This window comes from Pseudomonas sp. DTU_2021_1001937_2_SI_NGA_ILE_001 (genome assembly GCF_032463525.1).
Taxonomy (GTDB): domain Bacteria; phylum Pseudomonadota; class Gammaproteobacteria; order Pseudomonadales; family Pseudomonadaceae; genus Aquipseudomonas.
In genome coordinates, this window is record NZ_CP135971.1 from 1,887,414 (window position 1) to 1,942,817 (window position 55,404).

A 55,404-nucleotide genomic window follows, 5' to 3' on the forward strand; every position below is an offset into this window, starting at 1 on the left:
GTGCCGCGCGGGCGATTCGCGCGGGCGAGGCCGGACTGCTGCTGGCCGGTGGCGTGGAGTCCATGTCCCGCGCGCCGTTCGTGATGGGCAAGTCCGAGCAGGCCTTCGGCCGCACGGCGGAACTCTTCGACACCACCATCGGCTGGCGCTTCGTCAACCGTTTGATGCAAGCACAGTACGGCATCGACTCCATGCCGGAGACGGCGGAAAACGTCGCCGCGCAGTTCAGCATTTCCCGCGCCGACCAGGACGCCTTCGCCATGCGCAGCCAGCACAAGGCCGCAGCGGCCCAGGCCAGCGGTCGCCTGGCACGGGAAATCACCCCGGTGGAAATTGCCCAGCGCAAAGGCCCCGCCAAGGTGGTCGAGCACGACGAGCACCCACGCGCCGACACCAGCCTGGAGCAGTTGAGCAAACTGGGTACGCCGTTCCGCGACGGCGGCAGCGTCACCGCCGGCAACGCCTCAGGGGTCAACGACGGTGCCTGCGCCCTGCTGCTGGCCAGCCCTGCCGCCGCCCAGCGCCATGGCCTGAAGGCGCGCGGCAGGGTCCTGGCCATGGCCAGCGCCGGGGTCGAGCCACGCATCATGGGCATCGGCCCGGTGCCCGCGACACGCAAGGTGCTGGACCTGGCCGGCCTGTCGCTGGCCGAGATGGACGTCATCGAACTCAACGAAGCCTTCGCCGCCCAGGGCCTGGCGGTGTTGCGCGAGCTGGGCCTGGCCGACGACGACCCGCGGGCCAACCCCAACGGCGGCGCCATCGCCCTGGGTCATCCGTTGGGCATGAGCGGCGCGCGCCTGGTCACCACGGCCCTGTACGAGCTGGAACAGCGCCAGGGCCGCTATGCGCTGTGCACCATGTGCATCGGCGTCGGCCAGGGCATCGCGCTGGTCATCGAAAGACTCTGACACGCATAGAAAAGATCGGACACGGCGGCGCGGGCTAACCTGCGCCAGACCACTCAGGGCGCTACCGGCCCGTACAAAAACAATCGAGTGAACCATGAACATGATCGCCAATACCGCCTTGCTCGACCCCATGGAAACCGCCAGCGTCGACCAGTTGCGCCAGCACCAGCTCGACCGCCTGCGCTGGAGCCTCAAGCATGCCTACGACAACGTGCCGCTGTATCGCCAGCGCTTCGACCAGCAGGGCTTGCACCCGGACGACCTCAAGCAGCTGGAAGACCTGGCGCGCTTCCCCTTCACCGGCAAGAACGACCTGCGTGACAACTATCCCTATGGCATGTTCGCCGTGCCGCAGAGCGAGGTGGTGCGCCTGCATGCTTCCAGCGGCACCACCGGCAAGCCCACGGTGGTCGGCTACACGCAGAACGACATCGACACCTGGGCCAACGTGGTCGCCCGCTCGATCCGAGCGGCAGGCGGGCGGCGCGGCGACAAGGTGCACATTTCCTACGGCTACGGGCTGTTCACCGGCGGCCTGGGCGCACACTACGGCGCCGAGCGCCTGGGCTGCACGGTGATCCCGATGTCGGGTGGGCAGACCGAGAAACAGGTCCAGCTGATTCGCGACTTCCAGCCCGACATCATCATGGTCACACCGTCGTACATGCTCAACCTGGCCGACGAGATCGAGCGCCAGGGCGTCGACCCGCACACGCTGAAACTGCGCCTGGGCATCTTCGGTGCCGAGCCCTGGACCGCCGAACTGCGCCGCGCCATCGAAGAGCGCCTGGGCATCACCGCCCTGGACATCTACGGCCTGTCGGAAATCATGGGACCAGGCGTGGCCATGGAATGCGCAGAAACCAAGGACGGCCCCACCGTGTGGGAAGACCACTTCTACCCGGAGATCATCGACCCGGTGACCGGACAGGTGCTGCCCGACGGCGAGATGGGCGAGCTGGTGTTCACCTCGCTGTCCAAGGAAGCGCTGCCGATGATCCGCTACCGCACCCGCGACCTGACCCGCCTGTTGCCCGGCACGGCACGGCCGATGCGGCGTATCGACAAGATCACCGGGCGCAGCGACGACATGCTGATCGTGCGGGGCGTCAACCTGTTCCCCACGCAGATCGAAGAGCAGATTCTCAAGATCAAGCCACTGGCCGAGGTCTACGAGTTGCACCTGCACCGCAACGGCAACCTGGACAGCGTCGATGTGCATGTAGAACTCAAGCATGAGCAGCAGCACCTGGACGCCGAACAGCAGAAGCGCGTGGCCGATGAATTGAGTCGGCAGATCAAGACCCACATCGGCATCAGCGCCCGGGTGCTGATCCAGCCCTTCCACACCATCAAGCGCTCCGAGGGCAAGGCCTGCCACGTGTTCGACAAACGCCCCAAGGGCTGAGCCCTCCCCCGCCCATGCGCAAACGGCAGGAACGGCTTTATCCCAATACTGATCTTTTAGACCAGAGCAAGCTGATCTGGCGTCGCTTTTGCTTTTAAAGCACAGAACTTGCAGACGCCGCCGAACGCGACTTCGGTGCAGGCCGAGTGGAGGTGTCATGGAAGGGGGTAAGCCGGCAGGGATGCCGGCTTAGGCGCACTGGGCCAGGGACGGCCCATTGCGCCGGCCCCCTGGAATGGCGCCGGAAGGAGGGAAGTCTGCCCGCAGGGCAGACCCAAGCCAGGAGCAACGCCTTTCGGTTACTTTTGGCGCGCAGGGCACCTGGAAACCAAAAGTAACCCGCCGTAAAGGCGGAAAGGTGACTCAAGGGCACTGATGCAGCGACGGGTGTACCCGCTCCAGATAGCCTGCTATTCGCGAGCAAGCTCGCTCCCACGGCCTGACTGACCCGTATTGGCTTTATCCGGGATGCCTTTCGGGGCTGAAGCCGCCTGCCGGGTGCGCGTTCTCGCGCCCACAAAAAAGCGATACACAAACCAATCATAAAACCAATCAAAAAGCAGCAATACACCCAAGCAAGACGACCTCCCTCGCAAACATCAGGATTCATAGCCATAAATCCTGGCACCTGCTCGCCCGAAAGAGCCATGAAAAGCGATACACAAACAAATTACGATTCATCATTTTTTGTTTGATATTTGTTTTTGCATCGCTTACAACTATGGCCATGGCACACGCCAACCTCACGAACCAAGCTGGAGGCACAGCATGTACGCACAACTGGTCGAGACCGGCGTCAAGCGGCTCAAGGCACTGGAAGAGATGTCCGCCGAGGAGCGCGCCTTCCAGGAGAAGATCGACGCCGAAATCAAGATCGAGCCCAAGAACTGGATGCCCGAGGCCTATCGCCAGACCCTGATCCGGCAGATTTCCCAGCATGCGCACTCCGAGATCGTCGGCATGCTGCCTGAAGGCAACTGGGTTACCCGTGCGCCTACCCTCAAGCGCAAGCTGCAACTGATGGCCAAGATCCAGGACGAAGCCGGCCATGGCCTGTACCTGTACAGCGCAATGGAAACCCTCGGCGCCGACCGCGACGAGGAGATCGCCAAGCTGCACAACGGCAAGGCCAAGTATTCGAGCATCTTCAACTACCCGACCCTGACCTGGGCCGACATGGGCGCGGTGGGCTGGCTGGTGGATGGCGCAGCCATCGTCAACCAGGTGGTGCTGCAGCGCACCTCCTACGGCCCCTACTCGCGGGCGATGATCCGCATCTGCAAGGAAGAGAGCTTCCACCAGCGCCAGGGCTACCAGCTGCTGCTGACCATGATGAAAGAAGGCACCCAGGCGCAGAAGGACATGGTCCAGGACGCCATCAACCGCCTGTGGTGGCCATCGCTGATGATGTTCGGCCCCAGCGACGCCGACTCGCCCAACAGCGCCCAGTCCATGGCCTGGAAGATCAAGCGCCAGAGCAACGACGAGCTGCGCCAGCGCTTCGTCGACCAGACCGTGCCGCAGCTCGAACTGCTGGGTTGCACCGCCCCGGACCCGGACCTGAAGTGGAACGCCGAACGCGGTCATTACGACTTTGGCGAGATTCAGTGGCAGGAATTCTACGAAGTGCTCAAGGGCAACGGCCCGTGCAACCAGGAGCGCGTCGCCAAACGCCGCCAGGCCATCGACGACGGCGCCTGGGTGCGCGAAGCCGCCGTGGCCTACGCGAAAAAACAACAAGCCCGGCGCGACGTCGCCTGAGCCCCTGCCTGATCGGGAGAACCACCATGTCCGAATGGACCCTTTTCGAAGTCTTCGTGCGCAGCAAGCACGGCCTCAACCACAAGCACGTGGGCAGCGTGCATGCCGCCGACCCGGCCATGGCCATCGAGAACGCCCGCGAGCTGTACACCCGGCGCAACGAAGGCGTGAGCCTGTGGGTGGTGCCTTCGGCGCAGATCACCGCCTCGTCACCGGACGAAAAGGACCCGCTGTTCGACCCGGCCGACGACAAGATCTACCGGCATGCCAGCTTCTACGAACTGCCGCCTGAAGTCGGCCACATGTGAGGAGCCGGCCATGACCTACCCTACGCAACGAGAAGACCTGATCCAGTACCTGCTGCGCCTGGGCGACACCGCCCTGGTGCAGGGTCAGCGCCTGTGCGAATGGTGCGGCGGCGCGCCGGCCATCGAAGAGGAACTGGCACTGATGAACGTCGGCCTGGACCTGGTCGGCCAGTCGCGAAACTGGCTGGAATATGCCGCCGAACTGCTCGACGACGGTCGCGATGCCGACCACCTGGCGTTCCGCCGCGACGAGCGTGCCTACCGCAACCTGCTGCTGGTGGAACAACCCAACGGCGACTACGCGGTGACCATGACCAAGCAGTTCCTCTACGACGCCTGGCACTTACCGGTGCTGCAGGGCCTGAGCCAGTCCCGCGACGAGCGCATCGCCGGCATCGCCGCCAAGGCGGTCAAGGAAGTCACCTATCACCTGCGTCGGTCGGGCGAATGGATCGAGCGTCTGGGCGATGGCACCGAAGAAAGCCATGCGCGGATGCTCAAGGCCGTGACCCAGCTGTGGCGCTTTACCGTGGAATTCACCAGCGCCGACGATGTCGAGCTGCGCCTGTTCCAGGCCGGCCTCGCGCCAGACCCGCAAGATGTGGCCAGCGCCTGGCAGAGCCGGGTCAGCGAGCAGTTCGCCCGCGCCACCCTGCCCCTGCCGGACGCCGCCAGCCACTTCTACCTCAGCGGCCGCCAGGGCCTGCACACCGAACACCTGGGCCTGCTGCTGGCAGAAATGCAGTTCCTGCAAAGAGCCTATCCCGATGCGACCTGGTGAGCTGATCCTCGGCGACCGCGGCGCCCGCGCCCAGCAGCCCGACGACCTGGCCAGGGCCTGGTGCGTGCTGGCTGAGGTCATGGACCCGGAAGTGCCGGTGGTCAGCGTGGTCGACCTGGGCATCGTCCGCGACCTCGACTGGCAGGCCGGCCACTTGCACGTGGTGGTCACCCCGACCTACTCCGGCTGCCCGGCCACCGAGGTGATCGAGCAAGACATCGCCCAGGCCCTGGAACAGGCCGGCTTCGCCGCACCGCAACTGGAACGGCGGCTGAACCCGGCGTGGACCACCGACTGGATCAGCGCCGCAGGTCGCCAGCGCCTGCGCGAGTACGGCATCGCGCCACCCGAAGGCAGCCACAGCAAGCGCAGCCTGCTCGGTGAAGCACCGCAGGTGTGCTGCCCGCAGTGCGGCAGCGCCCACACCGAACGCCTCAGCGAGTTCGGCTCCACCGCCTGCAAGGCCCTGTATCGCTGCCGGGACTGCCTGGAACCCTTCGATTATTTCAAGTGCATCTGAGCGGCACCCGCGCCGGAGAACGACAATGAGCCAATTCCACAGCCTGACCATCAAGGACGTGCGCCCGGAAACCCGCGACGCGGTGTCCATCGCCTTCGACATCCCGAGCGAGCTGGCCGAACAGTTCCGCTTCACCCAGGGCCAACACCTGGTAATGCGTACCCACATTGGCGGCGAGGAAGTGCGCCGCTCCTACTCGATCTGCACCGGCACCCAGGACGGCGAGCTGCGCGTGGCGATCAAGCGCGTGGCCGGCGGGGTGTTCTCGGCCTACGCCAACGAAACCCTGCAGGTCGGCCACCGCCTCGAAGTGATGCCCCCTTCGGGCCATTTCCACGTCCCCCTGGACCCCGCGCGCCACGGCCGTTACCTGGCGGTGGCGGCCGGCAGCGGCATCACGCCGATCCTGTCGATCATCAAGACCACCCTGCAGAGCGAACCGCACAGCCAGGTCACGCTGATCTACGGCAACCGCTCCAGCAACGCGGCGCTGTTCCGTGAACAGCTGGAAGACCTGAAGAACCGCTACCTGCAGCGCCTCAACCTGGTGTTCGTGTTCAGCCGCGAGCAACAGGACGTCGACCTGTACAACGGGCGCATCGACGCCGACAAGTGCGGCCAGCTGTTCAGCCGCTGGATCGACGTCAAGGCGCTGGACGCGGCGTTCATCTGTGGCCCCCAGGCCATGACCGAGACCGTACGCGAGCAGCTCAAGGCCAACGGCATGCCGACCGAGCGCATCCACTTCGAGCTGTTCGCCGCCGCCGGCAGCGAGGCGCGTCGCGAAGCGCGCCAGGCCGCCGCCCAGGTCGACAGCGCAGTGAGCCAGATCACCGTAATCAGCGATGGCCGCGAGCTGTCGTTCGAGCTGCCACGCAATACCCAGAGCGTGCTGGACGCCGGCAACGCCCAGGGCGCCGAGCTGCCCTACTCCTGCAAGGCCGGGGTGTGCTCGACCTGCAAGTGCAAGGTGCTGGCCGGCGAGGTGGAGATGGACAGCAACTTCGCCCTGGAAGACTACGAAGTGGCCGCCGGCTACGTGCTGTCGTGCCAGGCCTATCCGCTGAGCGACAAGGTGGTGCTGGACTTCGATCAGCTTTGATGCAGGTCGGTGTGCAGAGCCCTGAAGATCGCCCCCCAACGCATCCCCCGTCTCGACAATCACAACAACAGAGAGCCGCGTCATGACACCCCACGACATCGAGCAATTGCAGGCCCACCCCGACTTCATCCATCTGGTGCAGCGCAAGCAGCGCCTGACCTGGACCCTGACCCTCGGCATGCTGGGGATCTACTACGGCTTCGTGCTGCTGATGGCCTTCGCCCCGCAGGTACTGGGCCGCTCGCTCAGCGGCGGGGTCACCACGCTGGGCATTCCCGTTGCCGTGGCGGTGATCATCATGTCGTTCCTGCTCACCGCCTTCTACGTGCGCCAGACCAATCAGGTCCTCGACCCGCTCAACCAGAAGCTGGCGCAGGCGGTGCGACCATGATCGCCGCGCACCTGATCGCCCTCGCCGGTGGCCTGCTGGCCAGCGGCACTGCCCTGGCCGCCGAAGCGCCGGTACGGCCGTTGAACTGGCACGCCATCGGCATGTTCCTGGTGTTCGTGCTGTTCACCCTCGGCGTGACCCGCTGGGCGGCCCTGCGCACCCGCTCGGCCAGTGACTTCTACACCGCCGGCGGCGGCATCACCGGGCTGCAGAACGGCCTGGCAATTGCCGGCGACATGATCAGCGCCGCGTCCTTCCTGGGCATCACGGCGATGATCTTCATGGCCGGCTACGATGCCCTGCTGTATTCCCTGGGCGTGGTGGCGGCCTGGCCGATCATCCTGTTCCTGATCGCCGAGCGCCTGCGCAACCTGGGCAAGTACACCTTCGCCGACGTGGTGTCGTACCGCCTGGAGCAGACGCCCATCCGCATCACCGCCGCACTGGGTACGCTGATCGTGGCGCTGATGTACCTGATGGCGCAGATGGTCGGTGCCGGCAAGCTGGTCGAGCTGCTGTTCGGCATCAGCTACCTGCAGGCGGTGCTGCTGGTCGGGGTGCTGATGGTCTGCTACGTGACCTTCGGCGGCATGTTGGCCACCACCTGGGTGCAGATCATCAAGGCGGTGATGCTGCTCTCCGGTGCCAGCTTCATGGCCTTCATGGTGCTGCGCCACTTCAACTTCAGCACCGAAGCGATGTTCGCCGGCGCCGCCGCCGTGCATGCCAAAGGCGCGTCGATCATGGCCCCCGGTGGCATGCTGGCCAACCCCATCGACACCCTGTCGCTGGCGGTGGGCATGATGTTCGGCACCGCCGGCCTGCCGCACATCCTGATGCGTTTCTTCACCGTCAAGGACGCCCGCGAGGCGCGCAAGAGCGTGCTCTATGCCACCGGTTTCATCAGCTACTTCTTCCTGCTGCTGATCGCCATCGGCTTCGGCGCCATCGTCATGGTCGGCACCGACGCCAGTTTCCGTGACGCCAACGGCGCGATCATCGGCGGCGGCAACATGGTCGCGGTGCACCTGGCCCAGGCGGTGGGCGGCAGCCTGTTCCTCGGTTTCATCTGTGCCGTGGCCTTTGCCACCATCCTCGCCGTGGTGGCCGGCCTGGCGCTGTCCGGTGCCTCGGCAGTGGCCCACGACCTGTACGCCTGCGTGATCCGCAAGGGCAAGGCCAGCGAGCGCGAGGAAATGCGCATGTCGCGCCTGGCGACCCTGGTGATCGGCGCGCTGGCGGTGGTGCTCGGGGTGCTGTTCGAATCGCAGAACATCGCGTTCCTCTCCGGGCTGGTACTGGCCATCGCCGCCTCGGTGAATTTCCCGGTGCTGTTCCTTTCGATGTTCTGGAAGGGCCTGACCACCCGCGGCGCCGTGGCCGGCAGCCTGGCAGGCCTTGCCTCGGCGGTGGTGCTGCTGGTGCTCAGCCCGGTGGTGTGGGTCAAGGTACTGGGCCACAACAGCGCGCTGTTCCCTTACGCCAACCCGGCGCTGTTCTCCATGACCTTCGCCTTCGCCGGCGCCTGGCTGTTCTCGGTCACCGACCGCTCCGAGCGCGCGGCGCAGGAACGCGGCCGTTACCTGGCGCAGTTCATCCGCTCGATGACCGGCATCGGCGCGGCGACGGCCAGCCGACACTGAGCGTGCGCCTTTTCGCGGTTCAAGCCGCTTCTACCGATTCAGACGAACGAGACAATAACAATGCATAACGTCCGTATCGCTTCATCCCTGCTGGCCGCCTTCGGCCTGGGCGCCGCGGCTAACGCCGGTGCCGCCTTCGTCGAAGACAGCAAGGCCAGCCTGGAAATGCGCAACTTCTACCTGAACCGCGATTTTCGCCAGAGCAATGCGCCCCAGGCCAAGGCCGAAGAATGGGCGCAAGGCTTCACCGCGCGCTTCGAGTCGGGCTTTAGCGAAGGTCCGGTGGGTCTGGGCCTGGACGCCATCGGCGAACTGGGCATCCGCCTGGACTCCAGCGCCGCGCGGCGCAACACCGGCCTGCTGGCCTTCGATCCCGCCACCGGCGAACCGGTGGACGAGTACAGCGAACTGGGCGTGGCCGCCAAGCTGCGCGTGTCCAAGAGCGTGCTGAAAGTCGGCACCCTGCAACCGACCCTGCCGGTGGTGACCTACAACGACACGCGGCTGCTGTCCTCGACCTTTCAGGGCGGTCAGCTGAGTTCCAAAGAAATCGACGGCCTGACCTTCAACGCCGGGCGCCTGACCAAGGCCAACCTGCGCGACTCATCGAGCCGCGACGACATCGGCTATGGCGCCGCCCGCAGCGATGCCTTCGACTTCGCCGGTGGCAGCTACGCCATCACCCCGCAACTGACCGCCAGCTACTACTACGGCAAGCTGGACAACATCTACCGCCAGCACTTCGTCGGCCTGGTGCATACCCTGCCCTTGGGCGAAGGGCGCAGCCTGCGCAGCGACCTGCGCTACTTCGACAGTGGCAACGACGGCCAGCAACGCGCCGGGCGCATCGACAACCGCAACCTCAACGGCATGTTCACCCTCACCCAGGGCAGCCATAAGTTCGGCCTGGGCTTTCAGCGGATGTCCGGCGACAGCGCCTTCCCATTCCTCAACGGCGGCGACCCCTATTCGGTGAACCTGGTGACCTACAACACCTTCACCCGCGCCGACGAGGATGCCTGGCAGCTGCGCTACGACTATGACTTCGCCGGCCTGGGCATTCCGGGGCTGAGCTTCATGACCCGCTATGTCGATGGCCGCAACGCAGCCACCGCCAGCGGCAGCCGCGGCGAGGAATGGGAACGCGACACCGACCTGGCCTATGTGCTGCAAAGCGGGCCGCTCAAGGGCCTGAGCCTGCGCTGGCGCAACCTGACCTTCCGTTCCGGCAACGGACTGACCACCGACCTGGACGAAAACCGCCTGATCCTGGGCTACACCCTGGCGCTTTGGTAGCCACGACACATCACCCGGCAGGAGCGGCCTCATGTTCATGTCCCCGCCCTTTCGCGGCTGAAGCCGCTCCTACCGGCTGTCTACAGATACGGAGAGACCCTGATGAGCAACGCCCCTACCCTGCAAAGTTTCATCGGCGAACGCTGGATCGGCCAGCACGCGGCAACGACCCTGCGCAGCGCCCTCAACGGCCAGGGCATCGCCCACACCCACGAGGAGTCGCCGGACTTCGCCGAAGCGTTGCAGCATGCGCGCCAGCAAGGCCTGGCCGGGCTGCTGGCGCTGGACTTCCAGCAGCGCGCCGCACGCCTCAAGGAACTGGGCAAGTACCTGCTCGAGCGCAAGGAACTGCTCTACAGCCTGTCGCACCACAGCGGCGCCACCCGCGCCGACAGCTGGATCGACATCGAAGGCGGCGCCGGCACGCTGTTCGCCTATGCCAGCCTGGGTCGTCGCGAACTGCCTTCGGGCAACCTGGTGCACGAAGGTCCGGCGATGCCGCTGGGCAAACTGGGCAGCTTCGTCGGCAGCCACATTCTGGTGCCGCGCGCGGGCGTGGCGGTGCATATCAACGCCTTCAACTTCCCCATCTGGGGAATGCTGGAAAAGTTCGCGCCGAGCTTCCTGGCCGGCATGCCGTGCATCGTCAAGCCGGCGACCGCCACCAGTTACCTGGCCGAAGCCACGGTACGGCTGATGCACGAATCCGGCCTGCTGCCGGCCGGCAGCCTGCAGTTGATCATCGGCGGCACCGGCGATCTGCTCGACCGTCTGCAAGGTCAGGACGTGGTGACCTTCACCGGCTCGGCGGACACCGCCGCACGGCTGAAGGTGAATGCCAACCTGGTGCGCCAGTCGATTCCCTTCAATGCCGAGGCCGACTCGCTGAACTGCGCGATCCTCGCCCCGGAAGTGACCCCGGACGACCCCGAGTTCGACCTGTTCGTCAAAGAGGTGGCCCGCGAGATGACCGTCAAGGCCGGGCAGAAATGCACCGCGATCCGCCGCGCCATCGTGCCGGCGCGGCATATCGATGCGGTGGCGCAGAAGCTCCGCGAACGCCTGGCCAAAGTAGTGGCCGGCGACCCGTCGGTGGAGGGCGTGAAAATGGGCGCCCTGGCCTCCCACGCCCAGCAGGCCGACGTCAACGAGCGGCTGCAAGCCCTGCTGGCCAGCAGCGACCTGCTGTTCGGCGCCGCTGATGGCTTCAGCCCGCGTGGCGAAGGCGTGGCCGAGGGCGCATTCTTCGCCCCGACCCTGCTGCGCAGCCGCGACCCGCATGCCGCAGGCGGTGCCCATGACATCGAGGCGTTCGGCCCGGTCAGCACCCTGATGGCCTATGACGACCTGGACGAAGCCGTGGCCCTCGCCGCCCGCGGCAAGGGTAGCCTGGTGGCCAGCCTGATCACCCGCGACCCGCAAGTGGCCGCCCGGGTGGTGCCGCAGATGGCCGCGCTGCATGGTCGCCTGCACATTCTCGACCGCGAGTCGGCCGCCGAATCCACCGGCCACGGCTCACCATTGCCGCAGCTCAAGCACGGCGGCCCGGGCCGTGCTGGCGGTGGCGAAGAGCTGGGCGGACTGCGCGCGGTGAAGCATTACCTGCAACGCAGCGCCGTACAGGGCTCGCCGAGCATGCTGATGGCCGTGACTGGCGAATACGTGCGCGGCGCGCAGCGCGTGGAAACCGAGGTGCATCCATTCCGCCGCCACTTCGAAGACCTGCAGATCGGCGAGTCGCTGCTGACTCACCGACGCACCGTCACCGAGGCCGACCTGGTGAACTTCGGCTGCCTGTCGGGGGACCACTTCTACATGCACTTCGACGAAATCGCCGCCCGCGAATCGCAGTTCGGCAAGCGCATCGCCCACGGCTACTTCGTGCTCTCGGCCGCCGCCGGCCTGTTCGTCTCCCCCGCGCCCGGCCCGGTGCTGGCCAACTACGGGCTGGACACCCTGCGCTTCGTCAACCCGGTGGGCATCGGCGACACCATCCGGGCGCGGCTGACCTGCAAGCGCAAGATCGACCAGGGCAAGCTCAGCGCCAAGGACGAACCCCAGGGGGTGGTGGCCTGGGACGTGGAAGTGACCAATCAGGACGGCGAGCTGGTGGCCAGCTACGACATCCTCACCCTGGTACTCAAACGCCCGGCCTGAGCAACTGCGTTACACGGCACAGGACTGCTAGGAGCGGCTTTAGCCGCGAAGCGACCGCATGTTCACGACAGATGTACTGAATTTCCTGGCGCTTTCGCGGCTAAAGCCGCTCCCACCGGGCCACATGCCGCTTAAGAGAACAGTATTGGTTTTAGCCGCAATACGGGTCAGTTAGGCCGGATAGGAGCGGCTTCAGCCGCGAAGCGACCGCCTGTTCACGACAGATGCAGTGAATGTCCTGGCGCTTTCGCGTCTAAAGCCGCTCCCACCGGGCCACATGCCGCTTAAACGAACAGTATTGGTTTTAGCCGCAATACGGGTCAGTTAGGACTGGTAGGAGCGGCTTCAGCCGCGAAGCGACCGCATGTTCACGACAGATGCGGTGAATGTCCTGGCGCTTTCGCGTCTAAAGCCGCTCCCACCGGGCCACATGCCGCTTAAGCGAACAGTATTGGTTTTAACCGCAATACGGGTCAGTTCAGACCGTGGGAGCGAGCTTGCTCGCGAAGGCCGAGGATGCGTAGCTGATCTGCAGGGAGTTCAAGCTGCACCTGACGCGTTATGAGCCCAGCCCGCCCTCAATCCGCCTCGCCCACCAACTCGACGCAGTCGCGCTGCACCTTGGCGCGGTACAGCGCGTGGTCGACGCTGCGCAGCAAGGCATCGAAACTCTGCGGCGCCGGGCTGCGACCGGTCTGGGTCAGGCCGGCGCTGAACGCCAGGCGCAAAGGCAGTCGAGCATCCAGCTGGCGGCTGCTCAGCGCCTCGCGCAAGCGCTGCATGAACGCCTGGGCCTGCTGGATATCGGTGTTGGGCAACAAGAGCAGAAACTCCTCGCCCCCCCAGCGCACGAACACGTCTGAATGACGTTTGAGCGCGAACACCGTCGCGGCGAACACCTGCAGGGCGCTATCCCCCACCGCATGCCCGTACTGGTCATTGATGCGCTTGAAGTTGTCCAGGTCGATCATCGCCACCGCCATCGGACAGTGCCCCAGCAGCGCCTGTTTCCATTGCTGGTCGAGGATCGACTGCGCACCACGGCGGTTCAGGGCGCCGGTCAGCACGTCGGTGATACTCAGCTGCACGGCCTGCAGGCGCAGGTGTTCCTGGAGCATCAGGGCGAAGCCCAGGGTCAGCAGGAACGACACCATGAAGTCCACCAGCAACGCCATGCGCGACGGCATGTCTGGCTCATCGAAGGGCAATGGGCCGAGGGGTTCGACCAGCAGGCTGACGCACGACCAGGCCTGGAATCCAAAGGCGAACAGCTGCGTGGCGAAGATACCCCAGGCCCCGCGATAGCGACGCAGCAGGCCCAGACACGGGCGCATCTGCAGAGCGATGCCCAGGGCCGCGATGCCGGCAAACCAGGGCACGATGTAGGCGGTGTCGAGCAGCATCAGCGCGATGCTCAGGTAGAGCAGCGGCAGCACCAGGAGCAGCCGCGCTTGCCTGGCTCGGCTACCGGCCGCGCCGGTGAAATGCAGCAGTGCCACGGTGTGGCAGCCGATACTGGCAATCAGCAGTCCGGTGCTGGCCAGTAACGCGGCACGCGGGGAGAGAATCTCCAGCCAGTGCAACTGCGGCACCAACAGGCCGGGCTGGAGCATTTCCGAGAGGCGGTAGCTGGTGTTGAACAGCTCGCCCAGCAACCACCAGTGCAGTGCTTTCGAGGAACGGCCAGGACCGACATAGGACAGGCACAGCAACAAGGCGGTGGTGATCCCGAAGGGCGTCAGGACCAGCAACAGGGAAAAGGGATCACTGAGCAGCATGAAGGGCGGGTGTCTCGGGCAGGATCGCAGGTGCCGAGCATTATGGCAGAGTGCCAGACATTTGGCTCGGCGCGACCCGCCGCACGCACCTGCCGGGCGATTGACGGTACGTGCTTCAGTCGGCAGCCGGCTCCACACGATTGCGCCCGCCCCGCTTGGCGCGGTACAGCGCGCTGTCGGCGCTGCTGTAGGCGGCATCGAAACGGCTGCCCGCCGGGCAGGCGCTGACCCCGAAACTGGCAGTGATCTGCCGGTTGACCGGGGCCGCAAACCCATGCGCAGCGATGGCCTGGCGCATGCATTCGGCCAGTTCCAACCCTTGCTGCAGGCTGTCACCGGGCAGGACCACGGTGAACTCTTCACCGCCGACCCGACCGATCACGCCGGCCTTGGCCACGATCGGCGTCAGGCATTCGACGATGCCGCAGATCACCGCGTCGCCCGCCGGGTGGCCGAAGTCGTCGTTGATCTGCTTGAACAGGTCGATATCCAGCACGATCAGCACCGCGCCGCTGCTTTCCAGCAGGCGCTTGGCGCGTTCGATCACCGCTCCCCGGTTGAGAACCCCGGTCAGGGCGTCGTGAGTGGCACGGAATTCCAACTGTTCGGCCAGGGTCTGCAGCTGCAGGTTGAGGGCGTTCATGTCCCGTTCGGCACGGTCACTGCGGGTGATCAGCCGGCGGGTTTCACGAATCAGACGCTCGAAGTGCCCGGTCAGCTCGCTCAGCGACTGCCGATACAGGCCCGCCTCGCCATCGGCCTGCGCCAGCACCGCGCGCGCCCGGGCCAGGGCGTCGGTTTCGCTGCTGAACAGGTCAACGGCCTGATCGGCTCGCACCTGGAGCACAGAACCTGAGGTCGGCATGGCCTCTTTCCTCAAGAAATGGAAACGGGGTGATCGTTGAAGGTCAACGACGTGAAGTCGGCCTTCAGCTCTTCTCCGAACTCGAAGATGGTCTCGTCCTCCTCGTCGTGATACCAGTTGACCACCACCTTGTTGCCGGCGATCGCCGCATGGTCGAGGGTATCGAAGATGTTGAACAGCATCTTGGTGCTGGAGCTGTTGAAGTAGGCCAGGGCGATATTGGCGGTGATCACCGTAGCGTGGCATTCGTCGAGGAATTCGCGCAATTGCTGGACGATGGGCGCATAGAAGGCGGCGGCGTTCTCTGGGTAAGACTCGCCCTTGATGGTCAGCAGCTGCTGGTCATAGCGAAAATCGACTTCCGGCGAGGTGGCCGTGGCAGCGACGAAATAATTGTCCATGGCGTTGAAGGACTCCGTTCAGATGGTGGCTTTGAGGCAGAACAGGGTGGTTTGGGGATCTTCCGGACGCGGCTGGAAGCTGTACTCCAGCGGCTCGCTGGCATCGCGGGCCATGGTCAGGAAGCCCAGCCCGGCGCCTTTGCTGCCTTCGGGTGTTTCAGCGCGCAGGGATACCTTGTAGGCCTGCTTGATTTCCTCGACCGACATGCCGCGTAGCGGTTCGAGGTTGGAGCGCAAGCGCTCGACTTCGGTGCTGGCCACCGGGTTGGCGCACAGCATGGTGTAGCGGTCGTTTGCCGCACTGATACACACCGAGCCCTGACGCAGCGGCGTCTCGCTCTCGGTGGCGGCGCCGAGGGTGTCGGCCGAGTAATGCACGATGTTCTGCGACAGTTCGATGAACGAAGAGAACAGCTTGCGGCGGGTCGGCCCGCTGACCCCGGAGACTTCCAGTTGCAGCTTGACCACTTCGGCCATGGCCGAGACCACGCTGTGGGAGAAGTAGCCCATGTGGTAGAAGATCACGTTGCGCTGCTGGGCAAGGTCGAAAAAGCTCATGTCGTGGTCCTGAGTGGCGCATAGCAGATTAGTCATCATGGCTCCTGAGGCGGGCGCAAAAGAAAGTCAGGTCGTCGCGGCGGTTCTGTTCGCCCTGCCATTGCGAGAGGCTGTGCAGCAGGCCCTGGCCGATCTCGGCGGCGGGCCGGTCGCAGTTGGCCAGCAGGCTCTCGAAGACCCGGCGCTTGCCGAAGGCGATGTGCTTGGCGCCGCCGATCTGGTCGGTCAAGCCGTCAGTGGCGATGAAGATCAGGCTGCCCGGTTCCAGGGGCACGCTGTGCAGCTCCCACTGATAATCCATGCCACTGTCGACGTAGCCCACGCCCATGCGCTGGCCGGCGATGACTTCGAACTGCGCGGCCTCCGGGTAGAGCACCTGCAACGACAGGCGCGCGCCGGCGAAGCGCAGCGTCCAGGTCTGGGTGTCGAACCAGAAGAACGCCGCATCCAGGCCGTCGTCGGACTCCGGCATGCCGTCGCCATCGCGGTCCTGGCCGAGCATGCCCTTGACACTGCGGTTCACCGCCGACAGCAACGTCGCCGGGTTGCGCGGGCCATGCTGCTCCAGGGCCTGGCCCAGGGCGCTGGACGCGATCAGGGTCATGAAGGCGCCGGGCACGCCATGGCCGGTGCAGTCGGCGATGGCACCGAACCAGCCATCGGGGTAGGTGCAGAAATGGTAGAAGTCGCCCCCCACTACATCGCGCGGCTCCCAGACCAGCGCCGCGTCACTCAGGGTCGACGCCAGGGTATCGCGGGAGGCGCGCAACATGGCCTTCTGGATGACGCTGGCGTATTCGATGCTCTGCATCATCTGGCGGTTTTTTTCCGCCTGCATGGCGGCCACCACGGCGATCAGCTGCAGGCCGTTGCCCAGCCCCGCGAAGCGCCCCTGGCGGGTCACCACGAAGCCATCGGCCAGGGCCTTTTCACCGAACTCGACGGTCTTGAAGGTCAGCTCTTCGATGCTCATGCCGGCGTCGACGATCAGCGGGTCCTTGTCCATGAAGGCGATGCAGCTTTTCTTGTCGTACAGCTCACGGTGATAGAGCTTGCTCATCTGCGACAGGAAGATGTTGCGGTTGATCAGGCCGATGGGACGTTCTTCGTCCACCACCGCCAGGCATACCAGATCGCGCTGCGCCGTGAAGATTTCCATGACCAGCGAATTGGTGGCCTCGGCATCGACTGCAGGGACGTAGTTGCACAGGTCACCGGCACTCTTGTGGTCGCGAGGCAATCGGGGACGCATGAATTGGAAATGTTCGGCTTGCATGGGCGGGCCACTGCGCATCGTAAATACATGACCCTACACCAGCGATATTAAAGTGATATTACATAGCGATGACGGCGCTCACTGCGCAGGCATCAGGGTGTCGAGCAGCCAGGCACCTGCAGGCCCCAGCCCGCGCTGCCGGGACCAGATCACATCCACCGGGCCACTGCGCGGCCAGCCGGGCACCTGCAGTTCCTTGAGCCGCCCGCTGGCATAACCGGACACCAGCCAGCGCGGCAACGCCGCCCAGCCGAAGCCGAACGCCGCCATGTCCATCAGCAGCAGGTAATTGGGCGCCGACCAGCTGCGCCGCCCTCTGATCGGCAGGTCGTTGGCCGGCACGCTGTGTTCGACCAGGGTGTTGAGACGCAGCGCGCGGTGTTCAGCCAACTGCTGGTAGCTCACCGTCTCCAGCGCCGCCAGGGGGTGGGCATGGGCGACGAACAGGCCGAAATTGGCACGCTCGGCGATGGTCGCGTGGCCGATCTCAGGCGGATAGCTGGCCTGGGCCGAGAGCAGCCCGAGGGTGGCGCGACCACTCTGGATCAGGCTGATGGCGTCGCCATGCTCGGCGAACATGCATTCGAACTCCAGGTCCGGAAAACGCTGGTCCAGCTCGGTCATACGCGTCTCGAATTCGACGAACTGGTTGGCGTCGGACAACACCAGGGTCAGGCGCGGCTCGACCCCAGCGGCCAGGCGGCCTGCGGTGCGGCGCAGCAGGTCCTGGGCACACAGCACGTCCTCGACCCGTTCGAGCATCGCCCGACCGGCGTCGGTGAGCACCGGTTGGCGACCGGAACGGTCGAAAAGCTTCAGGTCCAGGTCGATTTCCAGACGCGCGATGGCTTCGCTGAGCGTCGACTGGCTCTTGCCCAGGCGCCGGGCGGCGGCGCTGAACGAGCCCAGGGCAGCGATCTGCACGAAGGCTTGCAGGGCTTCGGGGGAGTAGTTCATCACAGGCCTCTTATCGGTTTTACCGATGGTAAGTATTTTCACTTTACTCGGGTGACCGATGAGAATGCAGGCTTTTCCGACTTCGGAGCCTCTGCCATGAACGCTGCACAGCCCCACTCCTCCACTCCGGCCGTGCCCGCCAAGACCCTGCGCGAGCGGATTCTGCATGCCTTGCTGTTCGAAGCCATCGGCGTGCTGATCTGCGCGCCAGTGCTGGCCTGGGTGATGGACCGCTCGCTGGGCAGCATGGGTGCGCTGACGGTGATGATCTCCACCGCTGCCATGCTGTGGAACATGCTGTTCAACGCCGCGTTCGACCGCCTGCGGGCGCGCCGCCGGTTCGCCATGACCTTCACCACCCGCGCCCTGCATGCGATCGCCTTCGAGGGCGGGCTGGTGGTGATCGTCGTCCCGCTGGCGGCCTGGTGGCTGTCGATCAGCCTGGTCCAGGCCTTCTGGCTGGATATCGGCGTGCTGCTGTTCTTCCTGCCCTACACCCTGGCGTTCAACTGGACCTACGACCTGCTGCGCGAACGCCTGCTGACCCGCCAGCCGGTGGCGCACTGCCGACACTGAATGGTCGCAAAACCGCCCTTCTGTATGGTTTCGGGCGCCTCGCCTTGAGGCACACTGGGCGCCTGACAACAGGGAGCAGTGATGATGACCGAGATACTCAAGCTGGCCGCCTTCAGCGACGGCGACCAGGGCGGCAACCCGGCGGGGGTGTGGATCGGCGCAACCTTGCCGGACGACGCCAGCATGCAACGCATCGCCGCCGAGGTGGGCTTTTCCGAAACCGCGTTCGCCGCGCAACAGGCCGATGGCAGCTTTCGCGTGCGCTATTTCTCACCCTTGGCCGAAGTGCCGTTCTGTGGCCACGCCACCATCGCCTTGGGCGCAGCGCTGGCGGCCCGTGAAGGCGACGGCATCTTCGACCTGCAACTCAACCAGGCGCGCATCACCGTCGAAGGCCACGCCCAGGGCAAGCTGGTCTCGGCCGCCCTGCAATCGCCGCCGACGCACAGCCAGCCGGTCAGCGACGCGCTGCTGCAGGAAGCCTTGCAGCTGTTCGGCTATGGCCATGAGCAACTCGACCCGCGTATCCCGCCTGCCGCGATCAACGGCGGCGCCGGGCATCTGGTGCTGGCGTTGAACAGCCGTGCGGCGCTCAAGGCCATGCACTACGACCAGGCCGCCGGTCGCGAGCTGATGGTCCGCGAGGGCTGGGCGACCATCGTGCTGGTGTATGCCGAGACCGAGCAGTTCTTCCACACCCGCAACCCCTTCGCCTTCGGCGGTGTCTACGAAGACCCGGCGACCGGCGCGGCGACTGCCGCACTGGCCGGCTACCTGCGTGACATCGGCTGGCCGCACGGTGGGGTGATCGACATTCTGCAGGGCGAAGACATGGGCAGCCCGTCGCGGCTGCGTGCGGAAATCAGTGCCCAGCCAGGCAGCTCGATCCGTGTGTCGGGGATGGCGCGCTATCTGTAGCAGCGGCTTCAGCCGCGCCTACGGGTTGAGCTGGCTGCCGCTGGCCGCCACCCCCAGCAGCATCGCCGCCACCACCAGAAACGCCACGCCCAGGCTGCTGATGTGCGCGACGAAACCAATGGCCGCCGGCCCCATCAGGATGCCGGCGTAGCCCAGGGTGGTGACCGCCGGGATCGCCACGCTTTCCGGCATGCTCTGCTGCCGACCCACCGCGCTGTAGCACACCGGCACGATGTTCGAGCACCCCGCGCCCACCAGGGCATAGCCCAGCAACGCAGCTTCCCAGGCCGGCACCAGTGTGGCCACGCAGAGGCCGCTGGCCGCCAGCAGGCCGCCAAGGATGATGATGCGGTGGGGGCCGACGCGGCGCACGATGGCGTCGCCGAACAGCCGGCCGAAGGTCATGGTCACCGCGAACACCGCATAGCCCAGCCCGGCGTAGGCGGTCTCCATGCCCCGCACGGAGGTGAGAAACACCGCGCTCCAGTCCAGCATCGCGCCTTCGGCGAGAAACACCGTAAAGCACAACAGGCCGATGAACAGCACCACACCATGGGGAATGGCGAACGCCGGCCCCTCGGCGGCGCTGCCATAAGGCAGCAAATGCGGCATGGCCTTGAGCATGGTCGCCAGGGTGACCGCCACCACTACCAGAATCGCCAGCAGCGGCGAAGCCCCCAGGGCCAGCAAGGCACTGACGCCAGCGGCACCGACGATACCGCCCAGGCTGAACAGGCCATGGAAGCCCGACATCATGGTCTTGCCGCTGGCCCGCTCGACGATCACCGCCTGGACATTGGCAGTGCAATCCACCGCGCCCATGCCCACGCCGAACACGAACAGCGTCGCCACCAGCAGCGGCAGACTTTCCAGGGTCGCCAGCAACGGCAGGCACAGGCAGATCAGGACACTGCCGCCCACCAGCAGGCGCCGGCAGCCCCAGCGAGCGGCCAGGGCACCGGCGAGCGGCATGGCAGTGATCGAGCCGATGCCCAGGCACAGCAGCAGCAGGCCCAGCATGCCGTCCTCCAGCCCTACCCGAGCCTTGGCATAAGGCACCAAAGGTGCCCAGGCAGCCATACAGAAACCGGCGATGAAAAATGCCAGGCGGGTAGCCATCTGTTCCTGGCGCGGCGTGCTGCCGGTGTGAACAGCTGGGGTTTCAAGCGCGGTCATGGCGGCTCCTTGTGCATGACGGTAGTCGGACGGTGCAACTCTGAGACAGGCTCCGGCCCGGAAAGTCCCGGCCAGGCACGAATGCCGCGCCTTTTAAACGGCCCGCCCGATCCGATACGCAGGCAGGAGCGGTCAGAACGGTGCGTCGCTGTTCACAGGCTGCCCGACCAGTTGCAGGAACTGCGTCACGGCAGGGTCGCTCAGCGCAACGAATTCGGCCGATTCGGAGAACGCCACCACCACTTCCTGGCGGTTCATGCTCTGGCCCTGCAGCATGCTCATCCACCAGTCCTTGCCACCGCTGTCCGCCGGGCGGTCAAGCACGTTCAGGTACAGACGATCGACGAACGCCGAGTCGTCCAGCGCCCCGTAGGACTGCTGGAACTCATTGCCGTTGATGAAACTGGCAGCGATATCGCTCACGCCCATGCCGCGGTCGGCCTGCTGCTCCCAGTAGCGGAAACCGCCAAGGTCGGGGCTGCGATCGAAGACCGCCATGTACAGCCGGGCCAATGCGGCATCACTCGTGCCTGAAACGCCTGCGCCCTCACGGCTGTGCGATACCGAGATTTCCCTGTAGGTGCCGGAGCCGTCTGTGTCGCGATACAGGGTAGTTTCCACCCAGCCATCGTCACGCTCTTCATGCACGACGTCGGAGCCCGACACCGTATAGCGCTCGTCCGCCTCGATGGCATCGACTTCCCAGACGCCGTCGTCCCATTCGTACACACCCTGGACCTGCCCATTGACGATATCGAAACGCTTCAGATCGACTTCTGCCATGCCTGCCATCCCTCTTCCCAGATTGAACATCAATGTGATGGCGAGGAAGGTACGGTCCATGGCTTAAACCAAGCTTAAAGATTGGTAACAAACTCGTCGGTAAAACCCCTTCTAAAATGCGGGGAGAAGTATTCGCAGGACGCTTCTGGACAGGCGTGGGCTGATGATCTGTTGCAATTTCGATGACACGGCTGTTCTGAATCATGCACAGCCCCTAGAATAGCCGCCCCGCCCCATTCCGGTGCAGGGACCTTCTTCTACTTCACCCATATCAAGAGTCTTCCGTGCAGAAAGGCATCGCGCTCTCGGTACTGGCTTCCTGCTTGTTCGGGGTCATGTACTACTACACCTCCCTGATGACCCCGCTCAGCGGCGAGGAAATCTTCGGCTGGCGCATGCTGCTGACCGTGCCTTGCGTGACCCTGTTCATGATGGCCAGCGGCGACTGGCCGCTGGTACGGGCCATGGCCGCGCGCCTGCTGCAACAGCCGGCCCTGGTGATGGGCATCATGCTGTCGTCGCTGCTGATGGGCATCCAGCTACTGCTGTTCATGTGGGCGCCGTTGCACGGTCGCAGCCTGGAAGTCTCGCTGGGCTATTTCCTGCTGCCCTTGACCATGATCCTCACCGGCCGCGTGGTGTATGGCGAACATCTCTCGCACCTGCAGAAGATCGCCGCCGCCTTCGCCAGTTTCGGTGTCGCCCATGAGGTCTGGCGCCTGGGCAGCTTTTCCTGGGAGACGTTGGTGGTCGCGGCCGGCTACCCGGTGTATTTCGTGCTGCGCCGCAAGCTCAAGACCGATAACCTCGGCGGCCTGTGGTTCGACATGCTGTTCATGCTGCCGGTAGGCGTGTGGTTCATCCTCAGTGGCAACCCCGCCGCTGCCCAGGAAACCCCGCGCCTGTACCTGCTGATTCCTCTGCTCGGGGTGATCAGCGCCTCGGCGCTGGTCAGTTACCTGCTGGCCAGCCGGCTCCTGCCGTTCAGCCTGTTCGGGCTGCTCAGCTATGTGGAGCCCGTGCTGCTGGTTGGGGTGGCGCTGCTGCTGGGCGAGAGCATCGGTCCGGATGAATGGCTGACCTATATCCCGATCTGGCTGGCGGTGCTGGTGCTGATCCTAGAAGGCGCGCGCCACCTGCTCGCGCAGCGTCGGCGCAATGCGCTTTGAGGTCTTGTGTGGCCCGGTAGGAGCGGCTTCAGCCGCGAAAGCGCCAGGAAATTAACTGCATCTGCTGTGAACATGCGGTCGCTTCGCTGAAGCCGCTCCTACCCGGTCTAACCGAACTGCATTGGCCTTAAGGCCGCTTCGCGGCTGAAGCCGTTACCTGCCTGACGCTGTTGCCGCTCATTCGGTGAAGCGCTGCAGCTGCATTTCCTGAAGGCGGCTGAGGGTGCGCTGGAAGGCGAAGCCCAGGTAGCCCTCGGTGTACAGCTGTTCCATGGGCACCGAGGCTTCAACGTAGAGGGGCACGCGCCGGTCGTAGCATTCATCGACCAGGGCGATGAAGCGCCGCACGCCGTCGTCCTTGGGCGACAGCTGCGGCAGTTCACGGTCGCCGGCCTTGACCTGCTCGGCACCGTCTTCGGTGCCACGGGCGATCTTCGCTTCACGCTGTGCGGCACTGAGCGACGGCACCTCACTGAGCATCACCACCGCAAAGCGGTCGCACAGGGCGATGAAATCCATGGCTGCCAACGGCTGTTCGCACAGGTCGCGGTAGCGGCACCAGATCACGTTGTCGGTATGCTGCACCACGTTGACGCTGCGGTAACCCAGCATCACCTGGGTGTCATGGACGGTCTGCCCGGTGGTCAGCGCCTGGAACACCTCGCCCAGGGCGCTGGGCTGGCCCGCCTCGCGCACCCAGTAGCGTTGCAACAGCTGGCCGGGGTGCAGGCGATGGTCTTCGCCACCATCGACCCGCACCACTTGCATATGCCGTTCGATGGCGGCGATGGCCGGCATGAATCGCTCACGGTTGTGGCCATGACTGTACAGCTCCGGCGGCGGAATGTTCGAGGTACAGACCAGCACCACGCCCTCTTCGAACAGGGTCTGCAACAGACCGCCAAGAATCACCGCGTCGCCGATGTCGGTGACGAAGAACTCATCGAAGCACAGCACCCGAACGTCGCCGGCCAGTTCCCGGGCAATGCTCGCCAGCGGCTGGGCCGTGCCGGTCAGTTCGAACATGCGCTTGTGCACCCAGCGCATGAAGTGATGAAAGTGCTGGCGCCGCGACGGCACCTGCAGGCTTGGCACCTGCAGGCTTTCATGGAAGCGGTCCATCAGCCAGGTTTTGCCCCGCCCCACCGGCCCCCACAGGTAAATGCCGCGGGGCCGGGCCTTGCCCGCCGCCAGCGCCTGCCAGCAGGCCTGCAACTGCTCGGCCGCCTCGCGTTGCGAAGCGTCGGGCAGAAAGCCCCGCTCCAAGGCATGTTCGTAGGCTTGTAAAGGCGACAGACCGGGCATGTTTACGCTCCTTGTTCTAATGCTGGACGCCGACTCGCCTTAGCAGGCTGCGGCAGCGCTCGGAAAGGTGCACCACACGCAGGTGCTTGCCAGCCTTCTCGTAGCGCTCGCGCAGGGTCTTGAGCGCGGCGATGGCCGAATAGTCGACGAAACTCAGGTGCTGGCAGTCCAGCACGACCAGGGCCGGGTCAGCCTGCGGGTCGAACTGTTCGAGAAAACGCGTGGTGGAGGCGAAGAACAGCGTGCCGCGCACCTGGTAGACCTTGCTGCCATCGGCGGCCTCGTGGGCATCGGTGTACAGCTCGCGGGCATGCTTCCAGGCGAAATCCAGGGCCGCGACTATGACCCCGAAGAGCACCGCCATGGCCAGGTCGGTGAGCACCGTCACCACGGTTACCGCGACGATGGCCAGCATGTCGCTGGTCGGCACCTTGCGCAGAATACGCAGCGAAGCCCAGGCAAAGGTCTGCTGGGCCACCACGAACATCACCCCGACCAGTGCCGCCAGCGGAATACGCTCGATCAGCGGCGAGAGAAACAGCACGAATATCAGCACCATCAGCCCGGCCACCACGCCGGACAACCGGCCACGGCCACCGGAACTGAGGTTGATCACCGTCTGGCCGATCATCGCGCAGCCACCCATGCCGCCGAATACACCAGAGACCATGTTGGCCGCGCCCAAGGCCACGCACTCGCGGTCCGGGTAGCCACGGCTCTCGGTGATCTCGTCGGTGAGGTTGAGGGTCAGCAGCGTCTCCAGCAGCCCGACCATGGCCATCACCAGCGCGTAGGGCGCGACGATGTACAGGGTGTGCAGATTCCACGGCACTTGCGGCCAGCTGAAGCTCGGCAGGCCACCGGCGATGTGCGCCATGTCGCCCAGGGTGCGGGTCGGCAGGTCAAGCAGGTACACCGCCAGCCCGACGCCGAGGATCGCCACCAGCGCCGGCGGTGCAGCGCGGGTCAGACGCGGCAGCAGGTAGACGATGGCCATGGTCAGCGCCACCAGGCCGAGCATGATGTACAGCGGCGTGCCGCCAAGCCAGGCGCCGTCGTGCTGGAAGTGCTCCAGCTGGGCCATGGCGATGACGATGGCCAGGCCGTTGACGAAGCCCAGCATCACCGGGTACGGCACCAGGCGCACCAGCTTGCCCAGGCGCAGCACACCGAACAGCACCATCAGCAGCCCACTGAGCAGCACCGTGGCCAGCAGGTACTGCACGCCGTGCTCGACCACCAGGGCGACGATCACCACCGCCATGGAACCGGCGGCGCCGGACACCATGCCCGGACGGCCGCCGAACAGGGCGGTCAGGGTGCAGATCATGAACGCGCCATACAGTCCCATCAGCGGGTTGAGGTGCGCCACCAGGGCGAAGGCGATGCACTCGGGCACCAGGGCGAAAGCAGTGGTCAGGCCGGCCAGGACGTCGGCGCGGAGGTGGCGGGATTTGATCAAAACACGGGCCTTGAGGCGGGTAAAAGGCTGGCATGTTACGCAAAGGCGCCGGATGCGAACAGACACACGCAGTAACAATGGTCCATCATAGGTGGGTCTTGGTAGACGAATGTCTGCTGAGTGCTGCACCGCACCACTTAGTTTTGAAGGGTTTCGACCCCTACAGAGGAACCGCAATGCACAGGACGATTTACCTGGCCCTGGCCGCCTGCACCAGCCTGGCCGCCACTCCGGCATGGAGCCTGGACGCCCCCGCTGCCCCGGCAGCTTCCCCCATCGGCCGCGACCGCGCCGCCATCGACCATGCACGGGTGCAACGTACCCAGCAAGACCGTGTGATCCAGAACGCCGCCCGCGAGGTGATGCGCAAGCAAGGCATTGCCGGCATGGCCATCGCCGTCACCGACCACGGCACCGAACGCTTCTACAGCTTTGGCGTAGCCGACAAGACCAGCCGGCAGCCGGTGAGCAACGACACCCTGTTCGAGCTGGGCTCGATCAGCAAGACCTTCACCGCCACCCTGGCCACCCTGGCCCAGGAACAAGGCAAGCTCAACCTGGCGGATGATATCGGCACCGCCCTGCCAGCCCTGGAAGGCAGCCGCCTGGGCAAGATCCCCATGCTGCACCTCGCCACTCACACCGTCGGCGGTTTTCCCCTGCAGGTACCGGATGCCGTACAGGACGACCGGCAACTGATGGATTACTTCAGGAACTGGCAACCGCAGTACCTGCCCGGCACCCACCGTAGCTACGCCAACCCGAGCATCGGCCTGCTGGGCGTGATCGCCGCCCGTGCCCTTGGCCAGCCGTTCGAACAAGCCATGCAACAGGGCTTGCTGCCTGACCTGAAGCTATCGGCGACGTTCGTCAGCGTGCCGCAGGACGCTCAGGGGCTTTACGCCCAGGGCTACGACCGCGAGAACACGCCGGTGCGGGTCAACCCCGGCGTGCTTGCCGATGAAGCCTATGGGATCAAGTCCAGCAGCCGCGACCTGATCCGCTTCGTCGAGGCGAACATCCAGGCCAGCCAGGCGCAAACGCCCCTGCAGCGTGCGTTGCTGGCCGCACAGACCGGGCATTTCACCTTTGGCCACACCACCCAGGCGCTGGCCTGGGAAAGCTACCCCGCCCCGGTCAGGCTCGACACCCTGCTGGCCGGCAATGCCAACGAAATGGCCCTCAAGACCCAGCCTGCCCAGGAACTGAAACCACCGCGTGCGCCAGCGCCTGGCACCTGGATCAACAAGACCGGCTCCACCAATGGCTTCGGCGGCTATGTGGCGTTCATCCCGGACCGCCAGCTGGGTGTGGTGATCCTCGCCAACCGCAATTACCCCAACGCCGAGCGGGTGCGCCTGGCCTACCGCATCCTCAAAGCCATAGACCCGTCGTTCAATCGCTAAGCACTTCGGGCTTTGCCCGATGCTGACCCAGCTCGACGCTGGCAAGCCTTGGCGGTGCATCCCGCCAGGGCCTGCCGATGAGCTGAACCTGAACTGAACAGCCCGGCGGTTTTGCGAAAAACAACTATCCCCATTCGGGAATGACTATCATTATGTTGCGCATTGTTACAGCCGCAACAGGTTGAAACACTTCACCCGCCCGTCGTCATTCCTGGTGAAAAATGCTCGTTCCTTTCCTGATCATGCTGCGTGAAGGCATCGAAGCCGCGCTCATCGTCGGCATCATTGCTTCCTATCTGAAACAGACCGGCCGCGGCGCCTGGATGCCAGCGGTGTGGGTTGGCGTGTTCCTCGCGGCGGCCCTGGCGCTGTTCGTCGGTGGCGGCCTGCAGCTGGTCAGCGCCGAGTTCCCGCAGAAGGAGCAGGAGCTGTTCGAAGGCCTGGTGGGCCTGGCGGCGGTGGGCATTCTCAGCTCGATGGTGTTCTGGATGCGCAAGGTCGCCCGCTCGATCAAGCGCGAATTGCACCAGTCGCTGGACAGCGCCCTGTCCGGCTCACGCAACCAGACCTGGGCGCTGATCGCCATGGTGTTCTTCGCCGTCGCCCGCGAAGGCTTGGAAACCGTGTTCTTCCTGCTCGCGGTGTTCCAGCAGAGCAACGGCGCTGGCGCACCGCTGGGCGCCCTGCTCGGCCTGCTGGTCTCGGTGGCCGTAGGCGTGGCCCTGTACCGCGGCAGCCTGCGCCTGAACCTGGGGCAGTTCTTCCGCTGGACCGGCCTGTTCATCCTGGTGGTGGCCGCCGGCATCCTCGCCAACTCGGTGCAGGCCCTGCATGAAGCCGGCCTGTGGAACCACCTGCAGGATGTGGTCTTCGACATCAGCGCCACACTGCCGATGGACGGCCCCATCGGTTCGGTGCTGGCCGGAATGTTCGGCTATCAGGACGCACCGACGGTCAGCACCCTCGGTGCCTGGCTGATTTACCTGGTGGCGGCGCTGGTGCTGTTCTTCCTGCCGTACCGCCCCGCTCGGCAGGGCGACCGCCCGGCCGTCACTCATTCATAGCTTTCAAGAGGCTCGCATGTCCAACCCCTCGACGGGAGCCTGGTCTCCCCGTGCCCTGCGCCTGGCCGTGGCCGGCTCGGTGGTGCTGATGTTCGCCGCCGGCGGGCTGTTCTACTACGCCGCCCGGGTGGCCGCCGACAAGCGCGCGGCCAACGCTGGCAACGAAACCGTGGTGAACATCCACCCGCGCAGTTGCGAGCCGAATGCGTTGAGCGTGGCCGCCGGCAAGCACAGCTTCCGCATCGTCAACCAGTCGGAGCGTGCCGTGGAGTGGGAGATCCTCGACGGTGTGCTGGTGATCGAAGAACGCGAGAACATCGCCCCTGGCATGAGCCAGGTGATCAACGCCAACCTGCGCCCAGGCGACTACACCATCACCTGCGGGCTGCTGAGCAACCCGCGCGGCACCCTGCACGTGACCCCGACTGCGGAGTCCGAAGCCCAGGCCAGGGCACGACCGACGCTGACCGCGTTCATCGGCCCGCTGTCGGAGTACCGGGTGTACCTCAGCCAGCAAGGTACGGCATTGATCAAGGCGACAGCGGCCCTGCAGCAGGCCATCGCAGCCGGCGACCTGGACGCCGCACGCCGCGCCTACCTGCCGGCCCGCGCGGCCTATCAGCGCATCGCCCCGGCGGCGCAGCGCCTGGCGGAACTGGACAACGCCATCAACGCCCGCGCCGACTACTTCGAGAAACGCGAGCAAGACCCGGGCTTCGGAGGCTTCCACCGTATCGAGTACGCCTTGTTCAAGCAGGCCAGCGTGCAGGGCCTGGCGCCGGTGGCGGGCAAGCTGGCCGACGACGTCACCCGGCTCAAGCAGGCGCTGCTGGCGCAGAGCATCGCCCCCGATCAGTTGACCGGCATGGTGGTGCGTAACCTGCTGAGCCTGGCCGAGAACCGTAGCCAGGGCGAGGAAGAACGCTACAGCCACACCGACCTGAACGGCTTCGCTGCCAACCTGGAGGGCGCCGGCAAGGTCATCGATCTGCTGCGCCCGCTGTTGGCGCGCAACCATGCCGAGCTGCTGCAGCGCCTGGACGCCGCAGCCGCCGAGCTGGACACCACCTTCGACAGCCTGACCCGCGACCGTGGCTATCGCCCGTACGACCAGGTCGACGCCGGCATGCGCCAACAGATCGCCACCCAGACCAAGACCCTCGCCGATGCGCTGCAGGCCATCGACCCCGCGCTGGGCCTGTCGAGCCTGTAACACTTGGAGTACCCCCTCAGATGAAAACCCCAGACGCCTCCCCTGCCCTCGAATCGCCCCAGCGTCGTCGCGTGCTGATGGGCCTTGGCGCCGCCGGTGCCGCACTGGCCGGCAGCAGTCTGGCGAGCCCGGCCATGGCGGCCCGCCCCGCGCAGGTTACCGAAGCACCGGACAGCGATCGTACCCAGGACAGCAATCCTTTCCATGGCGTGCACCAGAGCGGCATCGTCAACCCGCGCCCGGCCGCCGGCATGCTGGTGGCCTTCGACGTACTGGCCACTGATCGCGAGGACCTGGAGCGCTTGTTCCGCACCCTCAACGAGCGCATCGCATTTCTGATGAAGGGCGGCCCGGTGCAGGACATCGATCCCAAGCTGCCACCGCTGGACTCCGGCATCCTCGGCCCGGTGGTGACTCCGGACAACCTCACCATCACCGTCTCGGTGGGTGACTCGCTGTTCGACGAGCGCTTCGGCCTGGCCCCGGTCAAGCCCAAGCGCCTGAGCCGCATGGTCGGCTTTCCCAATGACGCCCTGGAGGCTGCCAGCTGCCACGGCGACCTGAGCATCCAGTTCTGCGCCAACACCCCGGACACCAACATCCACGCCCTGCGCGACATCGTGAAAAACCTGCCCGACCTGTTGCTGGTGCGCTGGAAGCAGGAGGGCACGGTGCCGCCGCAAGCGCCGAAGAAGCCCGGACAGCCTGCCGAGAGCGCACGCAACTTCCTGGGTTTTCGTGATGGCTCGGCCAACCCGGACTCCAACGACCGCCAGGTGATGGACGAGTTGGTGTGGGTCCAGCCCGGCAGCGACGAGCCCGCCTGGGCCGCGCATGGCAGCTACCAGGCGGTGCGCATCATTCGCAACTTCGTCGAGCGCTGGGACCGCACTCCGCTGCAGGAGCAGGAGTCGATCTTCGGCCGTGCCAAGCACAGCGGCGCACCGCTGGACGGCAAGGTGGAAAGCGACGAGCCGAACTACGCCGCCGACCCGCAGGGCAAGAAGATCCGCCTGGATTCGCACATCCGCCTGGCCAACCCGCGCACCCCGGGCAGCCGCCAGAACCTGATCCTGCGCCGGCCGTTCAATTACTCCAACGGCGTGAACAAGAACGGCCAGCTGGACATGGGCCTGTTGTTCATCTGCTACCAGGCCGACCTGGAGAAAGGCTTCATCACCGTACAGAACCGCCTCAACGGCGAGCCGCTCGAGGAATACCTCAAGCCGGTCGGCGGCGGTTACTTCTTTACCCTGCCGGGGGTGACCAACGACGAGGACTTCATCGGTCGCTCGCTGCTGGCCGCCGCCCCGGCCCCCGAAACCGCCTGAACCGAAACGGAAGCGCCGACATGCACAAGACCCCGCTCGCCCTGCTGTTCACCCTGGCTGCCCTGGGCGCCCCCCTGGCCGCACAGGCCGCCCCCGCGCCACTGGACCTGGTGGGTCCGGTCTCGGACTACAAGATCTATGTCACGGAAAACATCGATGAGCTGGTCAGCCACACCCGGCAGTTCACCGATGCGGTGAAGGCAGGCGATCTCGCCACCGCCAAGAAGCTCTATGCCCCGACCCGGGTCTACTACGAGCGCATCGAGCCGATCGCCGAGCTGTTCAGCGACCTGGATGCGTCCATCGACTCACGCGTCGATGACCACGAGCAAGGTGTCGAGGCCGAAGACTTCACCGGCTTCCATCGCCTGGAGTACACGCTGTTCGAAAAGAACACCGCCAAGGGCCAGGATGTCATCGCCGACAAACTGATGAGCGACGTGCAAGACCTGCAAAAGCGCGTCGCCGACCTGACCTTCCCGCCCGAGAAAGTGGTGGGCGGCGCGGCAGTGCTGCTCGAAGAGGTGGCCGCCACCAAGGTCTCCGGCGAGGAGGACCGCTACAGCCATACCGACCTGTATGACTTCCAGGGCAACGTGGACGGCGCGAAGAAGATCGTCGACCTGTTCCGCCCGCAGTACGAGAAGCAGGACCCGGCGTTCGCCGGCAAGGTGGACAAGAACTTCGCCGCCGTGGACAAGATCCTCGCCAAGTACAAGACCCCGGACGGCGGCTTCATGACCTATGACAAGGTCAAGGAAAACGACCGCAAGGCGCTGGTCGGCCCGGTCAACACTCTGGCCGAAGACCTCTCCACTCTGCGTGGCAAGCTGGGCCTGAACTGATCCAGTGCAAGACACTTCAGCGGCTTCAGTCGCGAAGACGGCAACCCATGCCTCCCATGGTGTTGCCATCTTCGCGGCTAAATCCAATACTGGTCAGTGACCGTTGGAGCGAGCTTGCTCGCGAATAGCAGGCTATCTGGAGCGGGTACACCCGTCGCTGCATCAGTGCCCTTGAGTCACCTTTCCGCCCTGACGGCGGGTTACTTTTGGTTTCGGCCAAAAGTAACCAAAAACCATTGCTCCTGGCTTGGGTCTGCCCTGCGGGCAGACTTCCCTCCTTCCGGCGCCATTCCAGGGGGCCGGCGCAATGGGCCGTCCCTGGCCCAGTGCGCCTAAGCCGGCTTCCCTGCCGGCTTACCCCCTTCCATGACACCTCCACTCGGCCTGCACCGAAGTCGCGTTTGGCGGCGTCTGCAAGTTCTGTGCTTTAAAAAAAGCAAAAGCGACGCCAGACCAGATTCCTCTGGTCTAAAAGATCAGTATTGCGGCTAAGGCCACTCAACCCTTCTTGTCGTGAGCGATGCTCAACTGATAGAAGGTCGCCGCGCCGCCTTCGGTGGCGTAGCCGGTGTTGTCCTGGGTGTAGACCCCGGCCTTGAAGTACAACAGCTTGGTGCTCCAGGTCGGATCCAGACGCACGTTCCACACGTTCTCGTAGGCGTTGACCGTCAGGTTGCCCGCCGGGGTCAGGTGGATGCTGTAGCTGAAGCGCTGGTTGAGCGGCACGCCCTCGGCGATGGTAATCACTTCGATCTCAGACTGCGGGCTGCGACGCAGTTTGGCGACGATGTTGCCGGTCTTGAGCTTGTCCTTGTACTGGTACTCGACCTTGAGCAGTGGCTCGTTGCTCTGGTAGGTGTGGATCTGACCAATGACGATCTTGCCGCTGGAAGGCACCTGGTTGACCATCAGCGCCGCCCGCAGGAAGTTGTCCGCCGATGTGTAGTTCCAGTTGAACGCGCGTCCGTCCGCCGTGGTCTCGCGCAGCTCGGTGCGCGGGAACTTGGCGTTGTCGGTGGTCGACCCCGTAACCGGCGCCCAGAAGAACAACGTATTGCCGGAGCGGAAGTAACCGTCCTGATAGCCGCGCATCAGCTGCGCAGTCGCGATGGTCTGGGCGGGAACACCGACGGGAATGGACAGGTTCCAAGTGGCAAGGTCGATCATGGTGTGGCTCGCAAGGTGCGCATGCGCACCGACAGGATGGCTCTGGGACGCGGGTTACAGGCCCGAGTGATTCGTCATCGCTATCGGCATGGGCGGTTTTTTGATGAACCGCTACAGGCGTCAAGGAACCGTTGTGCCAGCACCGAAGATATCATTTAGATATCACCCATCCCCTCCCCCTGGACTGGACCCTTTCAGCACGAAGGCCGTGCCATAAGGCCCGCCTCCCGGCGATCCGCGTCGGTTTTTTGAATGCCTTGAGGTCTCGCCCCTCAATGCACGCAAAAACCTCCGACGAACGGTCGATAATTTTTGAACTTTTCACCCGGGAACTCTGTCTCGTCCGCTCAACCCCGCGCCGTTCGTCGACCTGCTCGCCGATTTTCAGTTGACTGAAATGGTTTGTTACAGGATATTAATAGTTAGCAAGCTACTAATATCTTCACTAACAATGTTCAACCTAACTACCTGCCACCATGCCTGACGAAATCCTCCACCGCGCCATCAGCAGTACGCTGGTCGCCGCCTCGCGGCGCTGGCGACGCCTGTGCCACGCCACGCTGTCCAGCTACGACATCAGCGAAGCCTGTGCCGGGCCGCTGCTGGCCATCGCGCGCCTGGGCGACGGTGTGCATCAGGTCAAGGTGGCGCACGCGGCCGGCATGGAAAGCCCGACCCTGGTGCGCCTGCTCGACCAGTTGTGCAAGGCCGGTATCGTCTGCCGCACCGAAGACCCCAACGATCGCCGCGCCAAGGCGCTGAGTCTCACCGACAAGGGCCGCACGCTGGCCGCGGCCATCGAAAACGAGCTGACCCGCCTGCGTGCCGGGGTGCTGGCCGACATCAGCGCGGCGGAGCTGCAGACCACCTTGCGGGTGCTGCAGGCGTTTGCCGATGCTGTCGACGCCGAGGGAGACGGCGCATGAAGGATTTCCTGGCCGGCTTCCCGCCAGGGCGTGACTGGCTGCACGGCGTACGCACCTTCGCCGCGTCGATGCTGGCGTTGTACATCGCTCTGGTCATGGAAATGCCCCGCCCCTACTGGGCCATGGCCACGGTGTACATCGTCGCCAGCCCGTTCGTGGGGCCGACCAGCTCCAAGGCCCTGTACCGGGCCATGGGCACCCTGGCCGGGGCCTGCGCCTCGGTGCTGCTAGTGCCGCTGTTCGTACAGACACCGATTCTGCTGGCCATTGTCGTGGCGCTGTGGACCGGCACCCTGCTGTTCCTCTCGCTGCACCTGCGCACCGCCAACAGCTACGCGCTGATGCTCGCCGGCTACACCATGCCGCTGATTTCCCTGCCGGCAGTGGACAACCCGCAGGCGGTGTTCGAGATCGCCGTGTCGCGTACCGAAGAGATCTTTCTGGGCATCACCTGTGCAGCGGTGGTGGGCGCGCTGTTCTGGCCCCGGCGCCTGGCGCCGGTGCTGCAGGGCACCGTGGACAAATGGTTCAAGGACGCCAGCCAGTACAGCGCGCAGTTCCTCGCCCGCCGCGTGGACGCCGCCGAAGTGGCCGGCCTGCGCACGGCCATGGCCGCCGGCTTCAACAGCCTGGAACCGATGATCGGCCAGTTGCGCCATGAGGGCGCGCACCGCCAGACCGTGCGCCATGCCCGCGAGCTGCGCGGGCGGATGATCCACTTGCTGCCGGTGATCGACGCCCTGGACGATGCGCTGTGGATCCTCGAACGCCGCCAGCCCGCCGGCATGGCCAGCCTCACGGCGCTGCTGGCGCAGACCCGCGAATGGCTGGAGGCCAGCGACCAGGACACGGGCATGCCGCAGTGGCAGGCGCTGCATGCCGAGCTGCAACGCCTGCAGCCCGATGCCGCAGCGCTGGACGAACGCGACAACCTGCTGCTGTCAAACGCCCTCTACCGGCTGGGCGAGTGGATCGACCTGTGGATGGATTGCCGTACCCTGCAGCAGGCCATCAACGCCGACGACGGCCGCCCCTGGCAAGCGGTGTACCGGCACTGGCGCCTGGGGCGCATCAAGCCCTTCCTGGACCGTGGGCTGATGCTCTATTCGGCCGGTTCGGCCGTGTTGGCGATCATCGTCGCCTCGCTGCTGTGGATCTTCATGGGCTGGCAGGACGGCGCCAGCGCGGTGATTCTCGCCGCCGTGTCGTGCAGCTTCTTCGCAGCCATGGACGACCCCGCGCCGCAGATCTACCGGTTCTTCTTCTGGACCTTGACCTCGGTGGTGCTGGCCAGCCTCTACCTGTTCGTGGTGCTGCCCAGCGTGCATGACTTCCCGATGCTGGTGCTGGCCTTCGCCGTGCCCTTCATCTGCGTGGCCACCCTCAGCGCGCAGCCCCGCTTTTTCCTGCCGACGGTGCTGACGGCAGTCAACACCGCCACTTTCGTCGGTGTGCAGGGCGCCTACGACGCCGATTTCCTGGTGTTCATCAACAACAACCTGGCCGGACCGGCAGGCCTGCTGTTCGCCTTTGTCTGGACGCTGATCATGCGCCCCTTCGGCGTCGAGATGGCCGCCCGGCGCATGACCCGCTTCGGCTGGCGCGACATCGTCAGCCTCTGCGAACCGGCCAGCCTCGCCGAACACCGGCGCTTGGGCGTGCAGATGATCGATCGTCTGATGCAACAGGTGCCACGCCTGGCGCAGACCGCCCAGGACAGCAGCGCACCGCTGCGCGAACTGCGCGTGGCACTGAACCTGCTCGACCTGCTGGCCTGGACCCCGCGCCTGCCCGAAGCCTTGCAGCCAGGCACGCGCCAGGTGGTTGGCGAGGTCGGTGGTTATTTCCGTGCCTGCCTCAAGGCGGGCGAACGCCTGCCCGCGCCCATGGGCCTGCTGCTGACCCTCGACCGCACCCGCCGCACGCTCAACAGCGAAGCGCTGGGGGATGAGCCGGTACGCCTGCACCTGCTGCATGCACTCAGCGGCCTGCGCCTGGCCCTGTTGCCTGGCGTGGAAATCGTCGACATGAACGGCGAACTCATCGAACAACCCATCCACGGCCCGGACGGAGCCCCCGCATGATTGGCGAACTGGACATCAGCGGGATCTTCATTCCCACCTTCCTGGCCCTGATGGGCATTGCCTACCTGCTGTTCCTGGGCATCCACGCGCTGCTGTCGCATACGCATTTCTACCGCCTGGTGTGGCACCGGGCGCTGTTCAACACCGGTCTGTACGTGCTGCTGCTGGCGGCCCTGGACTCCTTCTGCCGATACCTGATGACATGAAAAAGCCGATCCTGACCCTGGGCCGCGTGGTCCTGACCCTGATTGTGGTAGCGCTGGCCGCCGTGCTGGTCTGGCGCATGGTGATGTACTACATGTTCGCGCCCTGGACCCGCGACGGGCACATTCGCGCCGACATCGTGCAGATCGCCCCGGATGTTTCCGGGCTGATCCAGCAGGTGGACGTGCACGACAACCAGAAGGTCAGCAAGGGCCAGGTGCTGTTCACCATCGACCAGGAGCGCTTCCGCCTGGCCCTGCGCCAAGCCCAGGCCACCGTGGCCGAGCGCCAGGAAACCTGGCAGCAGGCACAGCGCGAGAACCGCCGCAACCGCTCGCTGGGCAACCTGGTGTCCCGCGAACAGCTGGAAGAGAGCCAGTCCCGCGAGGCGCGCGCCCTGTCGGCGCTCAACGAAGCCAGGGTGGCGGTGGACGCCGCCCAGCTCAACCTTGACCGCTCGGTGATCCGCAGCCCGGTGGACGGTTACCTCAACGACCGCGCTCCGCGCCCACATGAGTTCGTCAGCGCCGGACGCCCGGTGCTGTCGCTGGTGGACGCTGCGTCTTTCCATATCGACGGCTACTTCGAAGAAACCAAGCTCGACGGCATTCATATCGGCTCCGCGGTTGACATCCGCGTGGTCGGCGACAACGCCCGCCTGACGGGCCATGTGGTGAGCATGGTCGCGGCCATCGAGGACCGCGACCGCAGCAGCGGCACCAACCTGTTGCCCAACGTCAACCCGGCGTTCAGCTGGGTGCGCCTGGCGCAGCGCATCCCGGTGCGCATCGCCTTCGACCAAGTGCCGGCAGACTTCCGCATGATCGCCGGGCGTACTGCGACGGTGTCGATCATCGATGCCCAGGAGCACCGCCAATGATTCGCCCTCTGCCCTGTTTGGCGCTGGGCCTCGGCGCGCTGCTCTCGGCCTGCCAGATGGTCGGCCCGGACTACCAGAAACCCAAGGACGCGGCGATCAACCGCGCGGACCTGCAGGGCGCGCTCGGCCAATCGGCCAACGTGGTTTCCGCACCGGTACCCGACCAGTGGTGGCGGCTGTACCAGGACCCGCGCCTCGACGAGCTGGTACACCAGGCCCTGGCCAGCAATGCTGACCTGCGCGTCGCGGCGGCCAACCTGCAGCGCTCGCGTTACCAGAACGCCGAGGCCGAGGCCGCTGGCGGCTTCAGCGCCGGCGCCAAGGCCGGGGTGCAGCGCCTGCAGGAATCCGGCGAAGCCTTTCTGCTGACCGAGAAAGTCCCGGTGGCCAATGTCGGCGATGTCGGCCTGACCACCTCCTACCAGTTCGATCTGTTCGGCACCCTGCAACGCGGCATCGAGGCGGCGCAGGCCAACGTGGACGCCACCCAGGCCGCCGCCGACACCGCGCGCATCACCGTGGTCGCTGACGTGGTGCGTGCCTATACACAGGTGTGCGCAGCCAACGAGGAGCTGGCCATCGCCCATGAGTCGCTGGACCTGCAACAGCAGAGCGTCAACCTCAACCAGCGCCTGCGCGACGCCGGGCGTGGCGACGAGACCCAGGTGACCCGTTCGCAGACCCAGTTCAAGTCGTTGCGCGCCGAGCTGCCGCGCTATGAAGCCATGCGCCAGGCGGCGCTGTTCCGCCTGTCGATGCTGCTGGCCAAGCCGGTGGCGCAGTTGCCGGCCGGGGTCGCGCAGTGTGCCGAGCTGCCGCACCTGGCCCAGCTGATTCCGGTGGGTGACGGCGCCGCCCTGCTCAAGCGCCGCCCGGACATCCGCCAGGCCGAACGCCACCTGGCCATGGCCACCGCGCAGATCGGCGTGGCCACCGGCGAGCTGTACCCGGACATCAGCATCGGCGCCTCGGTGGCCACCATCGGCCTGGTCGAGAACCTTGGCAAGCCCAGCGCCAACCGCTGGGGCTTCGGCCCGCTGATCAGCTGGACAATTCCCACCAACGGCAGCCGCGCCCGCATCCACCAGGCCGAAGCCTCGGCCCAGGCGGCCCTGGCGCGCTTCGACGGCGTCGTGCTCAATGCCATCCGCGAAACGCAGACCAGCATGGCCCAGTACACCGCCCTGATCGATCGCCGCGATGCCCTGAAGGAAGCCGAGGAATCGGCGCGCATCGCCGCCGACCAGACCCACCGTTTCTACCAGGCGGGGCGCGAGTCCTTCCTCGCCGACCTGCAGGCCACCCGCACCTACACCGAGATGCGCGCGCAACTGGCCGCCGCCAATACCCAGGTGGCCATGGGGCAGATCGACCTGTTCCTGGCACTGGGTGGCGGCTGGCAGCAATGACGCGCCGCGACTGATCGCCCAATGGCTTGTGTCAGGGCCAATACGGGTCCGTGGGAGCGAGCTTGCTCGCGATGGCGGCCTCAAGTTCACTGCACATGTGCTGGCTTTACCGGACTTCTCGCCAGCAGGCTCCAACCGGCAGGGGCAAACTGGCGAAGCTTGCAGCGCTCGCCGGTTTGCCCCAGGCTCTGCCGACTGCATCGCCGAGAGCCCCCATGAGCACCACGCCAAGCCGTCGCCAACGACTGCACCGCATCATCTTCGAAACCGACACCCCGGCCGGTCGGCGCTTCGACCAGGTCCTGCTGCTGGTCATCCTGCTCAGCCTGCTGGTGACCATCGTCGACAGCATCGCGAGCGTGCACCGTGACTACGCCACGCACCTGGCCTGGGTCGAATGGGGCTTCACCGCCGTGTTCGCCGTGGAGTACGCGCTGCGCCTGTACTGCTCGCCCCGGCCGCTGAAATACGCCTTCAGCTTCTACGGGCTGGTCGACCTGCTGGCGATCATCCCCGGCATCCTGGCCATTTACTACAGCGACGCGCAGTACCTGCTGATCGTGCGCATCATCCGCATGCTACGCATCTTCCGGGTCCTCAAGCTCGCCCCCTACCTGCGCCAAGCCCATTACCTGGTCGAGGCACTGCGTGGCAGCAAGCAGAAGATCATCGTGTTCCTAGTCAGCGTCTCGACCCTGGTGACGGTGTTCGGCACCCTGATGTACGTCATCGAAGGTCCCGAGCATGGCTTTACCAGCATTCCCAAGGGCATCTACTGGGCCATCGTCACCCTGACCACCGTGGGCTTCGGCGACATCGTGCCCAAGACCCCGGTGGGCCAGATGCTTTCCTCGCTGGTGATGATCACCGGCTATTCGATCATCGCCGTGCCCACCGGGATCTTCACCGCCGAGCTGGCCAACGCCATGCGCGGCGAGCAGCTGCGCCACGACTGCCCGGTGTGCGCCAAGAACCTCCACGAGCACGGCGCGGCGTTCTGTTCACGCTGCGGCCATGCGCTGTTTCCCAAACGCGACGAACAGGCATAAGCAAATAGTCTTTTGTTCTTTAAAGGCGCGCAGACACCCCGCTATGATCGCGGGCTACAGGCCCTGGGCCGATAACAACGACACAACACTCCGAGCGTCTACCAAGGAATCCCCCGTGAAGAAACTGTTTGCCGCCTCGCTACTGGCCGCTGGCCTGGCCCTGGGCAGCACCGCCCAGGCCGCCCCCCCCCTGCTCAACGTCTCCTACGACGTGATGCGCGACTTCTACAAGGACTACAACGTTGCCTTCCAGAAACACTGGCAGGCCGAGCACCAGGAAAACGTCGCCATCCAGATGTCCTTCGGGGGTTCCAGCAAACAGGCCCGGGCGGTGATCGACGGCCTGCAGGCCGATGTCATCACCATGAACATGGCCACCGACATCAACGCCCTGGCCGACAACGGTGAGCTGGTGCCCAAGGACTGGGTGACGCGCCTGCCGAACAACAGCGCGCCGTTCACCTCCGCCACGGTGTTCATCGTGCGCAAGGGCAACCCCAAGGGTCTGAAGGACTGGCCGGACCTGGTCAAGGACGGCGTGGAAGTCATCGTGCCCAACCCCAAGACCTCGGGGAACGGCCGCTACACCTACCTCTCGGCCTGGGGCTACACCCTGAAGAACGGTGGCGATGAAGCCGCCGCCAGGCAGTTCGTCGGCCAGCTGTTCAAGCACGTTCCGGTGCTGGACACCGGTGGCCGTGGCGCCACCACCACCTTCATGACCAACCAGATCGGCGACGTGCTGGTGACCTTCGAGAACGAAGCGGAAATGATCGCCCGCGAGTTCGGTCGCGATCAGTTCGAAGTGGTGTACCCGAGCGTGTCCGCCGAAGCCGAGCCGCCGGTGAGCGTGGTCGACAAGGTGGTGGACAAGAAAGGCTCGCGGGCCATGGCCGAAGCCTACCTGAAGTACCTGTGGTCGCCGGATGGCCAGGAAATCGCCGCCAACAACTACCTGCGCCCGCGGGACCCGCAGGTGCTGGCCAAGTACAAGGATCGCTTCCCGAAAGTCGACTTCCTCTCCGTGGAGAAGACCTTCGGCGACTGGCGCACCGTACAGAAGACCCACTTCGTCGACGGCGGCGTGTTCGACCAGATCTACCCGGCCAAGTGACCGATCGTGCAGACAACAGAACGGCGACCCTCGGGTCGCCGTTGTGTTTGTGGGTCAGTTGCCGAATGCCCGGCCCAGTCCACCAGGGACGCCATTGACGTCGGTGGCCTGCCAGGGGCCGTCGGGCTGGGTCGACCAGCTCCAGCCGTCATTCCACTGGTAGTAGGTACGCTGGCGGTAGAAGGTGTTGGGCCGGTCTTCCAGCACATAGACACCCAGTTTCTGGTCCCAGTGGCTCTTGCCGCCCGGCGGTGGGGCGAAGCTGGCCGAAGTCTTGGCCGGTTTGGCTGCCGGCCTGGCCGGCTGGCTCGGTTTGGACGGTGTGGCATCCGGTGTGTTGACGCCAGGCAGGCTCTGAATCGGCTCCTGCGTGCGCGGCACATTGGGCGCTTGATGCACCGCACAGGCACTCAGGCTCATGACGGCGGCCAGCAGGGAAGTTCGTGCAAGGTGCCAGGTAATCGCGGACATGTCAGTTTCCTACTGATCAGGACGGTCGATGGTCAGGGTCTGCAAGGCCGTGGTATCGACGGCCAGCGGCTGGCTGCGTCCCAGCCATTCGCCACGGGTCGGTTGCCCGGCACGCGAGACCCGCGCACTGAGTTGGACTTGCGCGAAGTTCGACAGTTTCAGCTGCGGCATCATGGCGTCAGCATCGGACAGCTCCACCTGCACCGGCAGGTCGGCGACCGACAGGCGCCTAACCGCCAGGGGCGCGGGTGGGCCGCCCAGCGCCTGAACGAAGACGAACACGCTGTCGTCGCCGCGCACCTGGTCGCGCACGGCAGCGGCCAGTTCGACACGCACCTTCAGCCGTGGACCGGTGGCGGCGGGTTGTGCGCCGAGATTCTCACGGGCCTTGGCAATGCCGCCCTGCAAGGCGGCACGCGACGGATCGCCTTCCGGCAGCAGGCCCTGCAGGCGCGTCCAGTAGTCCACCGCCTCCTGGTAGCGCCGCCCCTCGAAGGCAGCGATGCCCAGCAGCCCGAGGCTGGTGACTTCGTTGGGATCGGCCTGTAGCGCTTCGTCAGTCAGTGCCCGCACCTGCGCGGTGAAGGTCTTGTTCTCAGCGAAGTACAGCGCCTGCGCCCACTGGCCAAGCAGTTCCGGCGGCCGGCCGGACAGTTGCGCGGCACGCTCGAACTGCCGCGCCGCGTCGGCCGGGCGCTGTTCGGCCATATAGGCACGACCCAGGAAATACACGCCCTCCGCCGAGTCGGGCTGGGCCTCTACGGTGCGCTCCAGGCGGCGGGTCATCTCTTCAAGGGAGGCTGGCGGCGCGGCGAACTCGCGGGCCAGTTCGACCCGTGCGCTGGCGCCGTAGTGCAGGTACAGGCCCAGCGCCAGCAAGGGCACCAGCAGCGCCGCCAACAGCGGCACGCGCCTGCCAAGCTGGCGCGATACCCGTCCCGGCTGCACAGCCTCGGTGTCAGCCAGCAGTTCACGCGCCGCCTCGGCGCGGGCAGTATCCAGTTGCGCTTCGCTGAGTGTCCCTGCCTCACGCTGGGTCTGCATTTCGCTCAGGCGCTCCTCGTACAGCGCCACGTTCAGCGCCGTACGCGGCGGGGCTTCGGCGCTCGGCCGGTGACGCAGTACGGGAATCAGCAGAAAACTTGCGGCCACCAGCAACAGCAGGCCTACGGCCATCCAGAAATCGATCATTCGCGGTTGTTGTCCAGAAGGTGGGCGAGGCGCTTGCGCTCCTCGTCGGAAAGGCCTTGCTCAGTGCCAGCGAGGGCCGGACGGCGGCGCACGATGACCAGGATCACCCCGACACCGACCAGCAACAGCACGCCGGGGCCGAACCACAGCAGCCAGGTGCGCGCCGTCAGGGCCGGCTTGTAGCGCACGAACTCGCCGTAGCGGTCGACCATGTAGTCGACGATCTCGCGATTGCTGCGTCCCTCTTCCAGCAGCCGATAGATTTCCTTGCGCAGGTCGGCAGCGATGGGCGCGTTGGAGTCGGCGATGTCCTGGTTCTGGCACTTGGGGCAGCGCAGCTCGGTGGTCAGCTCGGCATAGCGAGCACGCTCGGCCTCGTCGCGAAAGTTGTGCGCCTCGATGGCCGCCAGGGCCGTGCCGCTCAGGCCCAGGCTCAACAGCGCCATTGCCAGCCAACGCTTCATGGGCGTGCCTCGTCGACCAGTGCCTGGTACCGGCTGGCCAGTTGCTCGCGCCACACCTGGTCGTCGATGACCCCGACGAACTTGTGGCGGATGATGCCGCGGCTGTCGATCAGAAAGGTCTCCGGCGCACCGTACACCCCCAGGTTCAGGCCCAGGCTGCCGTCGTCATCGCGCAGGTTGAGCTGGTAAGGATTGTGGAAGTCCTTCAGCCACTTCAGGGCCTCGGCGTTGTTGTCCTTGTAGTTGATACCGTGGATCACCACCCCCTGCTCGGCCAGGCGGTTGAGCACCGGGTGTTCGACACGGCAGGCCACGCACCAGGTGGCCCAGACATTGACCAGCGCCGGGCGGCCCAGCAGGTCGGCGCGGGTAATGGTCTTGCCGGTGGTGACCTCACGCAGGCTGAATTCCGGCAAGGGCTTGCCGATCAATGCCGACGGCAACGCGGCGGGGTCGAGGAACAGGCCACGCAGCAACAGCGCCGCCAGGGCCAGGAAGGCCAGCAGCGGCAGCAACAGGATCCAGCGTTTCATGACAGGGCTCCAGCAGGGTCGAGGGTCTGGCGGACCTTCTGGCTCACCTTGAGGCGGTAGCGGCGGTCCAGCACTGCCAGCGCGCCACCCAGAGCGGTGAGCAGACCGCCCAGCCAGATCCAGCGCACGAAGGGTTTGACGTGTACGCGTACCGCCCAGGCACCGTTGTCCAGCGGTTCGCCCAGGGCGACGTAGAGGTCACGGGTGAAGCCGGCGTCGATACCGGCCTCGGTCATCATCGACTGCTGCACGGTGTACAGGCGCTTTTCAGGATGCAGCACGCTGACCGGCCGGTCGCCGCGCCAGACGCGGACCGTCGCGCGATCAGAGACGAAGTTCGGTCCTTCATGATGCCTGGCACCCTCGAATTCGAAGCGGTAGCCGCCCAGCTCGGTACTCTGCCCCGGTGCCAGGCGCAGGTCGCGCTCGACGCTGTGCTGGCTGGACAACACCACGCCCAGGGCGCAGACCACCAGCCCGATGTGCGCCAGCTGCATGCCCCAGTAGCTGCGGCCCAGGCTGCGCAAGCCGCGCCACAGGCCCTTGTGGCGAGTCTTGTCGAACAGGTCGCGCAGCGCACCGAACACCACCCAGGCGGCCAGCAGCAGGATCGCCAGTACCGCCCACTGACCCTCGCCGAGCAGCAGCCAGAACAGCCCGGCCACGCCCCCGCTGGCGATCAGCACCGGCGTCAGCATGCCCAGCAGCCAGCGCAGCGGGGTGTCTTTCCAGCGCACCAGCACTCCGACGCTGAGCACCACCAGCAGCAAGGCCATCAGCGGTACGAACAGGCTGTTGAAGTACGGCGGTCCCACCGACATCTTGGCGCCGCTCAAGGCATCGACCACCAGCGGGTACAAGGTGCCGAGCAGAATCATCGAGGCCGCCACCACCAGCAGCAGGTTGTTGGTCAGCAGCAGGGTTTCCCGCGACCACAGGCCAAAACTCACCTGGCTCTTGACCACCGGGGCGCGCAACGCGAACAGGGTCAGCGAACCGCCCACCACCAGCAGCAGGAACGCCAGGATGAACACCCCGCGCGCCGGGTCGGAGGCGAAGGCGTGCACCGAGGTCAGCACCCCGGAGCGCACCAGGAAAGTTCCCAGCAGGCTCAGGGAAAACGCCGCGATGGCCAGCAGCACGGTCCAGCTCTTGAACACCCCGCGCTTCTCGGTCACGGCCAGCGAGTGAATCAGCGCCGTGCCGACCAGCCAGGGCATGAACGAGGCATTCTCCACCGGGTCCCAGAACCACCAGCCGCCCCAGCCCAGTTCGTAGTAGGCCCACCAGGAACCCAGGGTGATGCCGACGCCGAGAAACGCCCAGGCCACCAGGGTCCAGGGCCGCGACCAGCGCGCCCAGGCGGCGTCCAGGCGCCCGCCCAGCAATGCCGCGATGGCGAAGGCGAAGGCGACGGAGAAGCCCACGTAGCCCATGTACAGCATGGGTGGGTGGACGATCAGGCCGATGTCCTGCAGCAACGGGTTGAGGTCGCGCCCGTTGGCCGGGGTCTGCGGCAGAATGCGCAGAAAGGGGTTGGAGGTGAGGATCAGGAACGACAGGAAGCCCACGCTGATCATGCCCATCACCGCCAGCACCCGGGCCAGCATTTCGCGCGGCAGCTGGCGTGACAGCACCGACACCGCGAAGGTCCAGCCGCCGAGGATCAGCGCCCAGAGCAGCAGCGAGCCTTCATGGGCCCCCCATACGGCACTGAACTTGTAGTACCAGGGCAAGGCGCTGTTGGAGTTCTGTGCAACATAGGCCACCGAGAAGTCGTCGCTCATGAAGGCCTGGGTCAGGCAGGCGAAGGCGAACACCAGAAAAGCGAACTGGCCCCAGGCCGCCGGACGGCCCAGGTCCATCCACAGCACATCGCCGCGCCAGGCGCCGATCAGCGGGACGCAGGCCTGCACCAGGGCGAAACACAGGGCCAGGATCATGGCCAGATGGCCGAGTTCAGGAATCATCGTTCAGCCCTTCCCGCCAGGTGCCGGCGCCTGGCCTTCGCTCAACCGGCCGCTGTCCTTGAGTGCCTTGCTGACTTCAGGCGGCATGTACTTTTCGTCGTGCTTGGCCAGCACTTCGTCGGCGACCACCACACCATCGGCACCGAGACGGCCCAAGGCGACGATGCCCTGCCCTTCGCGGAACAGGTCGGGCAGGATGCCGCGATAGCGGATGGTCACCGAACGGTTGAAATCGGTGACCACGAAGCGTACGTCCAGCGAGTCGCCAGAGCGCTGCAGCGAGCCCTGCTGGACCATGCCGCCGGCACGGATGCGGGTATCGAGCGGCGCTTCGCCGTTGGCGATCTGCGTCGGTGTGTAGAACAGGTTGAGGTTTTCCTGCAGGGCGCTCAGGGCCAGGCCCAGGGCCACGCCGATACCGGCAAGCAGGGCGAAGATCAGCAGCAGGCGCTTCTTGCGCTGTGGATTCATGGCTGGCTCTCCCGACGCAGGCGGCGCGCCTGGTCTTGCAGATAACGGCGCCGTGCCAGCCACGGCAGGGCGAGATTGACGATCATCACCAGGCCGAACAGGCCATAAGCCGACCAGACGAACAGCCCGTGGCGGCCCATGGCCAGGAAGTCGGCGAAGGAATCGAAGCTCACGGGCGCACCTCCCCAGGGGTTGGTCGGCCCAGCTGACGCAGCACTTCATCCTGCGCCCAGCGGGTACGTGCCTCGCGGCGCAGCACTTCCAGGCGCATGCGCATCAGCAGCACCATGGCGAAGAAGGCATAGAACCCCAGGGCGGTAAACAGCAGCGGCAGCCACATCTCGGCGGGCATCGCCGGTTTTTCGGTCAGGGAAAAGGTCGCGCCCTGGTGCAGGGTATTCCACCACTGCACCGAGTACTTGATGATCGGGATGTTCACCACCCCGACGATGGCCAGCACCGCGCAGGCCCTGGCCGCGCTGTCGCGGTTGCCGATGGCGTTGCCCAGGGCAATCAGCCCCAGGTAGAGGAACAGCAGGATCAGCATCGAGGTCAGGCGCGCGTCCCACACCCACCAGGAGCCCCAGGTCGGCTTGCCCCAGATAGCCCCGGTGAGCAGGGCCAGGGCGGTCATCCAGGCACCGATGGGCGCTGCGCACTGCAGGGCGACGTCGGCCAGCTTCATCCGCCACACCAGCCCGACCACGCCACACACCGCGAGCATCACATAGCAGGATTGCGCGAGCATGGCGCTGGGCACGTGGATGTAGATGATCCGGAAGCTGTTGCCCTGCTGGTAGTCCGGCGGCGCGAAGGCCAGGCCCCAGACCACGCCGATGCTCAGGGCCAGGGCCGCGAAGAGCGCCAGCCAGGGCAGCCAGCGACCGCTGATCGTGTAGAAGCTTTTGGGCGAGCCCAGCCGGTGAAACCAGGCCCAACGGGTGCTGCTATTCATTGCACTGCCTTATTGGTGTACGTAAGCGAGCGCGGCCGGCCATGCGGCATCGCGACCTCGATCATTCCGCGACGCTGATCTTCAGCCCTTCGGCGATGGCGAAGGGGGTCAGGGTCAGCGCCAGTGCTGCCAGGCTGGCCAGCCACAGCAGGTAACCCGTCGCCGGCATGCCCTGCAGCGCGGCCTGCAGTGCACCGCTGCCGAGGATCAGCACCGGGATATACAGCGGCAGGATCAACAGCGCCAGCAACAGGCCACCGCGCTTCAGGCCGACGGTCAGCGCCGCCCCCACCGCCCCGAGCAGGCTCAGCACCGGCGTACCCAGCAGCAGCGAGGCCACCAGCACGCCGAGGCACTCGCCCGGCAGCCCGAGCATCAGCGCCAGCACGGGCGCCATCAGCACCAGCGCCAGGCCGGAGAACAGCCAGTGTGCCAGCACCTTGGCCAGAACCATAAGCGCCAAGGGGTGCGGCGAAAGGACCCACTGCTCCAGCGAACCGTCCTCGAAGTCGCTGCGAAACAGACCATCGAGCGACAGCAGTACCGCCAGCAATGCCGCCACCCACACCAGTCCGGGCGCCAGGGTGCGCAGCAGGCCGGCTTCAGGGCCGACCGCCAGGGGGAACAGAGCAATCACGATAGCGAAAAAAACCAGCGGGTTGAGCAGCTCCGCCGGACGGCGACTCAGCAGGCGCAGCTCGCGCAGCAGCAACAGGGTAAAGGCGTGGGTCATGTGCGGCCCTGCCCCAGGTCAAGATTACGGTAACCAGACGGCTTGCCGCCCAGGCTGTGATGGGTCGTCAGGACCACCAGGCCGCCCTGCTCGCAGTGCCTGGCCAGATGCGCTTCCAGTTGCGTGACGGCGTGGCTGTCCAGGGCCGTGAACGGCTCATCCAGAACCCAGACCGACGGCCCCGGCAGATACAGGCGCGCCAGGGCGACGCGGCGTTGCTGGCCGGCCGACAGGCTGTGACAAGGCACGTCTTCGAAGCCTCGCAGGCCGACCTGCTCGAGGGCCTGCCATAAGGTCTCGGCTGCCACCGGTTGGTGCAGCGCACAGAGCCAGACGAGATTTTCCAGGGGGGTCAGGACATCCTTGATGCCCGGCGCGTGGCCGATCCACAACAGTTGGCGGGCCAACGCCGCGCGCTGGCCCGCCAACGGCTGGCCGCCCAGACGCACCTCGCCGGCCGTTGGACGCATCAACCCGCACAGCAGGCGCAGCAGGCTGGTCTTGCCGCTGCCGTTCGGCCCGCTGACCTGCAGCATGTCGCCGCCTTGCAGGTGCAGGTCCAGGTTGTCGAACAGCAGACGGGCGTCGCGTTCGCAGCCCAGCCCGATGGCTTGCAGGTCCAGCTTCATCGACCTTCCCGGTTAATGGTGGGTTCAAGTCGACCTTGCAACGGCCGTTACACTGATGCAACGTGATTGCAAGGTCGGAAAAAAAGCGTCGCATTATACATGGACGCCCAGCTCCAGAGCGCTCCAATCAACGGGTTACAGCTCAATGACAGGTGACATCGCCAACGTTCCAGCGGCCAATCCGGCCCTCATCCAGGCCCGCGCCAGCCTGGCCGCCAATCAGGTACTGACGCTGTTCAATGCCATGGCCGAGCTGATTCCCCCCGGCGAAAACGCCAAGGCCGAAGTCGTGGCCCTCAAGCAGGTCGGCCAGCAGTTCGAACTGTTGCTGCGGGTGCTGCTCGCCAATGGCAGCCAGGTCAGCGTGCAGGCCACCAGCGACCAGCCACTGACGCCCGGCACCCGGCTGCTGGTGACGCAATCTTCGCCCATCGAACTGAACCTGAGCCTGCAACAGATCAATAACGCGGCGAATAACCTCAAGACCGAACTGGATCTGCGCCAGGTCCCGGTGGGCACCCTGCTGCAGGCCAAGGTCTTGACCAACCAGGCCATCGACAAGGCCACCGGCCAGGTCATCGCCCAGCCGCAGGGCGCTGCGGCGGCGCTGCCGGCCACGGTGGCCTATCGCTCAATCATTATCTTGCTCAACACCGCGCTGGCCGGGACCAGCCTGAGCCTGGAAAGCCCGGCGCCACTGGTGCCTGGCAGTCTGCTCAGCGCCCGCGTGCAGGACAGCCAGGCGCTGAGTTTCGTGCCCCTGCCCGGCCGTCTGGATCAGCTCGCGGTGAGCCAGCAGTTGGCCGCCCAGCAGAGCCGCCAAGGATCCCTGGAGAGCCTGTTCAAGGCCCTGCAGGACCTGCCGCGTACCCAGGCGAACCTGCCCCCCGCCGTGCAAACCAGAATCGACACCCTTCTGGCCGAGCTGCCGCCCCTGCGCCAGCTGACCAGCCCACAGGGGCTGGCCCAGGCGTTGAATGCCAGTGGGATGTTCATGGAGTCGCGGCTGCTGGCCGGCCAGGATATGGCGCAGCTCCCGGACCTCAAGGCCGGCCTGCTGCGCCTGGTGGCACAACTGCTGCCGCCTGGCGTGCCCGCCAATGTCGCCTACGGCGCCGCCGCAGCCAGCAATACCCTGGTGCGCGCCATGCCCAGCGCGATCCGCAATGCCCTGGGCACTCTGGGCCAGGTGGCGCCACGGCCCGAGCAGCTCAGTTTCCCCCTGCCCGCCCGGGATGTCGCCGCCGGGGTGGACAAGGACGACCTGGAACTGCTGTTGAAACTGGCCGCCGCCGCCGTATCGCGTATCCAGAGCCATCAGCTTGGCGCGCTGGAACAGACCCGCAGCAATGCCGACGGCACCCAGGTCACCACCTGGCAGACCGAAGTGCCAACCCGTAACGCCCACGAAGTGGTGCCGCTGCAAGTCAAGATCCAGCGCGAAGACCCGCCGCCCGAAGAAGACCCGCGCCAGGCTGGCGAGGACCGCTCTGCCCAGGCCCGGGAGCCGTTGTGGAACATCGACCTGGCCTTCGACCTGGAACCGCTGGGACCGCTGCAGGTGCATGCGCGGCTGGTGCGCGGCACGCTGTCCAGCCAGCTCTGGGCACAGCGCGAAAGCAGCGCGCAGCTGATCGAACAGGAACTGGGGCACTTGCGCGACCGCCTGGTGGCCTGCGGGCTGACGGTTGGCGACCTGAGCTGCTCGCACGGCGCTGCTCCACAAGGACCGCGCACCCAACTCGAACAACGCTGGATCGACGAGAACGCCTGATGAGCCATGCCGACCTGACCGCGCCCCGCCAGGCGATCGCCCTCACCTATGATGGCGAGCAGGCACCGACCCTGAGCGCCAAAGGCGAAGACCGAATCGCCGAGGAGATCCTCGGCATCGCCCGGGAACATGAAGTGCCGATCTACGAGAACGCCGAGCTGGTCAAGTTGCTGGCGCGGCTGGAACTGGGTGACAGCATCCCCCAGGAGCTGTACCGCAGCATCGCCGAGATCATCGCCTTCGCCTGGCACCTGAAGGGCAAATACCCGGTGGGCATGGGCCCGGATGATCCGCCTATCGAGAAGGACATCACGCCGAAAAGCTGAAGGTGCTCAGCCGCTAGGCGATTGAGCGACCGGGGAGTGTTGCAGGGTACTGGTAGGACAGGCTTCAGCCGGGAACCCTCTGAGCGAAGATGGGCTTTGACCGCACTACTTGTGGCTGGGTGGGAGCGGCTTTAGCCGCGAAAGCGCCAGGAAATTCACTGCATTTGCTGTGAACATGCGGCCGCTTCGCGGCTGAAGCCGCTCCTACCCGGTCTAACCGAACCGTATTGGCTTTGGCCGCAACCCCGATGGTCACGGCCTGGCCATCAGGGCGCGCTGCCGTGCAGCTTGCTCATCAGCTGAGCTTCGGCCTGGGTCAGACCACAGGCCTGGGTCAGTTCTTCGACGCTCGCGCCCATGCCTACCAGCCGGGCCGCCTGGGCGAAACTGAGGGTCGAGGGGTCGCGCTGTTCCAGCGCGGTGATCTTGTCTGGCAACGGAGCGACGATGGCGCGTAACTCGCGCAGGTCCTCGCCCATGCCAACCGTGCCTTTCTGGTAGTTGTCGACGCGGCGGGCCAATTCGCGCAGCCGCTGTTCACGGGCGACATCAGCCTGCTCACGCTCCACATCGAGCTTGCGCTGGCGCTTGATGTGGCTCAGGAGCACGCCCAGGGTGGCAACCCAGGCGACGCCCAGAACCCCGACAGCAATCTCAAGCATTGGTCAGATGTTCTCCAGCTCGGACCATTCTTCCTCGGTCATCATCTTGTCCAGCTCGACCAGGATCAGCAGCTCGCCGTTCTTGTTGCACACGCCCTGGATGAACTTGGCCGACTCGTCGTTGCCCACGTTAGGCGCGGTCTCGACTTCCGACTGACGCAGGTAGACCACTTCGGCCACGCTGTCGACCAGAATACCGACCACCTGCTTGTCCGCCTCGATGATCACGATACGGGTGTTGTCACTGACTTCGACAGGCGCCAGGCCGAAGCGCTGACGGGTGTCGATCACGGTGACGACGTTGCCGCGCAGGTTGATGATGCCCAGTACATAGCTGGGAGCCCCCGGCACCGGTGCGATCTCGGTGTAGCGCAGCACCTCCTGGACCTGCATCACGTTGATGCCGTAGGACTCGTTGTCCAACCGGAAGGTAACCCACTGCAGGATAGGATCTTCGGAACCTTGTGCAGACGACTTATTCATGTTTCCAACCCCTCACCTATGTGCTGTGCAGGCAGCGCAATACGCGCCGTCCAATGGTTATCTAAGCGTGTTTATCTGCTTGACCGCGCCACTGGCGATCAGCTCGGCCAACTGTGCAACATCCAGCAAGGCGCACATGTGCTCGATCACCGTACCGGCCAGCCATGGCCGATGACCGCGCGAAACGCGCCACTTGATCTCGTCGGGGTCCAGGCGCAGCGAACGGCTGACCTGGTGTACCGCCAACCCCCACTCATACCCCTGCACCGAGATGACGTACTGCAGGCCCTGGCGGAAATCCTCGCGGTAACGGTCAGGCATGACCCAGCGCGCGGTGTCCAGCACCTTCAGGTTGCCGGCCTGGCACGGCAGGATCCCCAGGAACCAGTCGGGCTGGCCGAACAATGGGGTCAGCTCCTGCCCTTGCAGTGAATAGATCGAGCCCAGGCACACCAGCGGTACCGCCAGGGTCAGGCCTGCCACGTCGAACAGCAGGCATTCGAACGGTTCCTCGGCCCACTCCGGACGGCCATCGATGGCCGGAGGCGGAGGTGGCGGCTGATCGACCTTGGCATTGAGCTGGGCCACCGGCTCGACACGCGTCGACTCTTCGGTGACCACGGGCGCCACCGGTTCGGCAACCGGCACCACCACACGCGCCTCGACCGCTGGTTTGGCTTCGACCACCGGCTGGGTAGGCACCACCACCGGCGCCGGGGCAGGAGCCGCTACGGGGGCAGGTACCGCCACCGGACGTGGCCGGGGCGCCATGCGCGCATCGCGGGCCTGCTCTTCGAGCACGGCGGCCTTGAATTCGTCGAAATCGTTTGGCGGCGCGATGACCTCAAGCTGTATCGCCTCGTCCGGCGTGACTTCGTCGATGTCCTGAAGCAACGCGTCCAGGTACGACTGCAGAGCAGCTTGTGGCCGGGTGGCGATGTCTACGGGACGAATCATGTCAGGGCCCAACGAAAGGAAATGCCAAACGCTTCTGACCGGGTTATCGGCTGCAGGGAAGCCGGGCTTGAGCAGCGAAACGACAAGAATTGCATTGCCATGTCAGGCCACCTGCGTTGTCAGTTGTTCGGCGAGCAGATGCTTGAGCAGGGCCCGATAGGCCAGCACGCCACGGCTCTTGTTGTCGTTCTGCGACGGTGTCACGCCAGCCCGGCTGGCGTCGCGCAAACGCGTATCGACCGGCACGTAGGCTTTCCAGACGTGCTCGGGGAAAGTGTCGCGCAGCAGCTTGAGCGTTCCCATCGAAGCCTGGGTACGCCGATCGAACAGCGTCGGCACGATGGTGTACGGCAGCGGCGTCTTGCGCGAGCGGTTGATCATGGCCAGGGTATTGACCATGCGCTCCAGGCCTTTCACGGCAAGGAACTCGGTCTGCACCGGGATCACCAGTTGCTGGCTGGCGGCCAGGGCATTGACCATCAGCACGCCCAGCAGCGGCGGGCTATCGATCAGGGCGTAGTCAAAATCCTGCCACAGCTGGGCCAGGCTCTTGGCGACCACCAGGCCCAGGCCGCTCTGCCCTGGCGACTGGCGCTCCAGGGTTGCCAGGGCGGTGCTGGACGGCAGCAGGGAAATGCGCTCGTCGCTGGTGGGCAACAGCAGCTGGCCCGGCAACCCTTCCGGCACGCTGCCCTTGTGCAGGAACAGGTCGAAGGTGCTGTGCTCCAGTTCGTCTGGGTTATGCCCGAAGTAACTGGTCATCGAACCATGCGGATCGAGATCGACCACGACCACACGCTTGCCCGCGTCAGCCAGCAGGCCGGCCAGGGCAATGGTCGTGGTGGTCTTGCCGACCCCACCTTTCTGATTGGCGACTGCCCAGACTCTCATTTAGGTGTATTCCTTGCGCACGACAACTGACCTACCGCTTCAACGAACGGCCGACGGAGAATTGACGGCATTGGTGCCTGACGGCGAACTTGCCGGAACCGGTGCAGTTTGTGTGCCAGCACGCCGCAGCGCCGCATCCGGACGCGCATTGGCCGAGCCACTGCTGGTCAGGCTGCGGCGCACATCCAGATTACGCGAGATCACCAGCACCACGCGGCGGTTCTGCGCACGCCCCTGGGCCGTGGTGTTGGAAGCCACCGGCTGGAATTCGGCGTAGCCGACCGACGCCATGCGCGCCGGGTTGACCCCATACATGGCCAGCAGGCGCACGATGCTTGCCGCACGCGCGGAGGACAGCTCCCAGTTGGTGGGAAACTGCGCCGTGTTGATGGGCTGGTCGTCGGTAAAGCCTTCGACATGCACAGGGTTGTCGAAGCGCTTGACGATATTGGCCACCCGCTCGATCAGGTCGAACGCACGGTTGCTCGGCATGGCATCGCCACTGCCGAACAGCAGGCTGGAATTGAGCTCGATCTCGACCCACAGCTCGTTGCCACGCACGGTCATCTGGTCGGAGCTGATCAGGTCGCCGAACCCGGCCCGCACGTCGTCGGCGATGGTCTGCAAGGGGTCGACGCTGTTCGCGCCGATGCCGGCGTCGGTCTGCTCGCTGTCCTTGAGCAGCGGCTGGGCCGGGGTGACACTCTGCGGCCGCTGTTCACCGACCGGAATCGGCTTCATGGAGCGCTCGGCTTCGTTGAACACCCCGACAAGGGCCTGGGAGAGAATCTTGTACTTGCCTTCGTTGAGCGAAGAAATCGAGTACATCACCACGAAGAAGGCGAACAGCAAGGTGATGAAGTCCGCGTAGGACACCAGCCAGCGCTCGTGATTTTCGTGCTCTTCATGACGACGGCGACGGGACATCGATTACTCCATGAAGCCTTGCAGCTTGAGTTCGATGGAGCGCGGGTTTTCCCCTTCGGCGATGGACAGCAGGCCTTCGAGCATCATTTCCCGATAGCGCGACTGGCGCATGGCAATGGCCTTGAGCTTGTTGGCCACCGGCAGCAGGAACAGGTTGGCACTGGCCACGCCGTAGATGGTGGCGACGAACGCCACGGCAATGCCACCGCCCAGCTGGCTGGGGTCGGCGAGGTTGCCCATGACGTGGATCAGGCCCATCACCGCACCGATGATGCCGATGGTCGGCGCATAGCCGCCCATGCTTTCATAAACCTTGGCCGCCTGGATGTCGCGGGTTTCCTGAGTGATGAAGTCCACTTCCAGGATGCTGCGGATCGACGCCGGCTCGGCGCCATCGACCAGCAACTGCAGGCCTTTGCGCGCATAAGGATCGGGTTCGGCGTCGGCCACGCTTTCCAGACCCAGCAGGCCTTCCTTGCGCGCGGTCATGCTCCAGCCGATGATGCGGTCGATGCCGCCGGACAGGTCGATGCGCGGCGGAAACAGGATCCAGGCGAGGATCTGCACCGCACGCTTGAAGGCACTCATCGGCGACTGCAGCAGCGAAGCGCCCAGGGTACCGCCAAGCACGATCAGCGCGGCCGGCCCGTTGATCAGCGCGCCGGCGTGGCCGCCCTCGAGAAAGTTGCCGCCCAGGATCGCAACGAACGCCAGGATCAGGCCGATAAGACTCAGGACATCCATCAGAGACACGCCTCGACCAGATGACGACCGATGTCGTCCAGGCTGTACACGGCATCGGCCAGGTCGGCCTTGACGATCGCCATGGGCATGCCATAGATCACACAACTGGCCTCGTCCTGGGCCCACACCGTACTGCCACCCTGCTTGAGCATGCGCGCGCCTTCGCGGCCATCGGCGCCCATGCCGGTGAGCACCACCGACAGCACCTTGTCACCGTAGGCCTTGGCCGCCGAGCCGAAGGTGATGTCCACGCACGGCTTGTAGTTCAGGCGCTCGTCGCCGGGCAGGATCTTCACCGCACCACGGCCGTCGACCATCATCTGCTTGCCGCCTGGCGCCAGCAGGGCCAGCCCCGGGCGCAGCAGATCGCCGTCTTCGGCTTCCTTGACGCTGATCTGGCAGAGCTTGTCCAGGCGCTCGGCAAAGGCCTTGGTAAAGGCCGCCGGCATGTGCTGGATCAGCACGATGGGTGCCGGAAAATTGGCAGGCAACTGGGTCAGAACCCGCTGCAACGCGACCGGCCCACCGGTGGAAGTGCCGATGGCCACCAGCTTGTAAGCCTTGCGCCGCGGCGTTCCGGAGTGATGGGCGTGGCTGGGGGCCGGAACAGCCGGACGAGCCGGAGCCGGCGCCGGCCGGGTGCTGCCGAGCGTCGGCGCAGGAACCGGAGCCGGACGTCGCGCCGCGGGGGTGGCTGCCGGCGTCGATACCGGCGTCGATACCGGCGCAGCCGAGCTGGAGGCCGGCGTGCCAAAGGAGCTGAAGCGCCGGTTGCTGCGCGCGATGCTGTTGATCTTCTCGCACAGCAGCTGTTTGACCTTGTCGGGGTTGCGCGAGATGTCTTCGAAATTCTTCGGCAGGAAATCGACCGCACCGGCATCCAGGGCGTCGAGGGTGACGCGGGCGCCTTCGTGGGTCAGGGAAGAGAACATCAATACCGGCGTAGGAATACGCTGCATGATGTGACGGACCGAGGTGATGCCATCCATCATCGGCATCTCGTAGTCCATGGTGATGACATCCGGCTTG

Annotated in this window: 56 protein-coding genes (2 of these 56 running past the window's edge); 28 read left to right on the top strand and 28 right to left on the bottom strand. The window is 65.4% G+C overall.

Going from position 1 to position 55,404, the window contains the following annotated elements:
* The 11 genes from pcaF to paaZ all read left to right on the top strand — a co-directional run.
* Positions 1-911, top strand: partial view of a 3-oxoadipyl-CoA thiolase gene (pcaF, locus tag RRX38_RS07820; protein ID WP_315962135.1) — the 3' portion only. The gene continues 295 nt to the left of window position 1, outside the view; the window shows 911 of its 1,206 coding nt (coding positions 296-1,206); the start codon falls outside the window, past its left edge; the stop codon is at positions 909-911.
* A gap of 94 nt (positions 912-1,005) precedes the next feature.
* Positions 1,006-2,319 (top strand): phenylacetate--CoA ligase PaaK, encoded by a 1,314-nt coding sequence (gene paaK / locus RRX38_RS07825; protein ID WP_295476822.1) that lies wholly within the window; start codon positions 1,006-1,008, stop codon positions 2,317-2,319.
* Between the two features lie 768 nt (positions 2,320-3,087).
* Positions 3,088-4,080 carry a 1,2-phenylacetyl-CoA epoxidase subunit PaaA gene (paaA, locus tag RRX38_RS07830; protein WP_295476820.1) on the top strand — a complete coding sequence of 331 codons (993 nt, stop codon included), beginning with the start codon at positions 3,088-3,090 and terminating at the stop codon, positions 4,078-4,080.
* Between the two features lie 26 nt (positions 4,081-4,106).
* Positions 4,107-4,388 (top strand): 1,2-phenylacetyl-CoA epoxidase subunit PaaB, encoded by a 282-nt coding sequence (paaB, locus tag RRX38_RS07835; RefSeq protein WP_295476818.1) that lies wholly within the window; start codon positions 4,107-4,109, stop codon positions 4,386-4,388.
* Between the two features lie 10 nt (positions 4,389-4,398).
* Positions 4,399-5,169 (top strand): 1,2-phenylacetyl-CoA epoxidase subunit PaaC, encoded by a 771-nt coding sequence (gene paaC, locus RRX38_RS07840; RefSeq protein WP_315962136.1) that lies wholly within the window; start codon positions 4,399-4,401, stop codon positions 5,167-5,169.
* On the top strand, positions 5,156-5,689 hold the full coding sequence (gene paaD, locus RRX38_RS07845) for a 1,2-phenylacetyl-CoA epoxidase subunit PaaD (RefSeq protein ID WP_315962137.1): 534 nt from the start codon (positions 5,156-5,158) through the stop codon (positions 5,687-5,689). Before paaC ends, paaD begins: the two co-directional genes overlap by 14 nt.
* 25 nt (positions 5,690-5,714) lie before the next feature.
* Entirely contained in the window at positions 5,715-6,791 is a 1,077-nt protein-coding gene (gene paaE, locus RRX38_RS07850; protein WP_315962138.1) for a 1,2-phenylacetyl-CoA epoxidase subunit PaaE, read from the top strand.
* Positions 6,792-6,873: 82 nt separating this feature from the next.
* Positions 6,874-7,182: a DUF485 domain-containing protein gene (locus RRX38_RS07855; protein WP_315962139.1), complete on the top strand. Its 309-nt coding sequence runs from the start codon at positions 6,874-6,876 to the stop codon at positions 7,180-7,182.
* Complete coding sequence (locus RRX38_RS07860) at positions 7,179-8,825, top strand: cation acetate symporter (protein WP_315962140.1); 1,647 nt, start codon at positions 7,179-7,181, stop codon at positions 8,823-8,825. Before RRX38_RS07855 ends, RRX38_RS07860 begins: the two co-directional genes overlap by 4 nt.
* Positions 8,826-8,885: 60 nt before the next feature.
* Positions 8,886-10,121 (top strand): OprD family porin, encoded by a 1,236-nt coding sequence (locus tag RRX38_RS07865; protein WP_315962141.1) that lies wholly within the window; start codon positions 8,886-8,888, stop codon positions 10,119-10,121.
* Between the two features lie 102 nt (positions 10,122-10,223).
* Complete coding sequence (gene paaZ / locus RRX38_RS07870) at positions 10,224-12,278, top strand: phenylacetic acid degradation bifunctional protein PaaZ (protein WP_315962142.1); 2,055 nt, start codon at positions 10,224-10,226, stop codon at positions 12,276-12,278.
* 578 nt (positions 12,279-12,856) lie between these two features.
* On the opposite strand, the gene RRX38_RS07875 is transcribed toward paaZ, so the two are convergent.
* The 6 genes from RRX38_RS07875 to RRX38_RS07900 all read right to left on the bottom strand — a co-directional run bounded on the left by RRX38_RS07875 (position 12,857) and on the right by RRX38_RS07900 (position 18,113).
* A complete protein-coding gene (locus RRX38_RS07875; RefSeq protein WP_315962143.1) occupies positions 12,857-14,056 on the bottom strand; it encodes a GGDEF domain-containing protein in 1,200 nt (399 codons plus the stop codon).
* Between the two features lie 115 nt (positions 14,057-14,171).
* Positions 14,172-14,921: a GGDEF domain-containing protein gene (locus tag RRX38_RS07880; protein WP_315962144.1), complete on the bottom strand. Its 750-nt coding sequence runs from the start codon at positions 14,919-14,921 to the stop codon at positions 14,172-14,174.
* 11 nt (positions 14,922-14,932) lie between these two features.
* Positions 14,933-15,322, bottom strand: coding sequence for a DUF1987 domain-containing protein (locus RRX38_RS07885; RefSeq protein ID WP_295476798.1), 390 nt, complete (start codon positions 15,320-15,322; stop codon positions 14,933-14,935).
* An 18-nt stretch (positions 15,323-15,340) separates the two neighbouring features.
* Positions 15,341-15,916: a SiaB family protein kinase gene (locus RRX38_RS07890; RefSeq protein ID WP_295476796.1), complete on the bottom strand. Its 576-nt coding sequence runs from the start codon at positions 15,914-15,916 to the stop codon at positions 15,341-15,343.
* Complete coding sequence (locus RRX38_RS07895; protein WP_315962145.1) at positions 15,909-17,132, bottom strand: SpoIIE family protein phosphatase; 1,224 nt, start codon at positions 17,130-17,132, stop codon at positions 15,909-15,911. The genes RRX38_RS07890 and RRX38_RS07895 overlap by 8 nt, the downstream gene beginning before the upstream one ends.
* 102 nt (positions 17,133-17,234) lie before the next feature.
* The gene (locus RRX38_RS07900; RefSeq protein WP_295476792.1) at positions 17,235-18,113 is read right to left on the bottom strand and encodes a LysR family transcriptional regulator; all 879 of its coding nucleotides are present in this window, start codon (positions 18,111-18,113) and stop codon (positions 17,235-17,237) included.
* 96 nt (positions 18,114-18,209) lie between these two features.
* Here RRX38_RS07900 and RRX38_RS07905 point away from each other — a divergent pair, with 96 nt between their 5' ends.
* Together RRX38_RS07905 and RRX38_RS07910 are read left to right on the top strand one after the other, a co-directional pair.
* Positions 18,210-18,689, top strand: a complete 480-nt coding sequence (locus tag RRX38_RS07905; RefSeq protein WP_315962146.1) for a multidrug/biocide efflux PACE transporter — start codon at positions 18,210-18,212, stop codon at positions 18,687-18,689.
* An 81-nt stretch (positions 18,690-18,770) separates the two neighbouring features.
* Complete coding sequence (locus RRX38_RS07910; RefSeq protein ID WP_295476788.1) at positions 18,771-19,607, top strand: PhzF family phenazine biosynthesis protein; 837 nt, start codon at positions 18,771-18,773, stop codon at positions 19,605-19,607.
* 18 nt (positions 19,608-19,625) lie between these two features.
* Here the strand turns inward: RRX38_RS07910 and RRX38_RS07915 are convergent, their stop codons facing one another.
* Positions 19,626-20,783, bottom strand: coding sequence for an MFS transporter (locus tag RRX38_RS07915; protein ID WP_315962147.1), 1,158 nt, complete (start codon positions 20,781-20,783; stop codon positions 19,626-19,628).
* A gap of 132 nt (positions 20,784-20,915) precedes the next feature.
* The gene (locus RRX38_RS07920) at positions 20,916-21,566 is read right to left on the bottom strand and encodes a DUF4214 domain-containing protein (protein WP_295476784.1); all 651 of its coding nucleotides are present in this window, start codon (positions 21,564-21,566) and stop codon (positions 20,916-20,918) included.
* A gap of 284 nt (positions 21,567-21,850) precedes the next feature.
* Between RRX38_RS07920 and rarD the strand changes: the two genes are divergently transcribed.
* Positions 21,851-22,735, top strand: coding sequence for an EamA family transporter RarD (gene rarD / locus RRX38_RS07925; RefSeq protein WP_295476782.1), 885 nt, complete (start codon positions 21,851-21,853; stop codon positions 22,733-22,735).
* A 177-nt stretch (positions 22,736-22,912) separates the two neighbouring features.
* On the opposite strand, the gene zapE is transcribed toward rarD, so the two are convergent.
* Positions 22,913-24,040, bottom strand: coding sequence for a cell division protein ZapE (zapE, locus tag RRX38_RS07930; protein WP_315962148.1), 1,128 nt, complete (start codon positions 24,038-24,040; stop codon positions 22,913-22,915).
* A gap of 16 nt (positions 24,041-24,056) precedes the next feature.
* Positions 24,057-25,499, bottom strand: a complete 1,443-nt coding sequence (locus tag RRX38_RS07935) for a SulP family inorganic anion transporter (RefSeq protein ID WP_315962645.1) — start codon at positions 25,497-25,499, stop codon at positions 24,057-24,059.
* 179 nt (positions 25,500-25,678) lie between these two features.
* Between RRX38_RS07935 and ampC the strand changes: the two genes are divergently transcribed.
* From ampC to efeO (RRX38_RS07960), 5 genes are all read left to right on the top strand, one after another.
* Entirely contained in the window at positions 25,679-26,908 is a 1,230-nt protein-coding gene (gene ampC, locus RRX38_RS07940; RefSeq protein WP_315962149.1) for a class C beta-lactamase, read from the top strand.
* Positions 26,909-27,129: 221 nt separating this feature from the next.
* The gene (efeU, locus tag RRX38_RS07945; protein WP_315962150.1) at positions 27,130-27,972 is read left to right on the top strand and encodes an iron uptake transporter permease EfeU; all 843 of its coding nucleotides are present in this window, start codon (positions 27,130-27,132) and stop codon (positions 27,970-27,972) included.
* Between the two features lie 16 nt (positions 27,973-27,988).
* Entirely contained in the window at positions 27,989-29,185 is a 1,197-nt protein-coding gene (gene efeO / locus RRX38_RS07950; protein WP_315962151.1) for an iron uptake system protein EfeO, read from the top strand.
* Positions 29,186-29,205: 20 nt separating this feature from the next.
* Positions 29,206-30,516, top strand: a complete 1,311-nt coding sequence (gene efeB, locus RRX38_RS07955) for an iron uptake transporter deferrochelatase/peroxidase subunit (RefSeq protein WP_315962152.1) — start codon at positions 29,206-29,208, stop codon at positions 30,514-30,516.
* 20 nt (positions 30,517-30,536) lie between these two features.
* Positions 30,537-31,361, top strand: a complete 825-nt coding sequence (gene efeO / locus RRX38_RS07960) for an iron uptake system protein EfeO (RefSeq protein WP_315962153.1) — start codon at positions 30,537-30,539, stop codon at positions 31,359-31,361.
* A 498-nt stretch (positions 31,362-31,859) separates the two neighbouring features.
* Here efeO (RRX38_RS07960) and RRX38_RS07965 read toward each other — a convergent pair whose 3' ends face one another.
* The gene (locus RRX38_RS07965) at positions 31,860-32,528 is read right to left on the bottom strand and encodes a polysaccharide lyase family 7 protein (protein WP_295472454.1); all 669 of its coding nucleotides are present in this window, start codon (positions 32,526-32,528) and stop codon (positions 31,860-31,862) included.
* A gap of 476 nt (positions 32,529-33,004) precedes the next feature.
* Here RRX38_RS07965 and RRX38_RS07970 point away from each other — a divergent pair, with 476 nt between their 5' ends.
* The 7 genes from RRX38_RS07970 to RRX38_RS08000 all read left to right on the top strand — a co-directional run bounded on the left by RRX38_RS07970 (position 33,005) and on the right by RRX38_RS08000 (position 40,194).
* Positions 33,005-33,454, top strand: coding sequence for a MarR family winged helix-turn-helix transcriptional regulator (locus RRX38_RS07970; protein ID WP_295472456.1), 450 nt, complete (start codon positions 33,005-33,007; stop codon positions 33,452-33,454).
* Complete coding sequence (locus RRX38_RS07975) at positions 33,451-35,538, top strand: FUSC family protein (RefSeq protein ID WP_295472458.1); 2,088 nt, start codon at positions 33,451-33,453, stop codon at positions 35,536-35,538. Before RRX38_RS07970 ends, RRX38_RS07975 begins: the two co-directional genes overlap by 4 nt.
* Positions 35,535-35,744 (top strand): DUF1656 domain-containing protein, encoded by a 210-nt coding sequence (locus RRX38_RS07980; protein ID WP_295472460.1) that lies wholly within the window; start codon positions 35,535-35,537, stop codon positions 35,742-35,744. The genes RRX38_RS07975 and RRX38_RS07980 overlap by 4 nt, the downstream gene beginning before the upstream one ends.
* On the top strand, positions 35,741-36,622 hold the full coding sequence (locus tag RRX38_RS07985; protein ID WP_315962154.1) for an efflux RND transporter periplasmic adaptor subunit: 882 nt from the start codon (positions 35,741-35,743) through the stop codon (positions 36,620-36,622). Before RRX38_RS07980 ends, RRX38_RS07985 begins: the two co-directional genes overlap by 4 nt.
* Positions 36,619-38,031, top strand: coding sequence for an efflux transporter outer membrane subunit (locus RRX38_RS07990; protein WP_315962155.1), 1,413 nt, complete (start codon positions 36,619-36,621; stop codon positions 38,029-38,031). The genes RRX38_RS07985 and RRX38_RS07990 overlap by 4 nt, the downstream gene beginning before the upstream one ends.
* A gap of 215 nt (positions 38,032-38,246) precedes the next feature.
* Positions 38,247-39,080 carry an ion transporter gene (locus RRX38_RS07995; protein WP_295472466.1) on the top strand — a complete coding sequence of 278 codons (834 nt, stop codon included), beginning with the start codon at positions 38,247-38,249 and terminating at the stop codon, positions 39,078-39,080.
* Between the two features lie 115 nt (positions 39,081-39,195).
* Positions 39,196-40,194 carry a sulfate ABC transporter substrate-binding protein gene (locus tag RRX38_RS08000; protein WP_315962156.1) on the top strand — a complete coding sequence of 333 codons (999 nt, stop codon included), beginning with the start codon at positions 39,196-39,198 and terminating at the stop codon, positions 40,192-40,194.
* A gap of 54 nt (positions 40,195-40,248) precedes the next feature.
* Here the strand turns inward: RRX38_RS08000 and RRX38_RS08005 are convergent, their stop codons facing one another.
* The 10 genes from RRX38_RS08005 to ccmA form a co-directional block, all read right to left on the bottom strand.
* A complete protein-coding gene (locus RRX38_RS08005) occupies positions 40,249-40,665 on the bottom strand; it encodes a hypothetical protein (protein ID WP_295472469.1) in 417 nt (138 codons plus the stop codon).
* Between the two features lie 9 nt (positions 40,666-40,674).
* Positions 40,675-41,856, bottom strand: coding sequence for a c-type cytochrome biogenesis protein CcmI (gene ccmI / locus RRX38_RS08010; protein ID WP_315962157.1), 1,182 nt, complete (start codon positions 41,854-41,856; stop codon positions 40,675-40,677).
* The gene (locus tag RRX38_RS08015) at positions 41,853-42,320 is read right to left on the bottom strand and encodes a cytochrome c-type biogenesis protein (RefSeq protein ID WP_315962158.1); all 468 of its coding nucleotides are present in this window, start codon (positions 42,318-42,320) and stop codon (positions 41,853-41,855) included. Before RRX38_RS08015 ends, ccmI begins: the two co-directional genes overlap by 4 nt.
* The gene (locus tag RRX38_RS08020) at positions 42,317-42,853 is read right to left on the bottom strand and encodes a DsbE family thiol:disulfide interchange protein (protein ID WP_295472474.1); all 537 of its coding nucleotides are present in this window, start codon (positions 42,851-42,853) and stop codon (positions 42,317-42,319) included. The genes RRX38_RS08015 and RRX38_RS08020 overlap by 4 nt, the downstream gene beginning before the upstream one ends.
* Positions 42,850-44,823, bottom strand: a complete 1,974-nt coding sequence (locus tag RRX38_RS08025) for a heme lyase CcmF/NrfE family subunit (protein ID WP_315962159.1) — start codon at positions 44,821-44,823, stop codon at positions 42,850-42,852. The genes RRX38_RS08020 and RRX38_RS08025 overlap by 4 nt, the downstream gene beginning before the upstream one ends.
* Positions 44,824-44,826: 3 nt before the next feature.
* A complete protein-coding gene (ccmE, locus tag RRX38_RS08030) occupies positions 44,827-45,294 on the bottom strand; it encodes a cytochrome c maturation protein CcmE (protein ID WP_315962160.1) in 468 nt (155 codons plus the stop codon).
* Positions 45,291-45,467 (bottom strand): heme exporter protein CcmD, encoded by a 177-nt coding sequence (gene ccmD / locus RRX38_RS08035; RefSeq protein ID WP_295472479.1) that lies wholly within the window; start codon positions 45,465-45,467, stop codon positions 45,291-45,293. Before ccmD ends, ccmE begins: the two co-directional genes overlap by 4 nt.
* The gene (locus RRX38_RS08040; protein ID WP_315962161.1) at positions 45,464-46,249 is read right to left on the bottom strand and encodes a heme ABC transporter permease; all 786 of its coding nucleotides are present in this window, start codon (positions 46,247-46,249) and stop codon (positions 45,464-45,466) included. The genes ccmD and RRX38_RS08040 overlap by 4 nt, the downstream gene beginning before the upstream one ends.
* Positions 46,250-46,310: 61 nt before the next feature.
* A complete protein-coding gene (ccmB, locus tag RRX38_RS08045; RefSeq protein WP_295472483.1) occupies positions 46,311-46,982 on the bottom strand; it encodes a heme exporter protein CcmB in 672 nt (223 codons plus the stop codon).
* A complete protein-coding gene (gene ccmA, locus RRX38_RS08050) occupies positions 46,979-47,611 on the bottom strand; it encodes a cytochrome c biogenesis heme-transporting ATPase CcmA (protein WP_315962162.1) in 633 nt (210 codons plus the stop codon). The genes ccmB and ccmA overlap by 4 nt, the downstream gene beginning before the upstream one ends.
* 145 nt (positions 47,612-47,756) lie before the next feature.
* On the opposite strand from ccmA, the gene RRX38_RS08055 reads away from it, so the two are divergent.
* A complete protein-coding gene (locus tag RRX38_RS08055) occupies positions 47,757-49,385 on the top strand; it encodes a flagellar hook-length control protein FliK (RefSeq protein WP_315962163.1) in 1,629 nt (542 codons plus the stop codon).
* A complete protein-coding gene (locus RRX38_RS08060; protein ID WP_315962164.1) occupies positions 49,385-49,711 on the top strand; it encodes an EscU/YscU/HrcU family type III secretion system export apparatus switch protein in 327 nt (108 codons plus the stop codon). Before RRX38_RS08055 ends, RRX38_RS08060 begins: the two co-directional genes overlap by 1 nt.
* Positions 49,712-49,977: 266 nt before the next feature.
* On the opposite strand, the gene RRX38_RS08065 is transcribed toward RRX38_RS08060, so the two are convergent.
* From RRX38_RS08065 to RRX38_RS08095, 7 genes are all read right to left on the bottom strand, one after another.
* A complete protein-coding gene (locus RRX38_RS08065) occupies positions 49,978-50,373 on the bottom strand; it encodes a DUF2802 domain-containing protein (RefSeq protein ID WP_315962165.1) in 396 nt (131 codons plus the stop codon).
* A 3-nt stretch (positions 50,374-50,376) separates the two neighbouring features.
* Positions 50,377-50,856: a chemotaxis protein CheW gene (locus RRX38_RS08070; protein WP_045489510.1), complete on the bottom strand. Its 480-nt coding sequence runs from the start codon at positions 50,854-50,856 to the stop codon at positions 50,377-50,379.
* A 57-nt stretch (positions 50,857-50,913) separates the two neighbouring features.
* Positions 50,914-51,813: a CheW domain-containing protein gene (locus RRX38_RS08075; protein WP_315962166.1), complete on the bottom strand. Its 900-nt coding sequence runs from the start codon at positions 51,811-51,813 to the stop codon at positions 50,914-50,916.
* A gap of 102 nt (positions 51,814-51,915) precedes the next feature.
* The gene (locus RRX38_RS08080) at positions 51,916-52,704 is read right to left on the bottom strand and encodes a ParA family protein (protein ID WP_315962167.1); all 789 of its coding nucleotides are present in this window, start codon (positions 52,702-52,704) and stop codon (positions 51,916-51,918) included.
* A gap of 39 nt (positions 52,705-52,743) precedes the next feature.
* On the bottom strand, positions 52,744-53,631 hold the full coding sequence (gene motD / locus RRX38_RS08085; protein ID WP_295472499.1) for a flagellar motor protein MotD: 888 nt from the start codon (positions 53,629-53,631) through the stop codon (positions 52,744-52,746).
* 3 nt (positions 53,632-53,634) lie between these two features.
* Complete coding sequence (locus RRX38_RS08090) at positions 53,635-54,375, bottom strand: flagellar motor protein (RefSeq protein ID WP_295472502.1); 741 nt, start codon at positions 54,373-54,375, stop codon at positions 53,635-53,637.
* Positions 54,375-55,404 carry the 3' portion of a chemotaxis response regulator protein-glutamate methylesterase gene (locus RRX38_RS08095; protein WP_315962168.1) on the bottom strand. 140 nt of this gene lie beyond the right edge of the window, so only the last 1,030 of its 1,170 coding nucleotides appear in the window; its start codon lies off the right edge, out of view; it ends in the stop codon at positions 54,375-54,377. The genes RRX38_RS08090 and RRX38_RS08095 overlap by 1 nt, the downstream gene beginning before the upstream one ends.

Coding starts and splice junctions, on each gene's coding strand:
- paaK (WP_295476822.1), top strand. CDS start 1,006: ATGAACATGATCGCCAATACCGCCTTGCTCGACCCCATGGAAACCGCC.
- paaA (WP_295476820.1), top strand. CDS start 3,088: ATGTACGCACAACTGGTCGAGACCGGCGTCAAGCGGCTCAAGGCACTG.
- paaB (WP_295476818.1), top strand. CDS start 4,107: ATGTCCGAATGGACCCTTTTCGAAGTCTTCGTGCGCAGCAAGCACGGC.
- paaC (WP_315962136.1), top strand. CDS start 4,399: ATGACCTACCCTACGCAACGAGAAGACCTGATCCAGTACCTGCTGCGC.
- paaD (WP_315962137.1), top strand. CDS start 5,156: ATGCGACCTGGTGAGCTGATCCTCGGCGACCGCGGCGCCCGCGCCCAG.
- paaE (WP_315962138.1), top strand. CDS start 5,715: ATGAGCCAATTCCACAGCCTGACCATCAAGGACGTGCGCCCGGAAACC.
- RRX38_RS07855 (WP_315962139.1), top strand. CDS start 6,874: ATGACACCCCACGACATCGAGCAATTGCAGGCCCACCCCGACTTCATC.
- RRX38_RS07860 (WP_315962140.1), top strand. CDS start 7,179: ATGATCGCCGCGCACCTGATCGCCCTCGCCGGTGGCCTGCTGGCCAGC.
- RRX38_RS07865 (WP_315962141.1), top strand. CDS start 8,886: ATGCATAACGTCCGTATCGCTTCATCCCTGCTGGCCGCCTTCGGCCTG.
- paaZ (WP_315962142.1), top strand. CDS start 10,224: ATGAGCAACGCCCCTACCCTGCAAAGTTTCATCGGCGAACGCTGGATC.
- RRX38_RS07875 (WP_315962143.1), bottom strand. CDS start 14,056: ATGCTGCTCAGTGATCCCTTTTCCCTGTTGCTGGTCCTGACGCCCTTC.
- RRX38_RS07880 (WP_315962144.1), bottom strand. CDS start 14,921: ATGCCGACCTCAGGTTCTGTGCTCCAGGTGCGAGCCGATCAGGCCGTT.
- RRX38_RS07885 (WP_295476798.1), bottom strand. CDS start 15,322: ATGGACAATTATTTCGTCGCTGCCACGGCCACCTCGCCGGAAGTCGAT.
- RRX38_RS07890 (WP_295476796.1), bottom strand. CDS start 15,916: ATGACTAATCTGCTATGCGCCACTCAGGACCACGACATGAGCTTTTTC.
- RRX38_RS07895 (WP_315962145.1), bottom strand. CDS start 17,132: ATGCGTCCCCGATTGCCTCGCGACCACAAGAGTGCCGGTGACCTGTGC.
- RRX38_RS07900 (WP_295476792.1), bottom strand. CDS start 18,113: ATGAACTACTCCCCCGAAGCCCTGCAAGCCTTCGTGCAGATCGCTGCC.
- RRX38_RS07905 (WP_315962146.1), top strand. CDS start 18,210: ATGAACGCTGCACAGCCCCACTCCTCCACTCCGGCCGTGCCCGCCAAG.
- RRX38_RS07910 (WP_295476788.1), top strand. CDS start 18,771: ATGATGACCGAGATACTCAAGCTGGCCGCCTTCAGCGACGGCGACCAG.
- RRX38_RS07915 (WP_315962147.1), bottom strand. CDS start 20,783: ATGACCGCGCTTGAAACCCCAGCTGTTCACACCGGCAGCACGCCGCGC.
- RRX38_RS07920 (WP_295476784.1), bottom strand. CDS start 21,566: ATGGCAGAAGTCGATCTGAAGCGTTTCGATATCGTCAATGGGCAGGTC.
- zapE (WP_315962148.1), bottom strand. CDS start 24,040: ATGCCCGGTCTGTCGCCTTTACAAGCCTACGAACATGCCTTGGAGCGG.
- ampC (WP_315962149.1), top strand. CDS start 25,679: ATGCACAGGACGATTTACCTGGCCCTGGCCGCCTGCACCAGCCTGGCC.
- efeU (WP_315962150.1), top strand. CDS start 27,130: ATGCTCGTTCCTTTCCTGATCATGCTGCGTGAAGGCATCGAAGCCGCG.
- efeO (WP_315962151.1), top strand. CDS start 27,989: ATGTCCAACCCCTCGACGGGAGCCTGGTCTCCCCGTGCCCTGCGCCTG.
- efeB (WP_315962152.1), top strand. CDS start 29,206: ATGAAAACCCCAGACGCCTCCCCTGCCCTCGAATCGCCCCAGCGTCGT.
- efeO (WP_315962153.1), top strand. CDS start 30,537: ATGCACAAGACCCCGCTCGCCCTGCTGTTCACCCTGGCTGCCCTGGGC.
- RRX38_RS07965 (WP_295472454.1), bottom strand. CDS start 32,528: ATGATCGACCTTGCCACTTGGAACCTGTCCATTCCCGTCGGTGTTCCC.
- RRX38_RS07970 (WP_295472456.1), top strand. CDS start 33,005: ATGCCTGACGAAATCCTCCACCGCGCCATCAGCAGTACGCTGGTCGCC.
- RRX38_RS07975 (WP_295472458.1), top strand. CDS start 33,451: ATGAAGGATTTCCTGGCCGGCTTCCCGCCAGGGCGTGACTGGCTGCAC.
- RRX38_RS07980 (WP_295472460.1), top strand. CDS start 35,535: ATGATTGGCGAACTGGACATCAGCGGGATCTTCATTCCCACCTTCCTG.
- RRX38_RS07985 (WP_315962154.1), top strand. CDS start 35,741: ATGAAAAAGCCGATCCTGACCCTGGGCCGCGTGGTCCTGACCCTGATT.
- RRX38_RS07990 (WP_315962155.1), top strand. CDS start 36,619: ATGATTCGCCCTCTGCCCTGTTTGGCGCTGGGCCTCGGCGCGCTGCTC.
- RRX38_RS07995 (WP_295472466.1), top strand. CDS start 38,247: ATGAGCACCACGCCAAGCCGTCGCCAACGACTGCACCGCATCATCTTC.
- RRX38_RS08005 (WP_295472469.1), bottom strand. CDS start 40,665: ATGTCCGCGATTACCTGGCACCTTGCACGAACTTCCCTGCTGGCCGCC.
- ccmI (WP_315962157.1), bottom strand. CDS start 41,856: ATGATCGATTTCTGGATGGCCGTAGGCCTGCTGTTGCTGGTGGCCGCA.
- RRX38_RS08015 (WP_315962158.1), bottom strand. CDS start 42,320: ATGAAGCGTTGGCTGGCAATGGCGCTGTTGAGCCTGGGCCTGAGCGGC.
- RRX38_RS08020 (WP_295472474.1), bottom strand. CDS start 42,853: ATGAAACGCTGGATCCTGTTGCTGCCGCTGCTGGCCTTCCTGGCCCTG.
- RRX38_RS08025 (WP_315962159.1), bottom strand. CDS start 44,823: ATGATTCCTGAACTCGGCCATCTGGCCATGATCCTGGCCCTGTGTTTC.
- ccmE (WP_315962160.1), bottom strand. CDS start 45,294: ATGAATCCACAGCGCAAGAAGCGCCTGCTGCTGATCTTCGCCCTGCTT.
- RRX38_RS08040 (WP_315962161.1), bottom strand. CDS start 46,249: ATGAATAGCAGCACCCGTTGGGCCTGGTTTCACCGGCTGGGCTCGCCC.
- ccmB (WP_295472483.1), bottom strand. CDS start 46,982: ATGACCCACGCCTTTACCCTGTTGCTGCTGCGCGAGCTGCGCCTGCTG.
- ccmA (WP_315962162.1), bottom strand. CDS start 47,611: ATGAAGCTGGACCTGCAAGCCATCGGGCTGGGCTGCGAACGCGACGCC.
- RRX38_RS08055 (WP_315962163.1), top strand. CDS start 47,757: ATGACAGGTGACATCGCCAACGTTCCAGCGGCCAATCCGGCCCTCATC.
- RRX38_RS08060 (WP_315962164.1), top strand. CDS start 49,385: ATGAGCCATGCCGACCTGACCGCGCCCCGCCAGGCGATCGCCCTCACC.
- RRX38_RS08065 (WP_315962165.1), bottom strand. CDS start 50,373: ATGCTTGAGATTGCTGTCGGGGTTCTGGGCGTCGCCTGGGTTGCCACC.
- RRX38_RS08070 (WP_045489510.1), bottom strand. CDS start 50,856: ATGAATAAGTCGTCTGCACAAGGTTCCGAAGATCCTATCCTGCAGTGG.
- RRX38_RS08075 (WP_315962166.1), bottom strand. CDS start 51,813: ATGATTCGTCCCGTAGACATCGCCACCCGGCCACAAGCTGCTCTGCAG.
- RRX38_RS08080 (WP_315962167.1), bottom strand. CDS start 52,704: ATGAGAGTCTGGGCAGTCGCCAATCAGAAAGGTGGGGTCGGCAAGACC.
- motD (WP_295472499.1), bottom strand. CDS start 53,631: ATGTCCCGTCGCCGTCGTCATGAAGAGCACGAAAATCACGAGCGCTGG.
- RRX38_RS08090 (WP_295472502.1), bottom strand. CDS start 54,375: ATGGATGTCCTGAGTCTTATCGGCCTGATCCTGGCGTTCGTTGCGATC.